The following is a 55,790-nucleotide window of genomic DNA, read 5'->3' as shown; positions in this document are numbered from 1 at the left end:
GGCTGTTTGGGTCAGACGAACCAGACGCCATTGAAGTTGCGGTTGAAGCCAGTTCCGCTGAACCTCAGGCAGAGACCGATACCGTCACAACTGAAGGAAACACAGCCGTCACCGCCTCGGAGGCTGCGACTGAAACAAACGCCGCCTCTGCCGCCGAATTGGCCCCGGAACCGGAGTTACCGCCAAGCGACGCGCCCATGGTCGTGACCGTACCTGACGGCATGACGCCCAATCCAACTGACAATGTGGACACCGCGCTTCTGGAACCGCTCTCGCCGGACAGCATCACAGATAGCGCCGAAATCGAAACCATGTTGGATGAAGTCAGCGATGGCAATGTCGACCCGGTTGAGGCGGAGGCGCGCTATGCGGTGACCGGCATCTGGCAGCGTGCACCGGAACAGCCGTTGGAGCTCGCCACCGACAGCAGTGATGACATCTACATCGCCTCTGTGGATCGCGACACCATTGGGTTTGACGCGGTGGCCTTGGCTGCGCCGGATGCTTTGGACACAGACCGCCCTGCCCGCGCCCAAGTCAATCCTGTCGCCGCCGACACCACCTTTGATCTGGATGAGCGCGGCTTGGTTGTCGCAACTGTTGAAGGCGCATTGAATCCCGAAGGGGTGATGGTGTTTGCCGGACGCCCGCCTGTGGTGCCCGCGGCCTATCCCAAGCGCATCAAGGTTGGCGAAGAGCCACAAATCAGCGAAGCGGACAACACTCGCCTTGCCACCCTGCGCCCCAAACTGCGCCCGAATGACCTTCTGGAGCAGAACGAGCGCGCCACTTATGGTGGTATGACACTCGAAGAACTGGCACAAATCCGTCCCAAACTGCGTCCGGAAAACGCCAAACTGGCGGATGAAAAAGACACGACGCCAACGCAATACGCGGTCAAAGCCTCCCCGCGTCCGCGCTTGAAGCCTGCTAATATCGCGCAACTCGCTGCGCGGGCGGCCCCCGAAACCTCAACCACAACAGCCGCAGCTGTGCCCGCAGCGGCAACTGTTGTCCCAGACATTCCGACAACGGCCTCGGTGGCGCGTCAGGCCACCATCAAAAACGCCATCAATCTCAACAAAGTGAACCTGATTGGCGTCTATGGCACCTCGTCCAACCGCCGTGCATTGGTGCGTCTCTCCAGCGGACGCTACAAGAAGGTGCAAGTGGGCGACCGTGTGGACGGCGGCCGCGTGTCTGCGATCAGCGAAGACGAGCTGCACTACACCAAAGGCAAGCGCAACGTCGTCTTGAAGATGCCCAAAGGCTAAAGCCTAGTTTTTTATCACAGGATGCACAGTGCCTTCATAAACCGTGCCCCAGATCTGCACGTCTTTGATCTCTGTAATCGGCACTTCATACGGATTGGCCTCCAGCACCACAAAGTCCGCGCGTTTGCCGGCTCGGATTGAGCCCAAATCATGCTCCCGCTTCATCACCCAGGCTGCATCAATGGTGATGGCGCGCATCGCTTCATGCACGGTTAAGGCCTCAACTTGCGCATTTTGCATGCCATTGATGGTGGTCCGGTTCACCGCTGCATCCGCCAGTACCAGGGGGCTGAGCGGCGCCATCGGGTTGTCTGAATGCAACGCCACCGTCACATTCTGTCGGCGAGCGGCCCCCAGCGGCACCATGAAGCGGGCAATGTCTTCCCCCAGCCAGTTCTGCGCATAGATGTCTGCCAAAATGTACTGGTAGTAGGGGTTGGCCGAGACGGCCATGCCAAGCGCGCCCATCTGACGCAGCTGTTCTTCGTGGGCAAAGGCAAAATGCTCCAATGTTGTCCGGTGATCAAAGCGCGGGGTCTCCGCTTGTGCGCGTTGCACAATGCCAATCAACGCCTCAGCCGACTTGTCGCCATTGGTGTGGGCATGGATCTGAAACCCCTGATTCCAGAAGAACCGCGCCCATTTTTCCGTCTCGCTGAGCGGTGCCATCCAGATGCCTTCATGGCCGTCTTTATATCCGGGGAAGCCATATTGACTGAGACCGGAGAAGATCGCCCCGTCCATCATGATCTTAAAGTGATCCTTGATCGCCACAAGCTCAGTATTGCCTTCGCGCCAGGTTTCAATTTCGGCCAGCGCCTCTTCCGGCGTTTTCTTCCTTGCGAGAAAATCCGTGATGATGGGTGTCAAAATCAGCCGCGTGGGGGGCTGAATGTGGTCGGCAGTCGCGCGGATCAGCGCGATTTCTCCTTCAGGATCACCAAAAATACCGGTGCCCATGTCCAGCGCAGAGGTCACACCGGCCTGATGCAGCATCTCATAAAAGTTCTCCATGCCTTTTCCGTAGCGATCCGGCGCAAACAGAAAGGGCATTTTAGCGACGAGCACTTTGGCACCGTTTTCCCAGAAGTGACCATCTTCCCAGCTTGCCTCCTCCGGATAGACCTGTGCGTCCGCCTCGTTGATACCAAGCAGGTCAAGCGCTGCGTCATTGCCGATCACCTCATGAAAACTGCGATGCCACAGCATGACCGGCGTGTCCGGGAACAGCTCATTGAGCAGTGGGCGCTTCACCTCCCCGTGCCACAGTTGGTGATAGCCCCAAGCGATGAACGGCACAGACTGGTCATGGTCAGAGGCCTCATGGGCCGCAACCAGCGCTTTCAGCTGCGCAATGTAATCGTCATGGGTTTTAGCCCCCGGAAAATCGCCGGTTGGCAAATGCCAATCATCCGGCGCCAGAAACGGAAACTGCGTCAAAACTGCTGGCAAAGACGGGTGAATGTGGGGGTCAATAAAGCCCGGCATCAACACCTTTTCGGCAAAGCGCTCATCCACAACAGCCCCATGATTTTCGACATAGTCGCTCAAGCTGTCCAAACTGCCAACCGAGACAATCCGTCCGTCTGCCACTGCCACCGCCGTCGCTTCCGGAATATTGGTTTCCATCGTGATGATTTTCTGGGCGGTGTAGATTGTCATGTCAGCGGCATGAACAGCTGTCGACACAAGAAGGGCACTCATGGTGCCAAGGGCAAACTTCAACATAGAACCACTCTTTCAAAAGGACTTCTGAAGTCATCTTAAAAGTGTGGCAACACAAAACAACAGGCTTGTGGTCATGAAAAAGCGCCGCCCATCACGTAAATGGACGACGCTTCCCTCGCTCCAACCGCGGTTGGAAAGATACCTGTGAGGCTTATTCAGCGGCTTCGATTTCGCCGTTGTTGATCTGCTCTTGTTCGATGGATTCAAACAACGCTTTGAAATTGCCTTCGCCAAAGCCATCGTCACCCTTGCGCTGGATGAACTCAAAGAAGATCGGGCCAATCACTGTTTTGGAGAAGATCTGCAGCAGGATTTTGGTCTCACCACCATCGTCCACGCCTTCGCCATCAATCAAAATGCCGTGCTTTTTCATGCGATCCAGTGGCTCGTCGTGATCCACAACCCGCGCTTTGGACAGATCGTAGTAGGCATCAGGCGGACCAGGCATAAATTTGATGCCTTTGTCAGCGATGGCATCGGTGGAGCCGTAGATGTCATCAGATCCCACGGCGATGTGCTGAATGCCTTCACCGTTGTATTTCTTCAGATAGGCCACAATCTGACCGGTCTCGCCGCGGTCTTCGTTGATTGGGATCCGGATTTTGCCACAGGGCGAGGTCAACGCACGCGAGCGCAGGCCGGTGAACTTGCCTTCGATGTCGAAGAAACGGATCTCACGGAAGTTGAACAGGTCGCCGTAGAATTTGAACCACTTGTCCATGTTGCCTTTGAACACGTTGTGGGTCAGGTGGTCGAGGTAGAAGAACCCGTCGCCTTCCGGCTTGGAAGTTACAATCCAGTCAAACTCTTCGTTAAAGGGCGATGTGTCGTAATACTGATCTGTAAAGTAGATCAGCGAGCCGCCGATGCCTTTGATCGCAGGCCAGTCGAGAGTTTTGTCGTCAGCGTCATAGGCTTCTGCGCCTTTGGCCACCGCTTGATCATAAGCTTTCTGCGCATCCACAACACGCCAGCCCATGGACGGTGCGCACGGGCCGTGCTCTTCCACAAAGCGCAGGCCAAAGCTGCCAGGTTCATTGTTCAGGATGTAGGTCACATCGCCCTGCTGCCACAGCTCGATGGCTTTGGTCTTGTGATTGGCAACATGGACGTAGCCCATTTTGGTGAAGAGATCGCGCAGTTCCTGTGGTTCAGGATGGGCAAACTCGACAAACTCAAAGCCGTCGGTGCCAGCTGGGTTGAAATCAGAAATTTCGGCGCGTGGCGCATCATGTGGGAAAGGACCCATGTCGCGTCTCCTTTTGGGATTCTTGGATAGTGATGTTCGCTGAGGCAAGAATACGCCGCCAATCATGCGGAAACGCCGCGAACTGACGTGCAATTCCGAAAAATTCCGCGTAGTCTACGCACATAGTTTACGTTTCACGCGAAAGATACGCACATGCTAGACACCATCGACATGCGCCTGCTCTCCGCTCTGCAAAAAAACGCCCACCTCACCGCACAAGAGCTGGGCGAGATCCTCAACCTTTCGCCAAGTCAGGCGGGACGACGACGACAACGGCTGGAAGCGGAGGGCTATATCGAGGGCTACAACGCCCGGCTGAGCCCACAGAAGCTCGGCCTATCGGTGCAGGCCTTTATTCAGGTGCAACTGGGCACCCACGGGCCGGAAAACTCGCAAAGCTTCGCCACACTGATCAGCACCCGCGCCGAAATTGTCAGCGCATGGACATTGACCGGGGATGCAGACTATTTGCTGCGGGCCTATTGTGAGGATCTCAATGCGCTGAACCGCTTGATTCATGAGGTTTTGCTCCCACATGCCGCCGTAAGCCGTGTGCAAAGTCAAATTGTCATGGACCAACTCAAACGAGACGCCCCGCTGCCAACCTAAGCGCCGCAACAGAACAGGACACAGGACGTATGGAAGACGCCCTTTATACCGCCACTATTTTCCTGATCACCGCGGTGATCGCGGTGCCGATTTCCTCCCGTTTGGGGCTGGGATCGGTGCTGGGATATTTGGCAGCCGGTATTCTGATTGGCCCCGTGTTGGGGCTGGTTGGCACCCATGAGGCTGATGAGTTGCTGCACTACGCTGAATTTGGCGTGGTGATGATGTTGTTCATCATTGGTCTTGAGCTGGACCCGCGCGCGCTTTGGGCGATGAAAGACAAGCTGTTGGGGCTTGGCGGGCTACAGATTGGCCTGACCACCGGCGCGGTGGCCACCGCCTGTATCTTCCTGGGCTTCTCAGTGAATGTCGCCGTTGCCACAGGCTTGATCTTTGCCCTGAGTTCGACCGCGATTGTGCTGCAAACATTGGCCGAGAAAGGCCTGATGCAAACCAGCGGCGGGCGCTCGACATTCTCGGTGTTGCTGGCACAGGACATTGCCGTGATCCCGATGCTGGCGCTGTTGCCTCTTTTGGCAATGCCGGAAGCATTGGAAATTGCCACAAGCGGCGCGATTGCCGAAGGCGGCCATGTCGACGAACACAGCCGGTCACTTGTCGAAGGCCTGCCGGGTTGGGGGGTCACATTGGTCACTCTGGGCGCGGTCGGTTCGATTGTTCTTGGTGGTCTCTATCTCATGCGCCCCGTTTTCCGTTTCATCCACGCGGCCCACCTGCCGGAGATGTACACCGCGCTGGCACTGCTGATTGTGGTCGGCATCGCACTTCTGATGGAATTGGTGGGCCTCTCCCCTGCCCTTGGCACCTTCCTTGCTGGTGTGCTTCTGGCCAACTCCGAATTCCGCCATGAGCTGGAAAGCGACATCGCACCGTTCAAAGGCCTGCTGCTGGGATTGTTCTTTATCACCGTTGGCGCGCAAATTGACTTCAACGTCTTTGCCCGTGCGCCGGGACAGATCATTGGCCTTACCCTAGGCCTGATCGCCATCAAAGCCTCCATCCTATTTGTGCTGGGCCGCGCTTTTGGCCTGCGCCATCGCAATCTGTGGCTCTTCACACTGGGGCTCGCACAGGCGGGTGAATTTGGCTTTGTCCTGATCACCTTCTCTGAACAGCAAAACGTGATCCCGGCCTGGGCGGCAGAGAAATACCTGCTGATTGTGGCGCTCACCATGCTGGTCACGCCGCTGCTGTTCATCTTGCATGATGTGTTGTCAAAAATGACTTCGGATCGCAGCGAGAATAAGGAACAGAGAGAGCACGATGAAGTGGATGAAACCGGTCCTGTGATCATCGCGGGCATTGGCCGTTTTGGGCAGATCGTAAACCGCCTGGTGCGTTCCTCCGGCTATCAGACCGTGGTCCTGGACAACGACATGAAGGCCATCGAAAATATGCGCTCTTTTGGCGTAAAAGGCTTCTTTGGCGACCCAACCCGCCCAGAGATCCTGCACGCCGCGGGCCTGCGTGAAGCGCGGGTTCTGGTGGTGGCCTTGGACAATATGGAAGCCTCAATCAAGCTGGTGGCCTTTGCCCGGCGCGAACGGCCGGAGCTGCATATTATCGCCCGCGCCAAAGATCGCGGCAATGTCTACCGACTTTATAAGGCTGGCGCGGATGACATTGTGCGGGAGATGTTTGACAGTTCACTGCGGGCTGGGCGCTATGTTTTGGAAAACATCGGCCTGAGTGACTATGAGGCCGCGCAGGCTGAAAAGGCGTTTTACAAACATGATCGCTACGCAATGCAGGAGTTGGCGCAGCTGTGGCGTGAGGACATGCCGTTGTCCAAAAACGACGCTTACAAGAAACGCGCAAAATCGCTGGAGAAAGAGCTGCAGGACGCAATGCTCGCTCAGCTCGACAGTGATCCAGAGGAGCGCGCCTAAACGCGCTCCAACCAGTATGGCTTAGCTGTCAGACACACCGGCTTCAGCAAAAGTGGCCATGCCGGAGTGCGTGGCGACAGCTGCCTTCAGGATGTTGATCGCCACAGCGGCACCAGAGCCTTCGCCCAAACGCATGTTGAGGCTCAGGATTGGCTCTTTGCCAATCTGCGCCAACAAGGCTGGGTGCGCACTCTCTGCGCTCACGTGGCCTGCAATCATGTGATCCAAAGCGTCATCCACCTCTTCGCCCAATGTGGCCGCTGCTGCGGTGGCGATAAAACCATCAAGGATCACAGGAATACGCAGCACCCGTGCATGCGCCATGGCGCCAACCATACCGGCAAGCTCACGCCCGCCGAGACAACGCAACGCCTCCAGACCTTTAGGTGTGTTGTTGGCCGCCACGCCTTCACGCACCACACGCGCTTTGATGGCCAAACCCGCCTCATCTACGCCAGTCCCACGACCAACCCACTCTTCCGCCTCTCCACCGTAGAGCGCATAGGCAATCGCCGCTGCGCTGGTGGTGTTGCCAATGCCCATCTCGCCCACAACCAAAAGATCCGCGTCGTCTTTCAACGCGTTCCAACCCGCTTGCAGCGCAGTCACAACCTCCGCTTCGCTCATGGCTGGGCCTTGGGTGAAGTCGGCAGTTGGCGTGTCCAGATCGAGCGCGATCACGTCCAAGTCCGCACCCGCCAGTTTGCTCAGCTGGTTGATCGCCGCACCACCATGCTCGAAGTTCAGCACCATCTGCGCGGTCACTTCCGCCGGGAATGCTGATACCCCCTGCGCAGTCACACCGTGATTGCCCGCAAAGATAATCACCTGCGGCGCCTCAATGTTGGGGCGTGGATTGCCACGCCAGCCCGCGTACCAGATCGCCATGTCTTCCAAGCGACCAAGCGCACCCGGTGGTTTGGTCAATTGACCATTGCGCGCCTCAGCTTCGCCGAGGGCTGTCTGGTCCACATCCGGCGCCGCCGCCACAAGCGTTGTAAACTCTGCCAAAGAGGTGAATTCTGCGGACATTGGCCGGGCTCCTGTTGAATTTTTAACGTTAGCGCTGTTTACCTCATATCCAGCCCCCGGCAAGTAAGGAAAAAGACGCAGGTATGGCCAGTTCCGACACGTCACCGTTTCGCCCTCGCGACATCAACACTGCTTTGGCGCTTTTGACACGCCTGCCGGTGAAAGCGGATTTCTCGCGTGGCGCACGCGCTGCATGGGCTTATTGCATTGCCGGCGCAGCTCTCGCTTTGCTGGCGGCCCTACCCACCGCCGGATTGCTGTTGCTTGGTTTGCCGCCGGTATTGGCCGCTGTGGTCTGGCTCACCGCCATGGTGGTGATGAGTGGTGCCATGCATGAAGACGGGCTTGCCGACACCGCAGATGGTTTCTGGGGCGGTTGGGACAAAGTCCGGCGACTAGAGATCATGCGTGACAGCCATATTGGTGCCTACGGCGTCATTGCGCTGTGCCTGTCCATTGCCGCCCGCTGGGGCGCTATCACGATCCTGCTGGAAGCGGACGTCTGGCTGTTTGGGCTACTGGCCGTGGCGATGCTGTCGCGCGCCAATATGACATTGGTGATGGCCGCCCTGCCTCATGCCCGCAGCGATGGCTTAAGCCACTCCCAAGGCCGTGCACCCCGCACGGGCGCGCTCACAGGTTTTGCGCTGGCGGGTGTGACGGCCTTTGGCTGTGTTGGTGTGCCCGGCGTGATCTTGGCTGGCGTGGCGTTTGTGATGGCGGCGCTGTGCTCCGCCACGGCACGGGTGAAAATTGGCGGTCAGACCGGCGATGTGCTCGGAGCAACTCAACAAATCACCGAGATCACCCTACTCTTCACCCTTGTGATCCTAGCGCAGTACTTCTAAGCGCCATCCGTCTCGATACAGATCGTGGCGCCGCAATGTTTGCAATGCACCGCATCGGGATCATGGCGCAACAGGCCGCAGCTCCCACACTTATGCCGGACCTTCTGCGGTTTGATGATCGCTTGCGCCAGTTGCACAAACAGCGCCACGCCGCCCACCATGATACAGATGGAAAACAGCTTGCCGCCAGGGCTATCCAGAGTGATGTCGCCATATCCAGTCGTGGTGAGCGTCGCCACGGTGAAGTACATCGCATCAATGAACGGCGTGGCCGTGGCCTCTTTGTCGATGAAGAAAACCAGCGACGACGCCGAGGTCACCATGACAAAAACAAACAGGTTGATGGTCGCAATCACCGCGTCCTCATGGGTGCGGAACCAACGGCTGTCCCGGCGCAGGTCGTAGAGCAGGTGGTAGGAATGGATCAGGCGCAGGCCACGCAGAACCCGCAAAAATGCCAGATCACCAGGCAACCAAGGATCAATAAACAGCGAGCCAATCACCACCACATCCGCAATGGTGTAGATGCGTGTGAGGAAAAACTTGCGGTCCTCGGCCACCCACCACCGCGCCACCAAATCAAGGCAGATAATCACCCCGGTCACACGACTGGCGAGGATGAGGCCCGCACCATAAGGCACATGCGCGGTTGCGATAAAAAACAGGATGGTGACAAAATCAAAAATGATCAGCGCATAGCGGAACTTCACCGCCTCCGGCGTGTGATCCGTGTAAAGCCGTTCAACTGTTGCCTTGATCTTGTCCATCTGCGCCCTTCCCTTTCAGGCAGTAAACGCCAACACGTGGATTCACGCAACGGTTTGATAGGCCACAAAAAAGGGACCGCACCCTCAGGTGCGATCCCCTCAAAACACGTGTGAAACGCTTAAGCGGCGGCCGGTGCGCGAGACACCAATACATCGTCCACTTTCTTGGCCGCAGCAGCTTCGTCACCATCGGCAACCGCAGCCACTTCGCGGGTCAAACGCTCCAGCGCCGCTTCATAGAGCTGGCGCTCAGAATAGCTCTGCTCACGCTGATCATCGGTTCGGTGCAGGTCGCGGACAACCTCGGCAATGGCAATCAGATCACCGGAGTTGATCTTCTGCTCATATTCCTGCGCGCGGCGGGACCACATGGCGCGTTTGACCTTGGCTTTGCCTTTTAGGGTCTTCATCGCCTGCTCAATCACGTCCGGGCTGCTCAGACACCGCATGCCAATTTCGGTGGCTTTGTTGGTCGGCACCCGCAGGGTCATTTTGTCTTTTTCAAACGAGATCACAAAAAGCTCCAGCTGCATGCCTGCAACTTCCTGCTCTTCGATGGAAATGATCTGCCCCACGCCGTGTGCCGGATAGACAACGTATTCGTTCGGGCTGAACTCGTTTTTCTTGGATTTGCTCATGCAGTACTTCCTTTGTGAGCCCCCATCATGCCAGACGACAAATTTTCGCTCGGGAAAGGCTGTTTCCCGATACGGAATGTCCTCTGGTAGAAAAAGCCACCCTCAGCAAATGCGGGGATGGCTCTCAGGCAGTTATGTCCTCTGTGACAGTAATATAACACAAAAACCGCGCCTTTTAAAGCGCAGCAGGCTTCAAAAGGTGTTTTGTGCTCAGTTTTCAGCCTCTTAAGGCTGCAATGTACAGCTTGGACAGCAGTCTTGTCCCATTTTCAGACCGAATCAGCCAGTCGTGAGACCTTAGCCACCTTCGCCGGGTGCTTCGGAGAAGTATTTCTCCATTTTGCCACTTTCGCCGTCGCGCTCTTCAGCTTCGGGCAACTGGTCTTTCTTGGTGATGATGACCGGCCACAGCTCGGAGTACTTCCGGTTGAACTCGACCCACTTCTCCATATCTGGCTCGGTGTCCGGACGGATCGCATCCGCAGGGCATTCCGGTTCACACACACCACAGTCGATGCACTCGTCTGGGTGGATCACAAGGAAGTTTTCGCCCTCATAGAAACAGTCCACCGGGCAGACTTCGACACAGTCAGTGTATTTGCAGGCGACGCAGTTTTCAGTAACGACGTAGGTCATGGCTCAGTCTTTCACATCAGCTTTGACGAACTGCCTAAAACAGAGCGGCTTAATCTTCAAGCCGCGAAGACTTCATAAGATCGAGATTGCGGCGATCACGCTTGGTTGGACGCCCTTTTCCGTCAGAGCCGGGGCTCTTGGGAACAGGTTTCTCTTCCGGCGTCAAATCTTCATATAATGTTTGCGCTTCCGGCGCAGGTCCGCGTCTTTCGCCAAGCCCGGCCACCTTAATCACCCGCACACGTTTGGCCTGTGGAAACGTCAAAACGTCACCAATTGTCACACCATAGCTGGCTTTGGCGATTTTCTGTCCATTTACACGCAGATGACCGCCAGTGATGACTTTGGCCGACAGGCCACGGGTCTTGAAGAACCGCGCCTGCCAAAGCCATTTGTCTGCCCGAAGCTTAGGAGACAGGCCGTTGGGGGACGGAGCGCTCACGCGCTCAGCCCTTGTCTTTCAGCCCCATAAGTGCCGCAGCAAAGGGGTTGTCCGGGTCAATCGCCTTCTCCTTTTTAGGAGGGCGGGCCTGGAACTGCTTAGGACCATTGTCGCGACGCGGGCCTTTGCCTTTTGGCTTGCCACCTTTGCCACGGGGCTTGTCACCCTGACGGTCGTTGCGGCGCTGGCCGCCCTGACCTTGGCCGCCGCCACGACGTTGCTGATTGCGATTGCCGCCCTGACGGCCAGCCCATGTGAAGGTGTAGAACACTTCCACCTCAGGTTCGGCAGCAGTTTCAGTGGCAGATGCAGCCTCGGCCGCAGCTTCTTCGGCTGGAGCCTCTTCAACAGGTGCTTCTGGCGCGGCATCCGTTTCAGGGGCTGCTTCTTCTGTTGCAACCGCCTCAGATGCCTCCGCATGCGCAGGTGTTTCCGTAGCTGCCGTTTCTTCCGCTGGCGTCGCCTCTGGCGCGGCCTTCACCTTCGCCCGTTCGCCTTTCTCTGCCGCATAGCCAAGGCCCTGCATCAGATCAGCAAACTGCTCCAGCGTCATGCCGGTGATCGACAGCATGTCGGCTTTGGCTTCAAACCCACCACGGCTATCTTCGGCGCGCAGCATATCTGCAAGACGTTCCAACATATCGATGCGGATCGCGCGCTCACCTGCGGCGCGGTAGCCGGACATGGCGTAGTAACCACGGGGCGCCTCTTTGATGGTTGGCACTGTCACCAAACCTGGAGGCGGGGATTCTGGGAAGTCCTGCAGACCTTGCGCCAAAGACCACAACACCAGACGCAACCGTGTCGGTGCGGGTTTCAGCAGCAGTGGCATAAAGATGGTGAACTGACCAAAACGGATGCCGTGCTTACGCAGAGTGCCGCGCGCGTCCTGATCCAGCTCTTTCACTTCGGTGGCCACTTCGCCACGCGGAATGATGCCAAGGTTTTCGACCATGCGGAAGGCAAAGCCCCGCGCCAAGCCGTTCAGCTCTTCGTCTTTGCTCAGGTTCAACAGAGGTTCAAACAGCGCCGCAATCTTGCGGTCGATGAAGTGCTGAAGACGGCGTTCCACCTTCTGCGCCACTTCTGCGCCTGCTTCTTCGTCAACAAAGACGTCGATCATTGGCTTCAGAGGTTCTGCACCGGCAACCAATTTGCCCACCGCGTGCTCGCCCCACATGAGGCCACCCTGTTCGGTAAAGTCGATTTCCGTATCCGGCGCGTTGTAAAACCGATCCGCGCGCAAATGGAACTGCGGCGCCAACGCCTGCAAGCTCGCTGATTTCAGCGTCTTGGCTTCCTGTCCGCTGGCTTCTTTGTCCGCACTAAAACGGAACCCTTCAAGACGACCGACGAATTCACCTTCGACGGTCACCTCACCTTTATCATTCACTTCGGCCAAAAGGGCCTCCTTCTGTTTGAGCCGGCGCATCAAAACCGATGTGCGCCGATCCACAAATCTTTGCGTTAGACGCTCATGCAGAGCATCCGATAGGCGATCTTCTACCGCGCGGGTTTCCCCACGCCAATGGTTTTCGTCACTTACCCAGTTTTTACGTTGTGCGACATATGTCCACGTGCGGATAAACGCCAGACGTTTCGACAATGTGTCAATGTCACCATCGGCGCGATCCAGCCTTTTGACCTGCCGTGCCAGCCAATCGTCCGGCACTTGCCCGTTTTGATGCAGGAAGCCAAAAATCTGTTCAATCATCTGGGCGTGTTCGGCATGGCTGATGCCGCGAAAATCCGGGATGCGGCACACATCCCACAGCAATTGCACCGAGCGCCCGTCGCTGGCCCGAGCCATGACTTCCGCCTCACGCGATACGGTCTTGAGCGCCCGCAAATCGTCCGCTTCCCGCGCTTTGATCAGCAGCTCGTCGTCAGAGCCAACCTCGAGCGAGTTGATCAGCGCATCCACGGTGCCAAATTGCAGCGCCGCATTGCGCCAATTGAGTTTGCGTACCGGTGTAAAACGATGCTCCATGATCGCCTCGGCCACACCTTCGTCCAGCGGGGGGGCCTCGCCGGTCACCCCAAAGGTGCCGTGGCTCATGCCCCGCCCTGCCCGACCCGCGATTTGGGCCAGCTCATTGGGCGCCAAAGGCCGCATACGTCGCCCATCAAACTTAGTGGTAGAAGCAAAAGCCACGTGATCGATGTCGAGGTTGAGCCCCATGCCAATGGCATCGGTCGCCACGAGGTAGTCCACATCGCCGTTCTGATAGAGCTCGACCTGCGCGTTGCGTGTGCGCGGGCTCAACGCCCCCATCACCACCGCGGCGCCGCCTTTTTGACGACGGATCAGCTCGGCAATGGCGTAAACATTGTCGACCGAAAACCCAACAATCGCGGAGCGTGGCTGCATCCGGCTGATTTTGCGAGACCCGGAATAGCTCAGGGTCGACATGCGCTCGCGGCGCATAAACTGCGCCTCGGGCACCAGTTCAGCAATGGTGCCGCGCATGGTATCGCTGCCCAAAAACAAGGTCTCTTGGGTGCCACGCATCCGCAGCAAGCGATCGGTAAACACATGCCCGCGCTCGGGATCTGCACAAAGCTGGATTTCATCAATCGCAACAAAGTCCGCGCCCAGCCCCTCAGGCATCGCCTCAACTGTTGCCACCCAATACTGGGCACGCGGCGGCACAATACGCTCTTCGCCGGTGACCAGCGCCACCACTGACGGGCCGCGGGCCGCCACGATGCGGTCATAGACCTCGCGCGCCAAAAGCCGCAGCGGCAGGCCAATCACCCCAGTGCGATAGCCCAGCATCCGTTCAATGGCATAATGGGTTTTGCCTGTGTTGGTGGGGCCCAACACCGCCGTGATCTGCCGATAGTCGGCCATCTGTTTGCCCCGTTTGGCTAAAAGTTATGGCTCAGAGATCCTGTCCACGCACCAACGGCGCGAGTCGCTCCAAAGCTTCTGTTAGGCCCGCCTGATGGGGATGTATAGACTGCACCTGCTGATAAGCCTCATAGGCATCTTCCGGCTTGCCAATCTCGTCCAGCATAATGGCCAATCCCATCACCGCATCAAAATGTGTCGGGTTGAGCGCAATCACCTGCTCCAAATCACTCAAAGCTGGTCCATATAGATCCAGTGCATAATAGGCACGCGCCCGCTCGGCCCAGCCTTGGGCAAATTCCGGCGCGTGATCCACCAGCGCCGTGGCATGTTCCACCGCGGCTTCCATCTCAGACACATCAATTGCTTTGCGCGTGCGGCGCAAAAGATAATCCGCCGTGGCAGACCCGGACGCATCCCACAGATGGCGAATTTGCCCAGCCAGTTGCTCTGCCCGCGCGGCATCCGCCACCTTCAACTCTGCCATCATACGCGACATTTCGCCGTCGGATACGATCTCAGCGGTGTCATTTTCCTGAGAAACGGCAACTGTTGGTTGAAATACCGTGACACACAGCACAAATGCCGCAACGGTAGGTTTGAGAAGATGTCGTAAGTTGACCATAACGTAAATCAATGTAGCCCGTGTGCGTGTGATTCCCAACATGTGCACAAGAATTTGAAGGATCAAGCAGATGAGCGATATCATTTCCGCCGCAGTGGCAGCCCTGACCGAGAAACTTGGCGGTGAAGCCTTTGACGGCTCTGCCAAATTTGCCATCGAAGGCGAAGGCGCCATCATCATCGACGCGGACGGCGTTCGCGCTGGCGACGACGACGCAGATGTGACCATGACTGCCGACGCAGACACCTTTCAGTCGATTCTCGACGGTGAACTGAACCCTACGGCGGCTTTCATGTCTGGCAAACTGGCAATTGACGGCGACATGGGCGCGGCGATGAAGCTGGGCGGCGTGCTGGCCTAATGACTTTGCAGAGCGCGCCTTTTCATCACGACGTTGCCGAAGGCCCAGAGGCGCAGGCTTACTGGGTGACAGCGGATGACGGGGTGCGCCTGCGCTTTGCCCATTGGCCTTTGGAAAACGCCAATGGCCCGGCCAAAGGGACTGTGCTGCTGTTTCCTGGCCGCACGGAATATGTGGAAAAATACGGCCGTGCTGCCGCAGATTTTGCGGCTCGTGGCTACGCGATGATTGCCATCGATTGGCGTGGTCAAGGGCTGGCGGATCGCATGGTGGAGCCCCGTTATGTGGGCTATGTCGAGACTTTTGCGGATTTTCAGCGCGACGTGGCCGCTGTCTTGACTGCGCTTGGCGGGTTGGACCTGCCGCAGCCCTGGCACTTGTTGGGCCACTCTATGGGCGGCTGCATTGGCCTGCGCGCGCTGCACGAAGGCTTGCCGGTCAAAACCGCCTCCTTCTCTGCCCCAATGTGGGGCATTGGTCTGGCACCCCACCTGCGGGCCGCCGCCTGGACAATTGGCGCATTGAGCAAACCTTTGGGATTTGGCGGCCGCCTGTCCCCGATGACCTCACCGGTCACCCTGGTGCTCGACCAACCGTTTGACGACAACACGCTGACCAAAGACCCCGACATGTACGCGTATATGCAGCGCCAAATGACCGGGCAGCCTGATCTCGCCCTTGCTGGGCCGGCAATCAACTGGGTCTATGAAGCGCTCAAGGAATGCAAAGACCTGCGTTCCCGTCCTTCGCCTGACATCCCGTGCCTGACCTTCCTCGGCACCGATGAGCGCATTGTGCACACTGGCGAGGTCCATGACCGAATGGCACGCTGGCCCAATGGCACGTTGGACCTGATTGAGGATGGTGAACATGAAGTCCTGATGGAAGTGCCGGAAACGCGCACCCACATCTTTGACGCCTGTGCTGCCTTTTATGACAGCCACTTCCCTGGGCATTCATAGTCCGGAAATATCCCGGTGTGTGTGAGAGGCTGGCCCCTCACTTTTCTTTGGCAGATATCACCCGTCGCGCATCACCCGCTGGCGCTGTTTGCCCAGCCCCGCAATGCTCAACTCCATCACATCCCCCGCTTGCAGATAGCGCGGCGGCTTGAAGCCCATGCCAACACCGGGCGGCGTGCCGGTGGCAATCACATCGCCAGGATGCAAGGTCATCATGTCGCTGAGATACGAGATGATCTCCGCCACGCCAAACACCATCGACACCGTATTGCCGGTCTGCACCCGCTCTCCATTGAGATCCAGCGCCAGCGCAAGGTCCTGCACATCCCCCACCTCATCCGGCGTCACCAGCCACGGCCCTAGCGGCCCAAAGCTGTCGCAGCTTTTGCCTTTGGTCCATTGCCCGCCACGCTCGATCTGGAAACTGCGCTCCGACACGTCGTTGGCGATGGTATAGCCTGCCACGTGGCTCAGCGCGTCTTCTTTGGAGACGTATTTTGCCGCCTTGCCAATCACCACGGCCAGCTCCACCTCCCAGTCGCCTTTTTCAGACCCGCGCGGCAGGATCACCGGATCATCCGGGCCCACAATGGCGCTAGTGGCTTTCATAAACAGGATTGGCTCTTTGGGAATATCCATGCCCGCCTCTTCGGCGTGGTCAGAATAGTTCAGACCAATGCACAGGTACTTGCCCACCTGCCCCACCGGTGCGCCCAGTCGCAGATCGCCTTCCGCCAGAGGCAGGCTTTCCGGATCCACCTCCGGCAGGTCCGCCAGCACGTCGCCAGCCAAATCTGCCACCACACCGGACAATTCCCGCACCTGTCCCGCCTTGTCCAACACGCCGGGCTTCTCCGCCCCACGTTCGCCATACCGCACAAACCGCATCTCAATCCTCCGTCTTTGACTTACCGCTATGCTCCCGCGCCGCGCAAAGGAGTGCAACCCCCTCTTGAACCTCCCGCCCCGCTCTGCCTATCTGATCCACAACAGATTTTTGAACAAAGGCCGCTTCCATGCTGAACCTTCCCTTTCCCGTCCGCGACGCAAACGCCTCCTCCGGCGCAAATGAGTTTGGTGACCTGCCAGAGTGGGACCTGAGCGACCTGTATACCGGCGACGACGCGCCAGAGCTGACCGCCGACCTGGACTGGCTTGAAGGCGAATGTGCCGCCTTTGCCTCCGATTATGAACGCGAACTGGCCGACCTGTCCGCTGCCGACCTACTAACCTGTGTGCAGCGCAACGAGAAAATCTCGCAAGTGTCCGGCCGCATCATGTCTTACGCCGGCCTGCGTTACTACCAGCTGACCACAGACGCCGAACGCGCGCAATTCATGGCCAACATGCAGGAAAAGCTGACAAACTTCTCCACACCGCTGGTGTTCTTCACGCTGGAACTCAACCGCATCGAAGATGACACCCTCTCCACCGCCTTTGCAGAAAACGCTGAGCTTGCGCGCTATGAGCCAGTCTTCCGCCGCATTCGCGCAATGAAGCCGCACCAGCTGTCGGACGAGCTGGAAAAATTCCTGCACGATCTTGGTGTGGTGGGCGACGCATGGGAGCGTCTGTTTGACGAAACCATCGCAGGGCTGACTTTCAACGTGAACGGCGAAGAGCTCAACATCGAAGGCACGCTGAATTTCCTGACCGACCCGGACCGCGAAAAGCGAGAAGCGGCGGCACGTGAGCTGGCCGAGGTTTTTGCCGAAAACATCAAAATCTTCGCGCGCGTGCACAACACCGCCGCCAAGGAAAAAGAAGTTGTGGACCGCTGGCGCAACATGCCGACCGCGCAAACCGGCCGTCACCTGTCCAACGATGTGGAACCCGAGGTGGTCGAGGCATTGCGCGACGCCGTGGTTGCCGCCTACCCCAAGCTCAGCCACCGCTACTACGAGCTGAAGCGCAAATGGCTGGGGCTGGACGTGATGCAGGTTTGGGACCGCAACGCACCGCTGCCCATGGAAGACCCAACCACCGTCGATTGGGACACCGCGCAAAAAACCGTGATGGACGCGTATAACGCCTTTGATCCACGTATGGGCGAGCTGGCAGAGCCATTCTTCACCAAAGGCTGGATTGATGCGGGTGTGAAACCCGGCAAGGCCCCCGGCGCTTTTGCCCACCCCACTGTGACCAACGTGCACCCCTATGTGATGCTCAACTATCTCGGCAAACCACGCGATGTCATGACCTTGGCGCATGAACTGGGCCACGGCGTGCACCAGGTGCTGGCCGCAGACCAGGGCGAGATGCTCTCCTCCACCCCGCTGACATTGGCGGAAACCGCCTCGGTGTTTGGCGAAATGCTCACCTTCCGCGCCATGCTGGACAAAGCCGAAACCCAGGAGCAGCGCAAAATCCTGCTGGCGGGCAAAGTTGAGGACATGATCAACACCGTGGTGCGCCAAATCGCGTTCTACGACTTTGAGTGCAAACTGCACGCCGCCCGTCGTGAAAGCGAGCTGACACCAGAAGACATCAACGCGCTTTGGATGTCGGTACAGGCCGAAAGCCTCGGCGAGGCGTTTGAATATATGGACGGCTATGAAACCTTCTGGGCCTATATTCCGCACTTTGTGCACTCGCCGTTCTACGTCTACGCCTATGCCTTTGGCGACGGCCTCGTAAACGCGCTCTATGCGGTTTATGCCGAAGGCGACGAAGGCTTTGAGGACAAATACTTCGAAATGCTCAAAGCGGGCGGCTCCAAGCACCACTCCGAACTGCTCGCACCATTTGGCCTGGACGCCTCCGATCCGAAGTTCTGGGACAAGGGTCTGAGCATGATTTCGTCAATGATCGACGAGCTTGAGGCGATGGAGTGACGCCTCAAGCTGTCTCGCAAATATCGAAGGGCCGGGGAAAACTCCCCGGCCCTTTTTCTTAGGCCGCCGCAGCAGCTTTGCCCCAGCTTTTGATGTGGTCCGCAACAGTGGACAGGGTGACACCAAAGGTCTCCTCAATCTGCTGCGTATCGATACACATGTCGTCATCGTCCATTTTGGCCAGCGCTCCGTACATGTCGGTCAGCATGTGCCCCATGCCCGGATTGCCAAAGGCCTCCGCCACCTGCGCCCCCAAAGCTTCGGGCGACTGCGGGGCAAAGGACACCGGGCGATCCACCCAGCCAGACAACAGCTCTGCCATTTGCCCACCAGTCAGCGGCGCGGGCGTGCCAATTTCAAAATGCTGCCCGGCCAGATCGGGACGGGTCAACGCCGCCACCACCACACGCGCTTGGTCAAAATGCGAGGTCCAAGTGACCTTCATTGTGTCCGGCAACGGCGGATAGGCCAGCACACCTTCGGTTTTCAGCTGCGGTGTCAAGAACCCGGGCAACAGGTTTTCCAGATAGATGGTGGGCTGCAAGACAATGGAGGGTATGCCGCTGTTCAAAACCGCCATCATGCCGCCCGTTGTGGCATCGATCATCATCGAAGATGGGTAACGGTCCCCTGTGGTGCCGCCGGTTGTAAACACCAGAAGCGGCAAGCCAACTTGATGCGCCGCAGTGAAAAACGCGGTCATCCAGGTTTGCGGATCTTCCGGATTGGTTGGGGCTGGCAGATGCAAGAAGGCCGCGTCTACGCCGTCCAGTGCCCGCGCGATGGCGTCAACATCATCCAAAGTGGCCGCATAGGCCTGCGCCGCGCCATGCATGTCGGAAATTTTGGCCTCGTCACGCGCAACGGCGCGCACGGTCAACCCTTTGGCAAGCGCTTCCTGCACAACGGGAGCGCCTTGTGCGCCGGTGGCGCCAAAAATGGCAACGGTCTGGTTCATAGTGGTTCTCCATGGTATGGTGGTTACTGTTAAGAACCACACTTAGGAGACTTGGTTTGTCACCAAAAGGAGGCACTAATTCATTGGATAGGAACACAGAAGTAACCCCCTCCGAGATTCAGGAGATGAACGACGGTGTGGACGCTTGGGTCGCCAATGACTTTAGCGGCACCTGTCCGGTGCGCGATGTGCTGGATCGGGTTGGAGACAAATGGAGCGTGCTGGTGGTGCTGCGACTGGGGCGTGGGCCGGAACGGTTTCGTGCCCTTTTGCGCGCGGTGGCGGGTATCTCGCAACGAATGTTGACTGTCACTTTACGTGGGCTGGAGCGGGATGGCTTAGTGCACCGCGAAGTCTTTGACACCCGTCCGCCCTCCGTTGAGTACAGCCTCACCCCTTTGGGTCACTCACTGCTGGGCCACATCACCGGCTTGGCCAACTGGGCAGTGGAGCACGAGGCGGACATTTCACAGGCGCAGACGGCCTATTCTCATAAGCATGGCTAACCGCGCGCACCACCTCACACTTGTTATCTGAATTGAACATGACCATGTGTTCTACCACTCAAGGGTGAGAGTGGAGGAGTTTAGCGTGACTGAGAACGGTATAGACCCCAATCGCGTGCGGCGCGTGCGCCGCATCATCATCCTCTACCCCTTTGCTCTGATTGTAGCCGCCATCGTGCTGAACCTATTGATTGGCGTTGCGCCGACGGTGCCAGCTGTGCCCTCCAAGCCCATCCTGGTTGCCTTCACCATCAGCGGACTGCTGCTGCTGGCCAACCATGTCTGGCTGATGACCAGCACCGAGCTCACGCGCCTCAAATATGGCCTACAGGCCACGCCGGAAGAATGGGCCAAGGCCGGAAAGCTGGAAACAGATGCGGACCCGAGTGGGACACGGGAAGTGAAGCGTCACCACGACGCCCATAACAACGCGTCAGAGAACACCCTCTACTTCGCGATCCTTGCTCCAGCTATGATGTTGATCTCGCCCTCAAAAAGCCTGGCGTTCATCTGGATGATTGGATTTGCCTTTGGCCGCCTTGGTCATGCCTATTCCTACCTGAGTGGTAAAGACGGCCTGCGTGGCATTTTTATGAGCCTAAGTCTGGTGTCGCTGTTTGGCATGTCCAGCTACTTGGCACTGGCCTTGCTGTTCTAGGCCTCAAAACACCCCCATCGCCAGCCCTGCCCCCAGCGCTGCGCCAAGCGCTGCGCAGCGCGTCAAATCCGCCGCGCCAATCACCTTCTCCGCGGAAATTTCGTCCTGCGTTTGCGCAAAAGTGCAGACAATCAGCGGCGGCTGCACCTCTTTGAGCCGCCATCCTGTGGCGATCCGCGCCAACTGCCGCGCCGCGCCCTGCCCGTCGGACCCGGCACAAATCATTTGCGCATACGGTCGCCCCTCGATCTGCCCCAGCACCGGATAGTAACAGCGGTCAAAAAATTCTTTCATCGCCCCCGAAAGCGCGGCGAGGTTTTCCGGCCCGCAGAACAGATAGCCATCCGCCGCAAGCACATCCTCTGGCTGTGCCTTTTCCGCAGACAAAAGCCGCGCATTCCCCTCCGCACGAGCCGCTGCAAACGCCGCCTCTGCCATTTGCCGACTGCCGCCTGTGCGAGTGTGATAGACAATCAAAACCTGCGCCATGTCCGCCCCTTGGCCGTTTATGCAAGCCCACCATAGCCGCGTGGAGGCTCCCGAAACAATCACACTCAAAGATTGAAGCGCCACGTCGCCTGTTCTACGCTCTGTTCAACTGGTTTTGCGTTACTTGTGCGCTTGTTTTGTCCATAGGAGACCCGATATGAAAGCCTTGTTAACCGCCGCCACTTTGGTACTGCTTTCAGCCCCTTTTAGCTCTGCACAATCTATCCTTGGCACGTGGACGTGCGCGCGCAGCGCAGCAGACAATGATGCGGTTTCCAATGTGACGTTTTCGGAAACCGGGCGACTGGATGCGCTGGTCAACATCGACTTCCTCGGGCTGGACCAAGAGGTCTCAGCCCAGGCGCGCTATCGCTCTGACTACCAGTTGGTCAACGGCACGCTCAGCGACACACCGGTCTCCGCCTATGTCAGCAAATTGACAATCGACGGTCAGGACGCACGCCGCAGCGAACATGCCGAAACCCTGCGCCGGGCCCTTCTGGACGGCAGCGATGCCAGCGCAACGGTCACATTCACTTCGGAAAACTACATGATCCTGTCGGCTGACAAAGCGCCAATCAACTGCGTGCGCATGTAGACGCGCCTTACTTCAGCAGATCCCCCACGATGCCAACCGCATCCACCACCGTTGAGAGGTCGTCCGAGACCTCCAAAATCTCATCATCCACGCGGATGTAGCGGTTGCCTTTGCCCGGAGCCTTCAACTTCCATTTGTCCAAATCGCCAATGTCGTCCCATTTCAAATCGGTCGGCAGCTTGGCACCACGAGTGTAGCGTTTCACCTGCCCCGGAGGAATGACCTTTCCGTTGCCATTGCCCTTGCCTGGCTTATCGATCTTCACTTTCTTGCTATTGCCTTGACCACCCTTGTCTTTTGCCAAGGCTCCATCCGCCACAAACAGTCCCATAGACACAGCCAGTGCCGCCACCAAAACGCTTCTCAAAATCATCTTCTGTCCTCACGATACAATCCAATACCCGACACAGTGCCATGACGCCCGTTTGCCGCAAAGCTCCAAGAACAAAGGTCGCAATAATCCGCTCTTGTTACGTCAACCTTTGACAAATGCGTCTCTGCTCCTAGGCTGCGACCAAACACACGCATTGGGGAAAAGAACATGCGCACCTTGGGGAAATGGTTGGGCCGGTTGCTGCTCATTGTGATTGTGGCTGTGGTTGCCTTTTTGATTGTGGCACCGGGACACGTAGAGAAATCGCGCAACACCGTGAAAGACCACGCGCCCTATGAGGTCAGCGATGCCGCGAAAGACCTGCACGCCAGCCTCACCGTAGGCGACTGGCATGCCGACACGCTGCTGTGGAAGCGTGACCCGCTGGAACTGGCAAATCGCGGGCAGGTCGACCTGCCCCGCCTGATCGAAGGCAATGTCGCCGTGCAAGTTTTCACCGCTGTGACCAAATCCCCGGCAGGCCAAAACTACGACAGCAACTCCGCCGATGCGCGCGACAACATCACGCTTCTGGCCGTCGGCCAATTGTGGCCACCTCGCACCTGGGACAGCATTTTTGAGCGCGCGGTTTACCAAGCCGAACGCCTGCAGGACGCAGAGGAGCGCTCTGACGGTCAGTTGCGCATCGTGCGCACCAAAGCAGAGCTTGATGCTGTGCTGGCCGACCGTGCCGCCGGCAAAACCGTTGTGGCCGGAATGCTGGGCATCGAAGGCGCACATCCGCTGGAAGGCGACATCGACAACCTGCAAAAGCTGCAAGACGTCGGCTACCGCGTGATTGGCCTGCAGCATTTCTTTGACAACGAACTCGGCGGCTCGCTGCATGGCATTGGCAACAAAGGCCTGACCGACTTTGGCCACGAGGTGGTGAAAGCCGTGGAAGCGCGCAATCTGGTGATCGACGTGGCCCACTCCAGCCCACAGGTGGCGCGCGAGGTCATCGAGATGACCAACATGCCAATGATCGTCAGCCACACCGGCATCTACGGCAACTGCCCGGTGAAACGAAACTATGAAGACGCGCTGATGCAGGCAATCGTGCAAAACGGCATGGACCAGGGCGGCGGCGTGGTTGGCATCGGCTATTGGGCGGATGTGACCTGTGATGACAGCCCGGCGGGCGTGGCCAAAACCGTGAGAGCGGCGGTGGACCTGTTGGGCGAAAACCACGTGTCCTTGGGTTCGGACTTCGACGGCTCTGTGGGCACGGCGTTTGACACCTCCGAGCTGGCAGCACTCACGCAGGCCCTAATGGACGCAGGATTGAGCGAGGCACAAATCCGCAAAGTGATGGGTGAGAATATGCTGCGCGTGCTGCGGGCGCGGTTGGACTAACTTTTTTCCAAAAAGAGAAGCTCCCGAGCGTTCATTCGGGAGCTTCGGCGGTGTTTACACACGCTTCATGCTGGTGAATTCCTTAGTCAGAATTCCGCCAACCGCTCTTCCATCAACGACGCCAACCTCTCCCCCGAACGATGAACCCAATCAGGTTCAAAATTCCTGATGGTGATCCAAAACAAAGGCCCAGCAGGCCAATAGGTCACATCCAAACAGCCTTTGGCTTTGAGGTCTTCTTTGAAATGCCAATGCCGGTTGTTGGGGTACTTTTTACGGCTCAATGTGGTGATGTGTGACATAGTCAGCCCCAGCGCCGAAGCCGCGCCGCTCAAGACCTCCTCCATAGCGTCCAGGCTCAACTCACCTGTGACCTCTACTTGAATATTACGAGACTTATCCGTGTCTTTGATCGTCCGTTTCGGCATACCGTGTACCTTTTTTACTACCAGTTCCGGTAACCAAAATGGACTTTTTTGAAAGCACAAGGGGGGATTCTTGGTATCCCGCTCGAACGCCTCTGAACGTTTGCACCTCGAAAACGGACGTTCTCTGCAAACGTAAAAAAGGCGGCCCAAAGGCCGCCTTCTTCGTCTCACTCAACAGCCGGTTTAGCCGTCGAAATCAACCTGCTCGGTGATTTTCAGCGCCTGGGAGCGGTGACCGGCGAGGGTCATCAGGTTCACGTCATCAGCGGTGAACTCACCCCAGCTTTTCACCAGTTCAGAGGCTTCGGTGCCCGGCGCGATTGGGTACTCGAAGTTGGCTTCCGCGTAGATTTCCTGCGCATGTGGCGAGGTCAGGAATTCCATCATCTTGATGGCGTTGTCTTTGTTTGGTGCGGATTTGGTCAGCGCCACACCGGAAACGTTCACGTGGGTGCCGCCGTTCTCGAAGGTTGGGAACACGATGCGTACGCTGTCGGCCCATTCTTTCTGCTCTTCGTCACCCAGCATCTTACCCATGTAGTAGGTGTTGCCCACTGAGATGTCACATTCGCCAGCCCAGATCGCTTTCACCTGAGCGCGGTCGTTGCCCTGTGGCTTGCGCGCGAGGTTGGACTTCACGCCTTCCAGCCAGGTTTTTGCACCTTCTTCGCCGTGATGCTCGATCACTGCGGAGGTCAGTGCCACGTTATAGGCGTTGGTGCCGGAACGGGTGCAGACGCGGCCCGCCCATTTTGGGTCTGCCAAGTCTTCGTAGGTGGTGACTTCACCATCAGCGACGCGGTCTTTGGACGCGTATACGATACGTGCACGGGTGGTCAGACCAAACCACTGGTTGTCCGGGTCACGGTACTGCGCTGGCACGTTGGCGTTGATCACGTCGCTTTCTACCGGCTGAGTCAGACCTGCATTCACAACACCGGCCAGACGCGAGATGTCCACGGTCAGAACGAGGTCGGCTGGGGAACGCTCGCCTTCGGCTTCCAGACGCTCGATCATGCCTTTCTGCAAGTAAGCAACGTTCACTTTGATGCCGGTTTCAGCGGTGAAAGCATCGGTCAGCGGCTTGATCAGCTCAGGCTGGCGATAGGAGTAGACGTTGACTTCTTCAGCCAGAACTGGCGCGGCAACGGCTGCAGCGGCTGTAAAGAAGATCGACGTGGAAAGAAATTTGGTCATGTCATCACTCACGGTGTCACGGTTTCGATGACGCCGCTTTAATCTGAGTTTTTTAATCAGGTCAATACCTGAATAATTCATTCAGGATTAATTTTCCGTGACTTTTCCTCTGCCTTCACCTCATCCCAGAGCGCATCCATCTCGGCTAGGTCGCTCTCCTGTGGGGTTTTTCCGCGCGCTTTGAGCTTGGCCTCGACCCCCTCAAACCGCCTGACAAACTTGGCATTTGTGGCACGCAGCGCCGCCTCGGGTTCGATCTTCAAATGCCGCGCAAGATTGGCGATCACAAACAGCATGTCGCCAAACTCTTCTTCGATCTCCACCTGCGACAGCGTGTCCCGTGCTTCAGCCAGCTCTCCGGCTTCCTCAACAATTTTGTCAACCACTTGAGAGATGTCCGGCCAGTCAAACCCAACCCGCGCCGCGCGGTTCTGCAATTTCACCGCGCGCAGCAAAGCTGGCAACCCTAGCGCCACACCATCCAGCGTGCCTTGCTGCGCTTTCCCTGCCCGTTCCGCCGCCTTCACGGTTTCCCAATCGCGGGTTTGCTGTTCGGCGGATTTGTCCCGGTTTTCATCGCCAAACACATGCGGATGACGCGCGACCATCTTGTCCGACATCGTGTCCGCCACCTCATCAAAGGTGAACAAGCCCCGTTCCGTCGCCATCTGCGCATGAAACACCGACTGGAACAGCAAATCGCCCAATTCACCCTTCAACTCATCCCAGGCCTCGCGTTCAATCGCATCCGCCACCTCATAAGCTTCCTCAATTGTGTAGGGTGCAATGGTGGAGAAATCCTGTTCAATGTCCCAAGGGCAGCCGGTCTCCGGATCACGCAAACGCCGCATGATTTCCAAAAGACGCGGCAATCCGCCGTTGGGATTGAGGATAAGAGGATCTTCGGCCATTGCGTCGCGCTCCGGAATTTGCTTTTGATGTTAACTGAACGACCATTCAGAGAAGGTGTCCGCCCATGCCTGTTGTAAACCGTATTGCCGATTTTTCCGCCGAAATGAAGGGCTGGCGTCGCTACCTGCACGCGCACCCGGAACTGGCGTTTGATTGCCACAAGACCGCCGCCTTTGTCGTCGCGCGCCTGAAAGAGTTTGGCGTCGACGAAATCCACGAAGGCATTGCGACCTCCGGCGTGGTTGCGATCATCAACGGTCAGGGCGACGGCCCCACCATGGGCCTGCGCGCCGACATGGACGCCTTGCCGATGGACGAGATCACCGGCCTGGACCACGCCAGCACCGTCGACGGAAAAATGCATGCCTGTGGCCATGACGGCCACACCACCATGCTGCTTGGTGCCGCCAAATACCTCGCGGAAACCCGCAAGTTCTCCGGCCGTGTGGCGCTGTTCTTCCAGCCTGCTGAGGAAGACGGCGGCGGCGCAGGCGTGATGGTTGAGGAAGGCGCGATGGAGCGCTTTGACGTAAAAGACATCTACGCGATCCACAACGTGCCTGGCCTGCCGCTTGGCGAGTTCCACACCACCCCCGGCCCGATCATGGCCGCCGTGGACAGCTTCACCATCAAGCTTCAAGGCAAAGGCGGCCATGGTGCCTACCCGCAAGACACTGTTGATCCTGTGGTTGCCGCTGTTGCCATGGTCAACGCTATCCAAACCATCGTCAGCCGCAACCACGACACCCGTAACGAATGTGTGGTCTCCGTCACCCAGATCCACGCCGGCTCCGCCGACAACGTGATCCCCGATGGCGGCTTCATCAACGGTACCATCCGCACCTTTGACAAAGAGGTGCAGGCCATGATCCACCGCCGTCTGGACGAGATCACCAAAGGCACAGCTGCGGCCTATGGTCTTGAGGCCGTGCTGGACATCGATGTGGGCTACCCCGCCACCGTGAACCACGAAGCCCAAACCGCCTTTGCCGCTGATGTGGCGCGTGACATTGCTGGTGATGTGGCGGTGAACGCCGATCAAGGCATGGAAATGGGCGCGGAAGACTTTTCTTACATGCTCGAATCCCGCCCTGGCGCCTACCTGTTCTTGGGCGCTGGCGAAGGCGCAGGCCTGCACCACCCGGCGTTTGATTTTAACGACGACATCTCGCCAATCGGCGCGTCTTTCTTTGCCCGTTTGGTGGAAACCGCGCAGCCGCTGTAACCAATTTGCGGGCGGTCTTGGCACAAGATCGCCCGCACCGCGTCTTCAGGCTTGACCTTTCTGGTGAATTTGCGAAATTTGATCAAATTCTGCAGGAAGGAACACGCCCATGGCACTGGAAGATGCCAAAACCCAAGTTGATATGGCCTTCACCCGCGACGACCCGCGCGGCTTGAGCTTTGAAAATACCTTTGGCGGGGCCACGTCTTTCCTGCGCCGCCGCTATTCCAAAGACCTCACCGACGTCGACATCGCCGTGACCGGCATCCCGTTTGACCAGGCCGTGACCAACCGCCCCGGCACCCGCCTTGGCCCCCGCGCCATCCGCGAGGCCAGCGCCATTCAGGCGTTTGATCCGCCTTATGGCTGGGGCTACGACCCGATGAGCGCGCTCAACATCGTGGACTATGGCGATGTGGCCTTTGACTATGCTCGCGTGGCCGACTTCCCCGAAGCGCTGACCAACCACATTCGCGGCATTCTTGCGGGCGGCGCGGCCAGCATATCCTTGGGTGGCGATCATTACATCACCTACCCGATCCTCAAAGCTTACGCTGAGAAATTTGGCCCGCTGAGCCTATTGCAGTTTGATGCCCACACCGACACCTGGGCTGACGACGAACCCAACCGCATCGACCACGGCACCATGTTTTACAAGGCCGTAAAGGACGGTCTGATCGACCCCACACGTTCGGTTCAAGTTGGCATCCGCACCGAAAACCCAGACACATTGGGCTTCAACATCATCGACGCACGCGAAGTGCATGAAACCGGCCCCGTGGTTGTGGCACAAAAAATCCGCGACATTCTTGGCGACCACCCTACCTATCTGACCTTTGACATTGACGGGTTGGACCCGGCCTTTGCGCCGGGCACCGGCACACCGGTCTGGGGCGGTTTGACCAGCGGGCAAGCCAGCATAATCCTGCGCGACATCGCAGGTATCAATCTTGTTGGCGGTGACGTGGTTGAGGTCTCTCCCCCATTTGACACCACCGGCGCCACTGCCGTGGCCGGGGCGCATATTGCCTTGGAATTGATCTGCCTCTGGGGATGGACGCGGCGTTAGTACGCACCCCTCTGGAAACCAACACAAACGCCGCTTAGGTTGCAGGCATCGAGTGATCTACTCGGCCTGCCCAAGCGTATGATCTCTAAAATGGGGGCGCAGCGCTTCGGCCTGTGAGTGTGAGGTGCAAAAAATGACGTTTCTCTGGTTAATTCTAGTATTGGCCGTTGCCTTTGCCATCTACGTGCGCGTGGCGCCAAGCGATCCCGCCAAGTGGCACAAAGAACCGCAGGTTGCCCATGACAGCGACAATGAAAACTCCGTGCGGCGGCTGGTGATGTCCGGACGCGACGGCTTGGACCGCTTCCACCAGGTCGCCATGGGCACACCACGCACCACTGTGCTTGCGGGCTCTGTTGAAGATGGCGTGGTCACCTATGTGACCCGCTCCAAACTTATGGCCTACCCCGACTACACCACCGCCTATCAAGACGGTGACATGCTCAAGGTCTATGGCCGCTCACGATTTGGACGCAAGGATTTTGGCGTGAACGCCAACCGGGTCGAGACTTGGATCGACGCTCTGTAACGGCGCCTTCAAACTGGAGCTCAGGCACCCGGGCGAAATCTCCCGCCACATTGGCACATTCAGAGACATCTGACACTGCGCCATGAACATGCGCCCATCCACCTGCAAACAAATGGTCTCGCCCACCTCAATGCGCTGGCCCTGCTTGTCGGTGCAATAACAATCCACCGGCACGCCATTCATCATCCCGTCAGCCGTCGCTGAAGATGCCAGCAGAGCAAATATCAAGGTCAGGTGTCGCATAAGCCCAGTATAGCGCAAACCGCGCTCTTGACCAAACCCGCGTATTGTCTCACTTAGCAGCATGGTACCGATAGAACGACTGCATCAGATCACCCAACGTTTTGAGTTCCTTGAGGCGCAGATGGCCGAAGGCAGCGGCGACATCGCCGCGCTCGCCAAGGAGTATTCCGACCTCAAGCCAGTGGTGGAACAGGTGCAGGCCTACCAAAAGCTGCTCAGCGACATCGAAGAAGCCGAAGAAATGCTGTCGGATCCAGACATGAAAGATCTGGCCGAAGAAGAGCTGCCCGAGCTGCGCGCCGCCCTGCCCGAAGCCGAGCACGCTTTGCAGCTGTCGCTTTTGCCCAAAGATGAAGCTGACGCCCGCCCCGCCATTCTGGAAATCCGCCCCGGCACCGGTGGCGACGAAGCGGCCTTGTTCGCTGGCGACCTGCTGCGCATGTACCAACGCTACGCCGAAAACCGTGGCTGGAAACTCGACATCCTTGAGGAAAACGCCACCGAGCTTGGCGGCATCAAAGAGGTTGTTGCGCACATCAAAGGCGAAAACGTCTTTGCCCGCATGAAATATGAATCCGGCGTGCACCGGGTGCAGCGCGTGCCCACCACCGAAAGCGGCGGGCGCATTCACACCTCCGCCGCCACCGTGGCCGTGCTGCCCGAAGCTGAGGACGTGGACGTAAAAATCGACGCAGGTGATATTCGCATCGACACCATGCGCGCCTCCGGCTCTGGCGGTCAGCACGTGAACACCACGGACTCCGCCGTGCGCATCACCCACCTGCCCACCGGTATCATTGTGGTGAGCTCGGAAAAATCGCAGCACCGCAACCGCGAGATTGCGATGCAGGTTCTGAAAACCCGTCTGTTTGATCTGGAACGCCAGCGCATCGACGACGAACGCGCCGCAGACCGTGCCGGCCAAGTTGGCTCCGGTGACCGGTCTGAACGCATCCGCACCTACAACTTCCCGCAAGGCCGGATGAGCGATCATCGCATCAACCTGACGCTCTATAAGCTCGATCAGATCATGCAGGGCGATCTGGACGAAACCATCGACGCCTTGACCGCAGATGCACAGGCCACGGCGCTGGCGGAGATGAACGGGTGAAAGGCACCATCGCAGCTCTGGTGAAACGGGCCGTTGAAGTCTTGCAGGACATCCCGGTCAACGATCCGGTGAAAGAAGCCCGTCTTCTGGTCAGCCATGCCGCCGGCATTCGGCCTGACCGACTTACGCTGGAGTTGCGCGAAGACGCAACCGAAGAGCAGGCCGCGGCTCTTGAAGCCCTGCTGGCCCGCCGCCAAGCCCGAGAGCCTGTGTCCCACATGCTTGGCAAACGCGCGTTTTATAATCACGAGTTCATAGTAACCGCAGACACGCTTGATCCCCGCCCCGAGACCGAAATTCTGGTGTCTCTCGCACTTGGGACCCGCTTCTCCAACGTGCTGGATATGGGCACCGGCACCGGCGCAATCATCCTGTCCCTTTTGGCAGAAACTCCAAATGCAAAAGGGGTTGCCACCGACCTTTCGTCAGCAGCTCTAACTGTGGCGGTGCAAAACGCTGAAACCCTTGAGGTGACCAATAGGCTGTCTCTGCTCGAAAGCGATTGGTACACCGAAGTGACCGGCACCTTTGACCTGATCGTGTCCAACCCGCCCTACATCGCACTGAACGAAATGCCGTCGCTTGCCCCGGAGCTCTCCTATGAGCCACGCATGGCCCTCACAGACGAAGCTGACGGTCTCACCGCCTATCGCAAGATCGCTGCAGGCGCACCTGCACACCTCAACACAGACGGCTGGCTCATGGTGGAAATTGGTTGGCAACAAGGTCCGGACGTGGCTGCGCTCTTTGAGGATGCGGGCCTGATAAACGTCGCCATCAAGCCCGATCTGGACGGGCGCGACCGCGTGGTGATCGGCCAAAAGGCCTAAAACCCACGCAAATTTTCCTTTTTGCAAGCTTTGGCGCGATAAAAGCACTTGTGCGAACGTCCAAGGCACAATATCAAGTTCGTGTCCTATTGGTGGATGCCCGTTTTGCGGGCGGTCCCGATTGGACATCAAGCCACAAATTGTCGCCCCCGGAATTCTGATCGCAAGAGGCGTGAAACGGGATGAGCGACCGCAATTGATCAAGGCTGGATTGCAGATAAAATGAGATCTTCGAAGTCACGCTCGCGGAATAAGTCAAACCGCAATCGCCCTACGTCGGGCAATATCGTCAACCGTGTGTTTGACAGTTCTGGCCCGGAAGGCAAGGTGCGCGGCACCCCTCAACAGGTGATCGACAAATACAATCAACTCGCGCGCGACAGCCAATTGGGCAATGACCGCGTTGCGACGGAAAACTTCCAGCAACACGCCGAACATTATCAGCGTATGTTGAACGAAGCGCAGCGCGAGCAAGAAGCGCGCCGCGAGGAACAAGACCGCCAGAACCGCGAACGCCAGGCCGAGCGCGACCGCGAACGCCGCGAGCGCATGGAGCGTCAGGAACGCGAAGGCAACAGCGGTGGCGGCACCCGCGACAAAACCCCTGCCCCACAAGAGGCAGCGGCAGCACCGGTGGACCCGTCTGAGGCTGACCAGCCTGATCTGATTGTGGACGTGGCTGAAAGCAATCTGGTGGTGGACACCCCGGAGGCCGAAGCGCCCGCGCCTAAGAAAGCCCCACGCAAACGCGCCCCGCGCAAAAAGCTTGAGGACAAAGCTGACGCGCCTGCGGAAAAAACCGAGAAAAAGCCACGTCGTTCGTCAAAGAAAGCTGAAGCTCCAGCAGAACCCGCTGCCGCTCCGGCTGAAGACAGCAAAGCCGCCGAATAACCGGCCGCCTCTACGTCAGACAAAAAACCCCTCGCTGGTCCAGCCTGCGAGGGGTGTTCTTTTGGGCAGCAGCAGGACCTACCCGGCTGCCAACACTTGATCCATCATCATCTGAGTGCCCCGCGCCTGCTCCAGCGGCCAAGCATAACTCTCACCGGCACGGATTGCGCGACCAAAGGCCTCCACCTGCTGCACATATTGGTTCACCACCGGAAACCGCTCAATGCGCTTGGTTTGATCCGGCATCGACAGATGCAATTCTGCCTGATCAAACTTGCCTGCGTTAAACGGACAGGTCAGCGTCATCAGACCTTTCTCACCGTGAAAATGCATCTCTTGCCGTGGCGCAGAGCGGATCGAGGTGTAAGCCTGATAGGTGAACCCCTCAAAGTCAAAGCCCATATCGGCAAACGTATCCACGCCGTGTTCCCACTGCACCCGCGCGTAGTCCAGTTTCAAAGGCTCCTGCCCGGTGACAAACCGCGCGCCGCCCATGACATAAACGCCAATATCGCGCAGCCCGCCACCGCCAGATGCCGCCTGATTGCGAATATTGCCGGTGTCATCATTAAAAAACGAAAACGCCCCATTCACATGCACAAGCTTGCCAATGGTGCCGTCCGCCAGCAGCGCCTTTGCCCGCTGCCATTGCGGATGATGTACAATCATATAGGCCTCGGCCGCCAAAAGCCCGGCCGCATCCCGTGCGGCAATCAATTGATCAATCTCGGCCACATCCATGCCCACAGGCTTCTCAATCAGCACAGGCTTGCCCGCTTCAAGCGCTTTGATCCCCCATTTCACATGCAGATGATTGGGCAGCGGAATATACACCGCATCGATCTCCGGATCGGCAAGCAGATCCTCATAGCTCTGATGATGTCGCACGCCTGGCGCAAAGGCGGCAAACCCGGCCACTTTCTCAGCACTTGAGGACGCCACCGCCGCAAGCTCTGCGCCATGCGCCGCGTGGATCGCGGGCCCCATTGTGGTCTTGGCAAAATTGGCGGCCCCGAGGATGCCCCAACGGACAGGTGAGGTGGTCATGATAGCGCTCCCATTTGATGCGCCCACCCTAGCCAATGCTGACCGCCAGACAAGCAAAAGCCTCCGCCGGACCACGCCGGCGGAGGCTTCAATGTCATCATGCAAGCTTAGTGTGCCGCAAGCATCCCGCGTGTCGCTGCCAATTCACGCATGCGTTTCTGCAGCTTTTCAAAAGCACGCACTTCGATTTGACGGATCCGCTCACGGCTGACGTCGTACTGACCGCTCAGATCTTCCAAAGTGACCGCCTTTTCCGCCAAACGGCGCTGGGTCAGAATGTCCTTCTCCCGGTCATTCAACACGTCCATGGCCTCGGTCAAAAGTTCACGACGCGCGTCCAGCTCGTCTTTGGCCTCATAGTCTGCGGCTTGGTTGGCGGTTTCATCCTCCAGCCAATCCTGCCATTCCATGGTGCCTTCACCATCAGACCCAACCTGCGCGTTCAGCGAGGCATCCCCGCCGGACATGCGCCGGTTCATCGAGACCACTTCCGCCTCGGTAACGCCAAGGTCGGTGGCAATGCGCTGCACGTTTTCCGGGCGCAGGTCACCGTCTTCCAGCGCACCAATGCGCGCCTTCGCCTTGCGCAGGTTGAAGAACAGCTTTTTTTGCGCCGAGGTGGTGCCCAGCTTCACCATGGACCAGCTGCGCAGCACGTATTCTTGAATGCTCGCGCGGATCCACCACATGGCATAGGTCGCCAAACGGAAGCCTTTTTCCGGGTCAAACTTCTTCACAGCCTGCATCAGACCGACGTTTGCCTCAGAAATTACCTCGGCCTGTGGCAGGCCGTAGCCGCGATAGCCCATGGCAATTTTTGCCGCGAGACGCAGGTGGGAGGTCACCATTTTATGCGCGGAATCTGCATCCTGCTCTTCCACCCAGCGCTTGGCCAGCATGTACTCTTCTTCGGGCTCAAGTAGCGGGAATTTGCGAATTTCCTGAAGATACCGGTTGAGACCACCTTCTGGTGTGGGTGCCGGCAGATTTTTGTAATTGCTCATGGCGAATGCCTCCCTTGTCTGTCTTACGCTGATTGTCTTGGGCGTATGTTTATGTCGCTAACATCAATGTAGGACGCTCACAGACGGTTTCAACCAGCACGCGCAAATTTCTGACTCCTAGAGTAAGGTTTTTTGCCACCGCATTCTATGTAGGTTGCTTGATTTCACGCGCATGTGCGTTTTGTTGCAGGCGTAAAACCGCCGGTCACGCACCGCCTAAATCGGCAATCAACTGCGCCATATCCTCTGGCAACGGCGCTTCAAACCGTAAATCCTCTCCTGTGACTGGATGTTCAAAGCCCAACACCGCCGCGTGCAAGGCCTGACGGTCAAAAGACTTTGCAGCCGCTACACCTTTGGGCCCAATGGCTTTCTCCGCCAGCTTACGCCGCCCGCCGTAGACCGGATCGCCAATCAAACCGTGCCCAGCGTGGGTCATATGCACGCGAATCTGGTGTGTGCGACCGGTTTCCAGCCAGCATTCCACCAGACAGGCCACAGCCGGATCACCAAGCGGCTGCACAATCCGCACCCGGGTCACCGCGTGCCGCCCCCCCTCAAACAACACCGCCTGACGTTGCCGGTCGGTTTTGTGCCGTGCCAAATGCGTTGTGACTTTCATGATATTGCCGGGCTCAAAATTCACCCCGCGCACGCCGCGCAGCCGAGGGTCGTTGGCATCCGGCACGCCGTAACATACCGCACGATAATAGCGTTCCACGGTGTGGGCTTCAAACTGCGCAGCCAATCCCTGATGCGCAGCATCGGTCTTGGCCACCACCAGCAAGCCGCTGGTCTCTTTGTCGATCCGGTGCACAATCCCCGGCCGCTTCATGCCTCCCACGCCAGACAGCGTGTCACCACAATGGTGCAACAGCGCATTCACCAGCGTGCCGTTGGGCGTGCCCGGCGCAGGATGCACCACCATGCCCGCAGGTTTGTTGATAACTATCAGATCGTTATCTTCCCAGATCACATCCAGCGAAATGTCTTCCGGCCCAATGTGGCTGTCTTCGGCCACGGGCACAGTGATCGCAACGGTCTCACCTCCAGCAACCTTATGCTTGGGGTCGTCCATCACAACGCCATCCAACGTGACGCTGCCCCCTGCAATCAACTTGGCCAACCGCGTGCGGCTCAGGCTCGCTTCCACTGGCACATCCCGCGAAAGCGCCTTATCAAGACGCTTGGGCGGATTGTCCGCGATCACAAATTCTACAAGGGCCTCTGCCATGGATGAGTCTCCGGAACCAATTGAACCCGCCAATCTGCGCTTCCTGCGCTATTTGGTCACCGGGATGATGGTGGTGATGGTTGTCGGGCTTGTAACCTTGGTTGTCCTGCTTGTCATGCGCTTCCGTGACGATGGCCCAATCTTGCCAGAAAACCTGACTTTGCAGGACGGAGTGACCGCCCAAGCCGTGACCATGGGCGACGGCTGGGTGGCGATTGTCACCACAGACAACCGCATCCTGATCCATGACCGCATCACTGGGACATTGCGACAAGAAGTGGTGTTGTCGCCCGGCGCATTTGGGGCAGCGGCCAGCGACTAAAGCGACGCTTTATCAAGGCCTGACTTACAGCTTCCAATTTGGAAACAGTATAGCCCTCTCCGGATTATTCGTGCCATTTTGGAAACAACCTGCACGGATCGGCCCACGCTTTCAACGAAACATCGCCCCAATTGCCGGTGACCTCCCTGTCAAAAACAGCAGCCCTGAGCTGACCATATGGCGCGGTTGACGCGTTAACAAATCGTGATTCCGTTAACGCCACCGCGTCACATGTGACAAAACACTCTGCAGTTTCCCCTTATTTTCTTCGCAAAAGCGCGAAAATGCGCGATTCAAATTCAATTTATCTCACATTCGAAATTCTCGTTAGAGTGGTCTCAGCAAACAGAAGGACTGAGCCATGTCGCACCGTGATCTCGAAATCGACGATGTCTTTGCCGCAACCAGCGGCACATCACAGCCGTCGCCTCTCACCGAAGAGATGACCGTCTACCTTGCGACATTGCTCAACAATAACAACAGCTCCACCGACGCGCGCAAAGGCTTCCTCAACGCCCCAAGCGGCAGCCACCTTGGCGTGCCAGCAGGCTATTCCTATCTGTTCCAGCTTGCCGGCCATGATCTGGTGTTCAGCTCCTTGGTCCCGCGCAGCTTTGATGACATCGGCGGTCGTTCCCAAAACTTGCGTCAGGAAAAACTCGCCCTAGAAACCCTGTTCGGCGGTGGTCCAATTGTCTGCCCACATGCGTTTGACATGAACCACGCGGACGGCACCCATCAGCTCCGACTTGGCAAATTCCGCCCGGCAGGCCATATGTCGGATGACCGCCTGGCCCCTGCCGCCGATCTGCCCCGCAACCGCTACAACGCGGACTCCCCGGGCTCAGACGGCCCCTTTACCGATGTGCTGATCCCGGATTCGCGCAATGACGACAACAACATCCTGGCGCAGCTCACCGCTTTTTTTCACGCGGTCTACAACACGCTTGTGGCACAATCGGCAACCACGCCAATGCCCGGCACCCAAGATCCAATCCCGCCGCATCACCGCGCGCGCGTGGCCCGTCTTGCCACCGCGCGCCTTTATCGCCGCATCCTACGCCATGACCTACTCCCACGCATCATGCCTGCCGACGTGCTGGCCTTGTTTGACAGCACGCCAGCGCTGGCCCCGCTCGGGCGCAACGCCGCAGAGACCAACGACCTCTTTGCCTACGGCATCGCCCGCATGGCCCACAGCATGGTGCGCCCGGAATACATGCTGAACAATGGCGTGGGCGATCATGACCTTGGCGAGGTCGACCTGCGCAAGATCATCAACCACTCCTCTCTGCATGAACCCGGGATGGTGCCCACGCCCATTGACTGGAAAATTGACTGGAACCTATTCTTCACGGCACCCGGCGCGCCTTTGGCAGACAACTTCAACTGGGCGATCCGTTTTGGCCCGCACACAGCCGACGGCATGACACTGCCCACCGCAGGAAAACCCACCAAAGCCACCTACCCCGCAGGCACCGCCATGCGTGATCTTGTGCGCGAAAAATGGATTGGCCTGGGCCGCGTGCAGGACCTGATCCAAGCCGCCGCCGCCGCGCTCACTGCACAAGGCATCGCCACGCCATTTGACGCCGCTACCCACTATGACCGCATTGCCAACGCTGGCATGGCCACGCTCGAAGCCGCCGTGCGCCCGGGCCACAAGCCGCCCATGTCCGATGCCAACAAAGCCATCATCACCGCCAATCTGCCGCTTGTGACCTTCCTCGCACTGGAGGCGCAGATCGACGGCAGCAACGGCGCGACCTATGGCCCTCTTGGCGGCTTGATCCTTGGCGCATCCTTTGGTCCGGTATTTGCGGACGACACACCAACACGCACAGACGATCATATCGCCTTGGCGCTTGAACATGCTGCTTATGGCACCGCCCTGATCCGCGACATGCCAACGCTGATCGCAGCCACAGAGATCACCTGAACACCACTGTCTCAACAAGGAGGACAACCAATGGATCCATATGAGATCAAAATCAAAAACTACCTGAAGATGGGAGAAATCCTGCAAGACTGGGCGCGCAGTGCTGACACGGTGCCCGCCACTGTGGGTGACTTCCGGGCGCAGGTGCCAAGCAACGTGGCCGAACTGGCCGAAGAGTTCAAGGACGCAGACCCACTGCAAATCTTCAACGCGCCAGATCAGAAGGTGGTGAGCATCATGCTGCCGCACCCCGATGACCTCGACCTGCCGCCGCCCAGCCCCTACACGCTGCCGGATTTCTACGACGAAGCTTATGACGCCACGCTGGTCACCCCGGCAGAAGAAGAGCACAATTTCCGCTCCAAGCGCATCGCGGATTACGCGCTGCGCAAATGCGTGTAGCCTGACACTCTCACCTTAGGATATGCCGGTATAGACTTGATTTTAAATCGCAATATTGCCGTCCTGAATTAGGTCCGGCGCCGGCATGTCCGCCAACCGCAACCCGTCCCGCAGCGCGAGCCAGACTTTGTGATTGCGGATCGGAAAGCCTGACACCAACCACCGCGTGATCTCGGCTCGCTCCGGCGCGCCATCCGCAACCCAGTTTGCTCTCGCAATGCTTTCAAACCGCCGCGCCACCGAAGCCGCCTCCGGCAACCGCCCGACCAACCCCAGTGCGGAGGCATGCCAGGCCGGCACGTCGTGGGAAATCTCCTCAGATTTCTCGGACGCCGCAATACAACCCTCATAATCCCCGGCCATAAACCGGGTTGCCGCAACATAGCTCCAATGCGACGGCTGTAACCGGAACTTCAGCTTAAACAGCAAATCCAGCAATCGGCCGGAAGCCTCCAACCGATCGCAAAACGCCAACCCCACCGCCGAAGACGTCATCGTCCAAGGATCGTTTTCATTGTATTGAAACGCCAGATCAAAGGCCAATTCCGCCTGCTCAAACTGTCGCGACATCGCGGCCGACCAGCCCATCGCCAGCTGTCCCCGGCTGTCCATCGGGTCCAGCTCAATCGCGCGCCGCGCCAAACGCAGCCCATCGACATGCATATCCGGCGAACTGTACAGCCCCGGAAACGAAATCTGCCGCATGTTCTCAATCGAGGCCCGGCTGGAATACGCCCGGCTGAACTCTGGAAAGTCCCGGATCAACGCGTCCAGCAGCCCTTCTGCCGTCTTCCACCCCTCCAGCGTGAATTGCAGGATATGACCCTGCGCCTCCACCCAGCGCTCATAGGCGCTTGGCGCGGTTGTATTTGTGGCAATCAACGGGCCTTTGAAGGCGGACAGGTGCAGGTTCAATGCCACTGCCAACCGCTCCGCCGCGCCTGGACCTTCGGCCAGGGTGATTTGCCCCGCATCGGTCAACGCCTCAGACCACAAAAGCTCGCCGGTGCCGCGATCGGACAGCACCGCGCGGCAGGCCAATGCGCCGCCCCGATCCTGCGGCTGTAACACCAGCGCATAACTCGCAGCCCCCGGCGCGCCCACCTGGGTTTGTTCCGCCATCAAGGCCGCATCAAAAATCTGCCACTCGCGAAAGCGCGAAAGATTGGCGCATAAAGCTTGGCGCAGAGCCTCCGCCTCGCCAGCGCGTTCCGCGGTGAGATGTGCATAATTGGGCTGCGCCACAACAATCACCGGCCGCAAGGTCTTGGGCGCCTGGGTTTTTTCCGGTGATTTTATGTCGATCACCAGCTGCTGCGTTTCCTCAGATGGCTCCTCGCCATACTCCTGATCGAGCAGGCTCCACAGCGATTGGTACACGGTCAGCGCATTCGCCATCTGTCCGCTTTTCCAATAGGCCTTAATCAGCCGCCGCGCCGCACCTTCATCTGCCGGGTCCATCCCCGCGACAAACTGCAAAATCTCAAGCCGCTCTGCGTCGGTTCCTGCGCGGTCTGCCGCCAGATTCAGACGGTGACGCATCAACCCGCTGACGTGCTGCACCGCTTCGCTCACACGGGAGGCAAACACGTCGTTGATCTCCACCTGATCGCGATCAAACTGCGCCAGCTTTTGCGGATCAACCCGCAACACTTTGGCCATGTCCCCTTGATCGGCGGCCTCCAGCAAAAGATCGAGATCGACCGAAACCTGTTCTTGCGCCAACCAGATGTCACTGCGATCGCTCTGAACCCCGTCAAAGCCTGCGTCAGACAGCGCGGATTTCAACGCCCAAACCGCATTTCGCAGGCTGGTTTGCGCCGCCGTTTCGGAACTGTCCGGCCAAAGCACCCCGCGCAATTTCTCCCGCGACATACGCAGGTCCGGCGACAGCGACAACAATACCAAAATAGCTGCTGCTTTCTTCTTCTTGATCGCAACACGCGCCCCATCACAGCGCGCCTGAAACCCGCCGATCACGTCAATCTGAAGCTGCTGCACCGCCCTGTCCGGCGCTGCGGTATTGGTCTGGTCCCGCTCCATTAGTACAGAGGTCCCTGCGTCCGTCGTGTTTTCCCCAAAAGCGCCGTTTGAAATCGGGGGCAAACAAAGGTTTCCCGCCCCGACTGCAATGCGGTGCTCACAGCTTTGATGGCCCAAAACTGCCCCGCAACACAACCCAGATCGACAATACCAATCCCATTCTCTTGCATAACCGCTGGCCACTCCGCCGGCGTCAGTGCCCTGCGCGCCCGAACGTGCGTTTTGAAAGGAACGCGTTGCGCCACCATCTGCGCTTCCATCACCTCAAGTGTCAGCGTATTCACCGTCAACCCGGCACCGCTGTCCACAGCCTCGCCCCCGCGCGATTGCTCCAACAGCTGACCAAATTCTGCGGCGCCCAGCTCCCGCAACGCAGATGTCATCGCCGCCTCCAGCGACACGCCCGCGGCCGCCCCAAAGCAAAACCCCGCGCCGGTCATATCAAACGACGCCGCAACAACCGCCGGCACACCCGTGTCACAAGTCACATCCAACAGCCGTGTTTGTCGGGTTGGGCGTACGCCAAGCACATCAACAACTCTGTCATCGATGTCCGTTACGCCTATCGCATTCGTTGCCCCCGCCCACCAATGCGCCGCCGCATCCCGCTCAAACAACTCCAACGCGCCATGAAGCCGGGCCTGCGTCACATCCGTGTGTGCCGCAAGCCCCTCGGAAAATCCGGCGGTTTCAGCTGCCGTCAACGGCAACACAGCCCGATCCACTTCACCTACATCTTTGCCGCCCCAATCAAAAACAGAAATGGCGCGATCGCTTGGCAACTGCGCCACCGCCGCGCGCAAGCCCAATTGCTCCGCAGTTTCACCCGCCAAGCGCAGCAAAGCTGCCTCCCGCGTACGACCAGCCCCGGACACCGGCGTGCCATCAGCCAAAACACCGCCGGCGATCACCAGCGCTGGCACGGCGCTGGGGACGCCAACAAACAGGTAGTCCAGCTGTTGTAACACCGGGAGACACCACATGGGGGCCTCTTGCGGCACGCCAAGGGGGCCGCTCAGAGGTCGCTCAAACTCCCGCAACTCTTTGAACATTCTGCCCTGATTCTCCCCAAACACGCGGTTTCACATGCAAAACACACCGCCTCAACACCAACATTGCAAGGCGATGACGGCAAATCACGCAAGAATAACGCTGACTTTGGCACATTTGTTTCAAAGACGACAAATGAGGAGGCCCCCATGGTCCGCTCCCACTCAACAGAGACCCCGACATCGGCTCAGACCGCTGCCTTTGACGCCCGCCAGGAGGCGCTTGCGGCCCTGCGTGACATGTACCAAGACCGCGCCGATGTGACCGGCTATGACATTGGCTTCAAACAGGTTGGTGGCCTGGCCACCAACAAAATCTGCCTGCGGGTACATGTGAATGCCAAATTGCCCGAAGATGAGGTGGCCCCGTCCATGCACATCGTGCGTCGCATCAATGGATTTCCGGTGGATGTGGTGGCCAGCACCTATAAGGTCCATCGCGATCAAGGCGACAGCCAAAACAGCGACGCCGCCACATTGCTGTCCGGCAGCCCATGCCAGCGCCGCGGCGCCAACGCCGGCACCATCGGTGCCATTGCGATTGACCGCACCTCGGGCAAGCCGGGTATTCTCTCCAATTGGCATGTATTGTCCTCCCCCGAGGGCGCAGACAGCAATCTTGTCTACGGTCACAGCACCGCGGATCTGCCAATTGCACGGCTGAGCAAATCCATGCTGTCCCGCCACGGCGACGTTGCCTTTGCCACGCTGACCGGCACCGCCTCTTGGCATCCCACATTGAAGCAACTCAACCTGCCATTGACCGGTGTCGCCCCCGCCGCGCTTGGCCGCATCCTATGCAAATATGGCCGCACCACCGGCCTGACACGGGCGCGGGTGGACGGCATCGGCACGTATAAGGTGGTGCACACCAACCGCGACGGCCGTCGGAGATCCGTGGAAATCGACGGGTTCCGACTGGTGCCTCAAGATGTCGCCGCCCCGCATACGGCCTTGTCTCTGCCCGGTGACAGCGGCGCCTGCTGGACCGATCCGGACACCGGAGACGCCGTGGGCCTGCACATGGCTGGCGAAGGGGATGATTGGCCGGGCGGTGATTGTGCGCTTGCGTGTCACATGGATCGGGTGTTGGAACGGCTTGATCTGCGCCTCGCCACCCTGCGCGATCTACACAGCGCTGCGGACACACCATCTGAAACCGCAAAACCTAACGCCGCCTTACACATAGTGACCGAAATGATGCGTCCCACAACATCCTCATTCACCCCACAAACAGTGAGCGACCGCAGCCGCGCCTTCAGCGTGCAAGGCAACATCTGGGCCGAGTTCCTCAACACAATGCTGGCGCAACATCCAGAGTTTTCTCAAATCCCCTTCGATATTGAAGACGCCGTTGCCGACTACTTCGGCTATGGCACGTCCGGCGAAGCGCTGCATGCCATTGCCCTAGCCTCTCCTGAGTTCCTGCGAGACGGGGCTGTGCCAGATATGGAGGTTCTGACCCGCGAGGTGACGTTCCGCGGCGTCTGTTTCCGCATTGCAGAAGCTTACCGCGCGCGTGGCTATTGCGTGACCGCCTAAGAACACTCCCCGTTGATGGGTCATCCCCCCATCAACACTCGTTGACGCACTTACATCCCCATCGGTGCGTCAACGACTGGGGCGATTGCAGGATCTGTCCTCCAGCAATCGCCCCACAACTAAATTCAAATCGCGACATAGAGCCACACGCGGCACGGCGGCGCAGCTGCGTATCACAATGAAATTGGAAGGGGGGGTGGTACCGCCTCCCCGGCTCGAACGGGGGACCCCTGGTTCCACAAACCAGTGCTCTAACCAACTGAGCTAAGGCGGCAACAAGGGCGGTTTACCGCCACCGTTCAGGGGATGCAAGCACCTAAAATGCAATTTTGTAGGTTTGTTCGATCAGATCGCAGCCAAAGTTTGTCACCGGCTTCTCCGCCTCCAGGGCAAAGCCGTTTTTTTCATACAAAGCACAAGCCGCAGTGTGACTTTCATGGGTCCACAGAGTCAGCCCGTCATAGCCAACACCCCGCGCGAATCCCAAACAGGTGTCCAGCAAATGTTGCCCAAGGCCGAATCCCCGCGCCTGGGGCACCACCAGAAACAACCGCAATTTGGCCCAGGAGGGCTGTGGGCTCTCCACACAGAAGATGCTGCCCAGACGGTGGCCGTCATGCTCCGCCACCCAGCCCCGTTCGCGCACCGAATCATGGTCCAGAAGGAATCGCTGCAAAATGGTTTCGACCAATGACCCAAAACTCGCATCAAACCCCGCCTCACGCGCATAAAGCGTGGCATGGGCCTCCACCAACCAATCCAGATCTGCCTCCTCAAACGGGCGCAGCCTGATATCACCAATCATTTTTGCACTCCCGGTCCGTTCTGGACGCTCCCAAAAACCGCGGCATTCTTGCCTTTGAGCCAAGATCACGATACCCGATTTCTCAGCATATGAGAACGCAGCCCTTCGGGGCAGACAATCCGCCAGGAGAGACGCCATGGGCATCAACACCGAAAGTGACATCGAAGCCAACTTGCAAATCGGCCCAACCGATCAAGGGTTTGTGCGGATTTTTATCGAAGGTAGCGGCATCGAAATTCCGATGGATTTTGATCCTGAGGAAGCTGAAGAGATTGCCGAAGAAATCCGTGCCGCAGCGGCCACGGCGCGTCAGATGGCGAAGTAAGCGTGCGGGAGGGGCCAGCCCCTCCGCCGCAGCAAGCTGCATCTCCTCCCCGGGATATTTGGGGACTGAGAATGCACTGGGTCAGGTGAGGATTTCCCCTGGCCCTTTGAGTTCAAACCCGGTGATCTCAAACTCATAAAACCCGTTGCGGTCGCCCTTTTCAGCGCGGGCAATGAGCTTGCCTTCCGCGTTGTGAAACACGGCATGCACCGTATGGATCGCGCGGTAACACCAATCCCCATCCGGATAATAAAACTTCACCATCATAGGCTGTCCTCCTCATTGGGCATCGGCGCCAGCTTGGGATCGCGAAAGCGCTGCAACCGCCGCGCCGCGTCGGTGGCAAATTTCTGGATCATCTTTTTGCGCCGCGCCGGGGCAAGCTTGTCCTCCGGTGCCATGCGGATGATCTCCGCATCATAGGCATCGGCAAAAATCAGACCCGTGCCCTCCGGCAGCAGGTCGGTCGGAAACTCGGTGTCCACCGCCCAGAAATACCGGTCACACCACTCCAAATAGCCCTGCCATTTGTTGTCCGATTGAAAATCCGCACGACTGGACTTGCACTCAATCACCCAAAGCTCGCCTTTGGGCCCCAAGGCCATCACATCCACGCGCAGGCCCCGAGCAGGCACAAATTCCTCAATCGAGACATAGCCATGGCTGCGCAGATGACGGCTGACGCCGCGAGCCAGAAGCTGCCCCGGCTGTAAGGGTTGGGTCACTGTGTCACTCATGTGCTCAGGGTGAACATTTAGCGAACAAAACACAAGGGGCAATTTCCGGCCGCGCCCCTTGCGCCGTGCCTGTGGCAGGCATAGATAGAGGGCGGCGGGTTCTGCCCTTCTCGTAATACGGTTGCATTCCGGTGGCCTTAAGCAATTCCGAGGGAGCTGGCTCTGTTCTGGTCCTGGCCTGATTACCTGGCGCCCACCTGTACATACAGGTCCTCGGGAATGAGATAACCCTACGGCTGCGTTTGCGGGCCCGCCACTTTACTTCATAGAGATACGTTAGCCGCGGAGCTTTACTCCGGCTCCAGCCCACTTGCCTCCAGCATGTCATCCGGCTCCACGTGAATGGTGGTGCGCGCCTCCGGAATTTGCGCCTGAATGCTATCTTCTATCGCGTCACAGATCTCATGCGCACGATGCACGGTCATCTGCCCGTCGACCACCAGATGAAACTCAATGAACACCACCCGCCCTGCCCGGCGCGTTCTTAGATCATGAATTTGCAATGCACCTTGGGACGCCCCTCTCACGGCGACCTCAATCACCTCTCGTTCCTCAGACGCCACCGACGAATCCATCAAATCGCCTGCGGAGGACACCACCACCTTCCATCCCTCGCGCAAAATGTTGAGCGCCACCACAGCCGCAAGCAGCGAGTCCAGGATGTGCCACCCGGTCAGCGCAACCAGCATGAGCCCCACCAGCACGCCTGCGGTTGTCCAAACATCCGTCATCAAGTGACGCCCGTTGGCCTCCAAAGCGGGAGAGCGCCGCTGTTGGCCCGCGCCAATCAAAACCCGCGCCCAAACGAAGTTCAGCACCAGAGCTACTCCGCTCACACCCAAACCAATTGCACCGATCTCCGGGTGGGTCGACGCACCAAGGGCTGTCACAGCCTCCTGCAGGATCAGCACAGCCGCCACAACAATGAGAGAGCCTTCGGCAATGGCAGAGAAGTTTTCCGCCTTGTGATGCCCAAACGGGTGCCCTTTGTCCGCAGGACGTTCCGCAAACCAAATTGCCCCCCAGGCCAAAACGGCCCCGGCCACATTCACAAACGATTCCATGGCGTCAGAATACAGCGCCACCGACCCTGTAAGACGCCATGCGACGATTTTCATAGAGAGCACAGCGAGCGCGACAAGAATACTGCCCGTTGCCAGAGCCTGAGAGGAAAAACGACGCGCCACGAGCCTGTAACCACCTGCAATTCTTGGACTTGATCGGTTCCCGCAGTGTTGCCCTTCTTTGAGGTCTCACACAACCCGAGAGGCGGCACCTGCGACACCCTTCCCTCAAAACAACCAACACACTTGACTCAATACCAAATGGTATCATATGTATTGAGATACCAAATGGTATCACTTAAGCGAGACAGTTATGCCCGACCACTTACAACCCGTGTTCCGCGCCCTTGGCGACCCTACCCGTCGCGACATCCTGCGCCTGTTGGGCCAGGAGCCGATGACCATCGCCGAAGTGGCGGACAACTTTGCCATGACCCGCGCCGCCGTGAAAAAGCACCTCGTGGTGCTCAGCGACGGCGGATTGATCGAAGTCTCCCCACGCGGTCGAGAAAAAGTCAACACTCTCAACGCCTTAGCGCTAAAACCTGCACTGGAGTGGATGGGCTGGTTTGACCAGTTCTGGGACGACCGTCTCGACGCATTGAAAACCGCAATTGAAAAGGAAACGACAGATGACACTGGACACAACAATGGCTGAACTTTCTCAGGACACCACCATTCGCAAATCGGTCTTTCTGGCCGCGCCTAAGGCCCGCGTCTGGGATTTCCTGACCAAAGCCGACCTGCTCAACGAATGGTTCCACCCCGCCGAAAAGGACCTTGCAGAGGGCGAAGACTACACCCTGCGCTCGCAAAAAGACGGCGACCGTATGTGCTGGGGCAAAGTGGTGCAGGCCACCCCGCATGACTACATGAAGTGGGATTTCACAGTTGGCCCGATGAACGGAGAAATGAGCACCGTGGAATGGGAGCTTACTGAGGCCCCCGGCGGCACACGCTTGACGTTGATCCACTCCGGCCTGCCCACCGACGTGGATGGCTTTGGACTTGTCATGGCGCTGGACAAAGGCTGGCACGGCTTCCTGTCCAACCTGCACGACATGGAATGATCTCGGTTGCGGCGGCCCTTGCGTCGCCGCGCCACATCCCTAAGCTCGCTGGCAACGAAAAGGAGCCAGCCATGTTTTCCCGCGACGCCCTCGCCTATGACCCGATCCCCCTGCCTGATCATGTTGACTTGGATGACGCGAGGGCCCGCCAAGCGGCGCAGGCGTTTTTTGATGTCATGGCACAGCGGCACACAGTGCGCGACTATGACACCACACCGATCCCCCGCGACATTATTGAAACCTGTATCAAGACCGCCGGCCGCGCCCCGTCTGGCGCCAACCACCAACCTTGGAGCTTTGCGGCGATTTCCAATCCAGACCTCAAGGCCCGCATCCGTGCCGAAGCCGAGGAAGAAGAGCGCAGATTTTATGATGGCGGCGCCGGGGATGAGTGGATCAAAGCGCTGGAGCCGATTGGCACCAACGACCACAAACCCCATCTGACCGATGCGCCTTGGCTGATTGTGGTCTTTGCCCAACGCTATGGCGAATTTGAGGACGGCACCCGCTACAAAAACTACTATGTGCCGGAAAGTGTGGGCATTGCCTGCGGCTTTCTGATTGCCGCGCTGCACCACGCGGGCTTGTCCGTGCTGACCCACACGCCCAACCCGATGAAGTTCCTCAACGGCAGGCTGAACCGCCCAGCGTCCGAAAAGCCAATTATGATCCTCGCCGTCGGCAAAGCGCGCGATGACGCTCAGGTGCCTTCGGTCGCAAAAATCAAAAAGCCACTGGAAGAAATCCTGACAGTCTGGGAGTGATCAGCGTCGGATCTGACGCTGTTGCGGGGTGCGGCGGTCAATCTTGACCGGCACCGGCTCCGCCAGCATCACCGGCAGCGCGCTGCGCTTACCGCCACCTGGCTGGCTGTCATCCTTCATGCGCATGATCGCGATGCCAAACTGCACCCCGGCAAAGACAATGCCATTGAGCACCCACATAACAATCACCGCCAGAATGCCTTCCGAACTGCCGCTCACCAGATGCCAGAGATTGGCCACGTTGAAATAGAGCAGCATCGCCACAAAAGCGGCGGAAATGGCGAACCCGATGGCCACCTGACGAATGTAGAGTGAAATCAGCTTTGGCATGGCAGTGCCTCCTCACACACCATTAAACGACAGCCGTTCAGAAACGGCAAGTCACAGCTGCGCGACACATTGGCCGCACTACGACCAAAGCGCAAAAAACGCGCAACCTTCCGATTGCGCGCCACAGTGACCTAGCAAAGTTAACGGAGGATAAACCGCCTTAAAACGCTTCCGGCTTGGCTTCGCGCGCCATGTGATCGAGCACAGCGTTCACAAACTTGCCCTCTTTGCCTTCCGGGAAAAAGGCATTGGCAATCGCCACATATTCGGTGATCGCCACCTTGGCAGGCACGTCGCTCTGCACAAGTTCAGCACCGGCCGCGCGGAACAGCGCCCGCAAAGTTGGGTCAATCCGGTCAATCGGCCATTTCGCCACCAGTGCGCGGTCGGTCATCTGGTCAATTGGCGCCTGATAGTTCACCGCATCCTCAAGGGTTTTGCGGAAATGATCCACGTCCCCTTCGATCATGTCTGAGGTGTCATCCACTTCCGCACCAAACCGGTGATCCAGAAACTCCACCCGCACCTGATCCACGGTCTGGCCGGAGTGCTCCATCTGAAAGAGCGCCTGCACCGCGTAAAGGCGGGAAGCGGATTTCATCTTGCGTTTCTGGTTACCGGATAGGGTCATGCCGTTGGGTTGTCCTTGAGTTCGCCTGCCAGCTTGTATTCCTCGGCATCGGGCAAAAACCCAACGCCTTTGCGCTGAGCGCCCCACTTACGGCTCAACGCCACAAGATGCAAGGCCGCAGCGGCCGCGCCGCCACCTTTGTTCTGATCCGCTGGATCAGCCCGGACTTCAGCTTGCGTGCGGTTTTCTACAGTCAGGATGCCGTTGCCGATGCACAGGCCCTGCAGGCCCAACATCTGAATCGCGCGGCTGCTGTCGTTACACACGGTCTCATAGTGGGTGGTTTCACCACGAATGACACAGCCCAAAGCGACATAGCCATCAAAATTGCTCATGCGCTCGGCAATGCCAATCGCCGTGGGGATTTCCAACGCACCGGGCACCTGCACCACCTCATAGGTGCCACCCGCCGCTTCGATCTCGGCTACGGCACCGGCCAGCATATTGTCGGCGATGTCTTTGTAATAAGGCGACATCACGATCGCCAGTTTCACCGGCTTGTCAAATTCCGCACGTGGCATGATGTAGTGTTTTTCAGCGCCAGCCATGACTTATTCCTCCGTCAGGATCGGGCGTGTGCCCACAATGGACAGCCCGTAAGCGTCCAGACCAAGATACTTTGTTTGCGGACTGTCTGTCAGCAGGATCAACTCTTTGCAGCCCAGATTGGACAGGATTTGCGCGCCAAGACCGGTGCGCTTCACCGTGCGTGGGCCTTCGTCCTCTTCTGCGTACAAGCTGTGACGCACCTCGCGGAACAGGCAGACAACGCCCCTGCCCTCATCGGCAATCTTGCGCATCGCCGCCGGAAGCTCATTCACCGACTTCGGCCCCAGCCCCAGAACATCACTTGCCTCATGTAGCGCATGGGTCCGCGTCAGCACCGGCTCAGGCGTGGTGATGTCGCCCTTGATCATCACCACATGCTCGATGCCATGGATTTGATCGGTGAAAATGCGCATTTCCCAATCGCCGCCGTATTCCGACGCAACGGTTTCCCGCGATGTCTCAACCACTTCGTTGTCGACACGAGACCGGTAGGCAATCAAATCGCTGATAGTACCGATTTTCAGACCATGTTTTTTGGCCACGTCAACAAGCTCCGGCAGACGCGCCATGGTGCCATCTTCGTTCATAATCTCACAAATCACCGCGCTGGGATGACAGCCCGCCAGACGGGAAATGTCCACGGAGGCTTCGGTATGGCCTGCGCGCACCAACACGCCACCACGTTTGGCGCGCAGCGGGAACACATGTCCCGGCGTCGCCAAAGACGCCATGGTGTTCTGCTCATTGATGGCTGTGGCAATGGTCAACGCGCGGTCCCCGGCAGAAATCCCGGTGCTCACGCCTTCGCGCGCCTCAATCGACACGGTAAAGGCGGTCTCGTGGCGCGACGAATTGTTCACCGCCATCATCGGCAGGTCCAGATGGTCAATGCGTTCTGCGGTCATCGGCAGGCAAATCAATCCCCGGCCAAAAGTGGCCATAAAGTTGATCGCCGCCGCATCGGCAAATTCCGCAGGGATGATAAAATCCCCTTCGTTTTCGCGATCCTCATGGTCCACGAGGATATAGATGCGGCCCTGACGCGCCTCTTCAATGATCTCTTCGATTGGGCTGATCGCGTCACGCAGGCTCTGCTCGACGGGTCCGGGGTTTTCAAAGGACATGGCTGTCTCCGCTTGGTTGCGGCTCAGATAGACCATGCCAGCGCCAATTGCCAGTGCAGCCACGACGCGACAACGCTCAAAAACGCAACGGCATTGTGCGCGAATGCGCAAGCAGACATGTGTTAGCGCTCGCTTATGGCACAGCAGACAGGCTCAGCCTCCGCTGAGCCTGACAAGGGGCGCTGCCCCTTCTTGGCGATGCCAATTCATCCCCGGGATATTTGGGGAATATGAATGTTCAGCAACAACCGGCGTTCGCAGTGCCACATCCGCCCGCCGCGGCGGCCACCTGCGGCGCTTGATCTTTTATGCCACGCCCAAGATAGGTCACTTCCGCCAGATAGAAATTGGTAAAGGCCTCTTCAAAATCCTCCGCCCCAGCTTTCTGCGCCAGCCCCGTGGCCATGATCTCTGCCTGCCAGGCCTGCGTTTTTGGACGACCGTCCAGGAAATCATATCCGGTGTGGTCTTTGATGATCTGCGCCCGATGCAAAAGCACCAGCCAGGCAATATCCACCAGCCCTATCTGCGCGCCGCCAAAAAACGGTCCGTCCCCAAGCGCCTTTTCGATCTTGTCAAACGCCGTGCCCAGCTTGGCCGACTTCTCCGCCAAGGTCTCCGCATCCCGGCTGCGCATGGTGCCACATTGCACAAGATAGTTTTTCGCCGCCAAGTAACTCCACGCGCGGTGTAACGCCTTCTGCTCCAGCGAGACATTCGCCTGAAGCGGTGCATAGGCCTCTTCGATGTATTCAATGATAGCCTCGCTCTCAAACAGCGCCACACCGCCTTCGGTCACCATCACCGGCACCTGCCCGTTGGGCGAGATGTCCAAAAACCACTGCGGTTTGTCGGACAGCGAGATATACTCAACCTGATACTCCAGCCCCTTGGCCTCCAGAAGTGCGGTCACCCGTTGCACAAACGGGCAGATTTTGAAGCTCACAATCTTGATCATTGATCTCATCCTTTTGATCTCTTTGACCTGAAGACGCGCGGGACCGGAAAAAGACGACAGATTTCTCAAACTTTTCTCATGCCGCTTTGTAATTTTCAAAATCCACCGCATACTGCCCTCAAATTTCACGTATTTTTTTTGGAGAGCCTTATGTCTTTGCGCACCGTGTCTTTTGCCGCCCTGACCGCCGCCTGTCTGGCCCTACCCGCTTTTGGCAGCGAAGAAAGCAAAACCTGGGAGGCCAGTCCCGAAGCCTCGCAGTTTGTAAAAGACACCATTGTGCTCGGCATGTTGGCCAGCCCCTACGGCACCGGCTGGACCGAATATGAGCAACTACACACCTACTTCCAACGGGCGCGCGACAACGGCATCACCGGTCATGAAATGACCCTCGCCGCCGCCGACATGTCCTGGGAAACCTTTCTGGAGCAGCATTATCACTTCCGCGCCGCCATGGCGCAGCAGCCGGAAAACTACCTTATCGTGAATGAAACCCGCGACATTGAAGCCGCGCACTTACAGGGCAAGACCGCGGTGATCTGGAACAGCCAGACCGCCACCATCCTCAACGGTGATCTAAAAAAGATGGCCGCGCTCAAGGGCATTGGCGTAAAATCCATGATCCTCGCCTACAACGACATCTTTCGCACCGGCTCCGGTCAGTTGGCCGCGCAAAACGGCCGCGACATCGGCCTCACGCCGTGGGGCAAAAAGGTGATCGACGAAATGGTGCGCTTTGGCATCCTACTGGATCTCAGCCACACCGGCTCCAAAACCGCCAACGATGCCATGGACTACATGGATGCCACCTACCCCGGTGTGCCTTACGTTTACACTCATTCAATCCCAGCGGGCCTGTACGCAAACGAACCAAACGCTTCGCCGCAGGGCTGCTACCGTAACATCCCCGATGAAGAGGCCATTCGCGCCGCAAAATCCGGTGGCTATGTCTCACCAACGTTCACCGAATGGATGATGGACGGTGTTTGGCCGGACAACATTTCCCCCAAACAAGCCGCCGATATGATTGACTACTGGGTGAAGCTCATTGGTGTAGACCACGTTGGTATTGCGTCCGATGACATGTTCTCAACCCAATTGGTGGTCGACTTCGCCACAGCCAACGCCGATATGTACAACGACGGCGGCTATATGATCGACGCGTTCAACAAAGGCGCCACCGGCAACGGCGAACTGGCGAAAATCCTCGCCGCCATCACCGACGATCTCTGGGCGCGTGGCTACACCAACGAAGACCTCGCCAAAATCTACGGTGGCAACAAAATGCGTGTCTTTGCCCAGGTCTGGGAAGGCAAACCACCAGAGCAGTTCCTGCAAGAATACCCCGAGCGCCTGCGCCTGCGTCAGGAGTTGGAGGGCAAGTTCTTCAACCGCTGATCTGGGTCAACATCCGCCACAGCGCTTTTCTCTGGGCGTCGCTTCTAGGATCTCTCCGTTGGCGCCCAGCTCTAACGCACAGCAGGCCCGATACTGATCCGCCATCTTCTCTCGCGCGGCCTTCACGCGTGACTTGAGCGTACTGTAAGCGAGCCCCATCTCGGCAGCGACCTCCTTCTGGCGCCGCCCCTCCAGGTCCACGGCCTTAAGCAACTCTGCGTCATGTTCAGGCAGAGCAGACAGAAACACCGACACGCAGCCTTCTAAGTCCCGCAGCGCGCCAGCTTCTTCCGCATCGCCGTACCAGAGATCATCTGCATCAACAGCCCGTGCCTTGCCACGAGCGCGGTAGAAATCGATTGTCGCATTGCGCGCCACCTGAAACAGCCAGGCCCGAAGCGCGGCCGGATCGCGCACGTCGGACAAATACGCATGGGTTCTGATCAGGATCTCCTGCAGCAAGTCCTCCACATCCGCCTCATTGGCGACCCGCTTGCGCAGAAAGCCCCGCAAAGCGCCGCTATAGTCCCGCCAAATCTGATCCAGTTGCATTTGTTTGCCTCATATGCCTCTCCCCCAAAACTGGGACGTTGGATGAAAGGCTGCAAGGGCCGCCGCCCAAAGCGCTGCCCTGCTTTCTCATTCCAAAAATATCCCGGGGGTCTAGGGGCTGGCCCCCAGTTGTGCATTTCTTAACGCCCACGGCCCATGCAACACAGGCAAAAAACGCACTTCCGCAAAACGGCCGCGATACAGACGGGATACCGACGTGTTGCCTCCACCGTTCGGTGGCTTAAGACGACATCTCTGCCAAGCGCGCGACATAGCGTGCCAATGTGTCAATCTCGAGGTTGATTTTGTCGCCCACTTTGACATGGCCCCAGGTGGTGACCTCTTTGGTGTGCGGAATGATGTTCACGCCAAAGTCACAGCCATCAACCTCATTCACCGTCAAAGACGTGCCGTTCAATGCAACAGATCCCTTAGGCGCAATGAACTTTGCCAGACTTTCCGGGGCTTTGAAGGTAAACCGTGTGCTGTCACCTTCGTCCTTCATGGCGACAATTTCTGCCACGCCATCGACATGGCCGGACACAATATGCCCGCCCAACTCGTCGCCCACTTTCAAAGCGCGCTCCAGATTCACAGGCCTGCCTTCACGCCAGTCGCCTAGATTGGTTTTGGAGACGGTTTCCGCCGAAATTTCAACATCATACCAGTCATCCCCCAAAGCAATCACCGTCAGGCAAACACCTTCACTAGCAATCGACGCGCCCAGTTCAATACCTTTGGTATCATAAGCCGTCTTAATGCGCGCCTTCAGGTCGCCGCGCTGCTCCAGTGCAACAATTTCGCCAACGTCAGTGATAATTCCAGTAAACACGGGCCGCGCTCCATAGCTGTGATTTGCCAATGATCTACAGGCCGGACCGCTCCAAGACAAGCCGCCCAAGGCCCGGCAAGTCATGACCATATTTTTGCCACGCCGTTAGGCTAACATTCCCTTAAGAGAAGGCGTATAGGGTTGAGTGTTATGACAATTCCGACCGGCGACAACAAAGTGTTCCTGTTCCTGCAAGGCCCCCATGGGCCGTTTTTTGCAGCGCTGGCACGCATGTTGCGCCGCTCTGGCGCCGCGGTCTGGCGGGTTGGGTTTAACGCCGGCGACCGCGCCTTCTGGCCCCACCAGAAAAGCTTCATTCCCTACTTGGACGCACCCGAGGCCTGGCCCGAGACTTACAAAAATATCCTGACGGACAAAGGCGTTACCGACATTGTGCTCTATGGCGACGTGCGGCCAATCCATGCACAAGCGGTGGAGATCGCCAAAGCCTCCGGCATCCGCGTGCATGTCTTTGAGGAAGGGTATCTGCGCCCCTATTGGGTGACGTACGAGCGCGGCGGCTCCAACGGCAACTCGCGTCTGATGAACATGGACATCGCGCAGATGGAGAAAGCGCTGGAAGGCTCGGATATGGAAACCCCGATGCCTCCGGGCCATTGGGGGGACATGCGCCATCACGTCTTCTACGGCGCGCTCTACCATTGGTTTGTGATGTTCACCAACCGCAAGTTCCGCAATTTCAAGCCGCACCGATCGCTCTCAGTCGCACGCGAATTTCATCTGTATTTGCAACGTCTTCTGCTGATGCCCTTCCACGCCATCGAACGTCGCATCGCCACGCTGCGCATTCGTTACGGCGGCTTCCCGTATCATTTGGCGCTGCTGCAGTTGGAACATGACAGCAGCTTTCAGAAGCACTCGCCCTTTGACACGATGACCGACTTTTTGTCGCTGGTGATCGAGAATTTTGCAGAGAGTGCGCCTCAGCATCATCACCTAGTGTTCAAGGCCCACCCGCTTGAGGATGGCCGCGTGCCCCTTCGCAAAGAAATCCGCAGGCTGTCTGCGCAGTTCGGCGTGTCTAAACGGGTGCATTACGTACGCGGCGGCAAGCTTGCGCAGCTCTTAAATGACACCCGCACCGCTGTGACCGTGAACTCCACCGCCGCGCAACAGGTGCTGTGGCGTGGCATTCCGATCAAGGCATTTGGCGATGCGGTGTTTAACCAGCCCGAGTTTGTCAGCACGCAGTCTTTACCGGATTTCTTCTCCGCCGCGACCCGCCCCGACAGCCGTGCCTACAAGACCTATCGCCGCTATCTACTTGAAACCAGTCAGGTTCCTGGCGGGTTTTACTCCGCCCGTGGCCGCCGTCGCCTGCTGCGTCAGGTGGTCGATATGATGCTCTCAGATCACGACCCATATCAGGCGCTTGCGGCGGGAACAGCGGCACCACGGCAACAGTTGCGTCTGGTGAAGTGACCACCACAAGGTCTAGCGCTGGATTTTTGGTTAGGATTTCTGTAAGTTGTCTCAAAAAACTGAGGCAGAATAATCAGGTCGAGGAGACCGAGCAGTGAAATCCTTTGCATCCCGACTGGGGAAGTGCGCCGTTGTGTTGACTCTGGCGAGCACCGTTGCCGCGTGCAACCTTGTGCCGCGCTCCGGCCCCAACAAAAGCGAAATCTACGCGGGTTCCGTGCAGAAAGAAGGCGATGCCTTTATCGTCGAAGTCAATGACCGCGTGACACGCGCAACCGCCGTTGTCCCAGCCCTTGGTTTCTCCAACAGCTTCCAAAACGCCGGTCAACTGGGCTCGGATACGATTCGTCCGGGCGACATTCTGGCGCTGACCATCTGGGAAAACGTCGACAAGCCGCTTCTGGGTCCAGAAGGCCAAGTGGCTGCTGTGCTGGAAGAAGTTCAGGTTGATGGCGCGGGCTTTATCTTTGTGCCTTACGCTGGC

The 55,790-nt window shown here is 58.2% G+C and carries 60 protein-coding genes and 1 tRNA gene (2 of these 61 only partly in view); 28 read left to right on the top strand and 33 right to left on the bottom strand.

The features are described from left to right. Positions 1-1,274: the 3' portion of a hypothetical protein gene (locus tag JXR15_RS09705; protein ID WP_422053031.1), read on the top strand. The gene continues 1,468 nt to the left of window position 1, outside the view; 1,274 of the gene's 2,742 nt are visible here — the last part of the coding sequence; its start codon lies off the left edge, out of view; it ends in the stop codon at positions 1,272-1,274. A 3-nt stretch (positions 1,275-1,277) separates the two neighbouring features. Here the strand turns inward: JXR15_RS09705 and JXR15_RS09700 are convergent, their stop codons facing one another. Together JXR15_RS09700 and hppD are read right to left on the bottom strand one after the other, a co-directional pair. Continuing rightward, the gene (locus JXR15_RS09700) at positions 1,278-3,002 is read right to left on the bottom strand and encodes an amidohydrolase (RefSeq protein ID WP_422053030.1); all 1,725 of its coding nucleotides are present in this window, start codon (positions 3,000-3,002) and stop codon (positions 1,278-1,280) included. A gap of 151 nt (positions 3,003-3,153) precedes the next feature. Further along, a complete protein-coding gene (gene hppD / locus JXR15_RS09695) occupies positions 3,154-4,251 on the bottom strand; it encodes a 4-hydroxyphenylpyruvate dioxygenase (RefSeq protein WP_422053029.1) in 1,098 nt (365 codons plus the stop codon). A gap of 153 nt (positions 4,252-4,404) precedes the next feature. Between hppD and JXR15_RS09690 the strand changes: the two genes are divergently transcribed. Then, on the top strand, positions 4,405-4,860 hold the full coding sequence (locus tag JXR15_RS09690) for an Lrp/AsnC family transcriptional regulator (protein ID WP_299419616.1): 456 nt from the start codon (positions 4,405-4,407) through the stop codon (positions 4,858-4,860). Between the two features lie 29 nt (positions 4,861-4,889). Then, on the top strand, positions 4,890-6,770 hold the full coding sequence (locus JXR15_RS09685) for a monovalent cation:proton antiporter-2 (CPA2) family protein (RefSeq protein WP_422053028.1): 1,881 nt from the start codon (positions 4,890-4,892) through the stop codon (positions 6,768-6,770). Positions 6,771-6,791: 21 nt separating this feature from the next. On the opposite strand, the gene cobT is transcribed toward JXR15_RS09685, so the two are convergent. After that, positions 6,792-7,802, bottom strand: coding sequence for a nicotinate-nucleotide--dimethylbenzimidazole phosphoribosyltransferase (gene cobT, locus JXR15_RS09680; RefSeq protein ID WP_422053027.1), 1,011 nt, complete (start codon positions 7,800-7,802; stop codon positions 6,792-6,794). An 83-nt stretch (positions 7,803-7,885) separates the two neighbouring features. Between cobT and cobS the strand changes: the two genes are divergently transcribed. After that, positions 7,886-8,650, top strand: coding sequence for an adenosylcobinamide-GDP ribazoletransferase (gene cobS, locus JXR15_RS09675; protein ID WP_422053026.1), 765 nt, complete (start codon positions 7,886-7,888; stop codon positions 8,648-8,650). On the opposite strand, the gene JXR15_RS09670 is transcribed toward cobS, so the two are convergent. The 6 genes from JXR15_RS09670 to JXR15_RS09645 all read right to left on the bottom strand — a co-directional run bounded on the left by JXR15_RS09670 (position 8,647) and on the right by JXR15_RS09645 (position 14,612). Continuing rightward, the gene (locus JXR15_RS09670) at positions 8,647-9,417 is read right to left on the bottom strand and encodes a potassium channel family protein (RefSeq protein WP_422053025.1); all 771 of its coding nucleotides are present in this window, start codon (positions 9,415-9,417) and stop codon (positions 8,647-8,649) included. The genes cobS and JXR15_RS09670 overlap by 4 nt on opposite strands. 119 nt (positions 9,418-9,536) lie before the next feature. Further along, the gene (locus tag JXR15_RS09665) at positions 9,537-10,055 is read right to left on the bottom strand and encodes a CarD family transcriptional regulator (RefSeq protein ID WP_299419603.1); all 519 of its coding nucleotides are present in this window, start codon (positions 10,053-10,055) and stop codon (positions 9,537-9,539) included. A gap of 297 nt (positions 10,056-10,352) precedes the next feature. Next, complete coding sequence (fdxA, locus tag JXR15_RS09660; RefSeq protein WP_164641880.1) at positions 10,353-10,691, bottom strand: ferredoxin FdxA; 339 nt, start codon at positions 10,689-10,691, stop codon at positions 10,353-10,355. A 49-nt stretch (positions 10,692-10,740) separates the two neighbouring features. After that, a complete protein-coding gene (locus tag JXR15_RS09655) occupies positions 10,741-11,133 on the bottom strand; it encodes an RNA-binding S4 domain-containing protein (protein WP_422053024.1) in 393 nt (130 codons plus the stop codon). Between the two features lie 4 nt (positions 11,134-11,137). After that, positions 11,138-13,987 carry a helicase-related protein gene (locus tag JXR15_RS09650; RefSeq protein ID WP_422053023.1) on the bottom strand — a complete coding sequence of 950 codons (2,850 nt, stop codon included), beginning with the start codon at positions 13,985-13,987 and terminating at the stop codon, positions 11,138-11,140. 31 nt (positions 13,988-14,018) lie between these two features. Beyond that, positions 14,019-14,612, bottom strand: a complete 594-nt coding sequence (locus JXR15_RS09645) for a tetratricopeptide repeat protein (protein WP_422053022.1) — start codon at positions 14,610-14,612, stop codon at positions 14,019-14,021. Positions 14,613-14,682: 70 nt separating this feature from the next. Between JXR15_RS09645 and JXR15_RS09640 the strand changes: the two genes are divergently transcribed. Together JXR15_RS09640 and JXR15_RS09635 are read left to right on the top strand one after the other, a co-directional pair. Beyond that, positions 14,683-14,973 (top strand): SCP2 sterol-binding domain-containing protein, encoded by a 291-nt coding sequence (locus tag JXR15_RS09640; protein ID WP_299419591.1) that lies wholly within the window; start codon positions 14,683-14,685, stop codon positions 14,971-14,973. Beyond that, positions 14,973-15,935: an alpha/beta hydrolase gene (locus JXR15_RS09635; RefSeq protein WP_422053021.1), complete on the top strand. Its 963-nt coding sequence runs from the start codon at positions 14,973-14,975 to the stop codon at positions 15,933-15,935. The genes JXR15_RS09640 and JXR15_RS09635 overlap by 1 nt, the downstream gene beginning before the upstream one ends. Positions 15,936-15,992: 57 nt before the next feature. Here JXR15_RS09635 and JXR15_RS09630 read toward each other — a convergent pair whose 3' ends face one another. After that, complete coding sequence (locus tag JXR15_RS09630; RefSeq protein WP_422053020.1) at positions 15,993-16,823, bottom strand: fumarylacetoacetate hydrolase family protein; 831 nt, start codon at positions 16,821-16,823, stop codon at positions 15,993-15,995. Positions 16,824-16,951: 128 nt separating this feature from the next. On the opposite strand from JXR15_RS09630, the gene JXR15_RS09625 reads away from it, so the two are divergent. After that, positions 16,952-18,769 carry a M3 family oligoendopeptidase gene (locus tag JXR15_RS09625; protein ID WP_422053019.1) on the top strand — a complete coding sequence of 606 codons (1,818 nt, stop codon included), beginning with the start codon at positions 16,952-16,954 and terminating at the stop codon, positions 18,767-18,769. 58 nt (positions 18,770-18,827) lie between these two features. On the opposite strand, the gene JXR15_RS09620 is transcribed toward JXR15_RS09625, so the two are convergent. Continuing rightward, positions 18,828-19,727: an SDR family oxidoreductase gene (locus JXR15_RS09620; RefSeq protein WP_422053018.1), complete on the bottom strand. Its 900-nt coding sequence runs from the start codon at positions 19,725-19,727 to the stop codon at positions 18,828-18,830. Positions 19,728-19,810: 83 nt separating this feature from the next. Between JXR15_RS09620 and JXR15_RS09615 the strand changes: the two genes are divergently transcribed. Then, positions 19,811-20,233 carry a winged helix-turn-helix transcriptional regulator gene (locus JXR15_RS09615; protein ID WP_422053017.1) on the top strand — a complete coding sequence of 141 codons (423 nt, stop codon included), beginning with the start codon at positions 19,811-19,813 and terminating at the stop codon, positions 20,231-20,233. Between the two features lie 85 nt (positions 20,234-20,318). Then, complete coding sequence (locus tag JXR15_RS09610) at positions 20,319-20,891, top strand: MAPEG family protein (protein WP_422053016.1); 573 nt, start codon at positions 20,319-20,321, stop codon at positions 20,889-20,891. Positions 20,892-20,894: 3 nt separating this feature from the next. On the opposite strand, the gene JXR15_RS09605 is transcribed toward JXR15_RS09610, so the two are convergent. After that, positions 20,895-21,380 (bottom strand): flavodoxin family protein, encoded by a 486-nt coding sequence (locus JXR15_RS09605; RefSeq protein WP_422053015.1) that lies wholly within the window; start codon positions 21,378-21,380, stop codon positions 20,895-20,897. Between the two features lie 157 nt (positions 21,381-21,537). On the opposite strand from JXR15_RS09605, the gene JXR15_RS09600 reads away from it, so the two are divergent. Further along, the gene (locus JXR15_RS09600) at positions 21,538-21,978 is read left to right on the top strand and encodes a hypothetical protein (RefSeq protein WP_422053014.1); all 441 of its coding nucleotides are present in this window, start codon (positions 21,538-21,540) and stop codon (positions 21,976-21,978) included. A gap of 7 nt (positions 21,979-21,985) precedes the next feature. Here JXR15_RS09600 and JXR15_RS09595 read toward each other — a convergent pair whose 3' ends face one another. Continuing rightward, positions 21,986-22,351 (bottom strand): hypothetical protein, encoded by a 366-nt coding sequence (locus tag JXR15_RS09595; RefSeq protein WP_422053013.1) that lies wholly within the window; start codon positions 22,349-22,351, stop codon positions 21,986-21,988. Positions 22,352-22,519: 168 nt separating this feature from the next. Between JXR15_RS09595 and JXR15_RS09590 the strand changes: the two genes are divergently transcribed. After that, positions 22,520-23,707, top strand: a complete 1,188-nt coding sequence (locus JXR15_RS09590; protein WP_422053012.1) for a dipeptidase — start codon at positions 22,520-22,522, stop codon at positions 23,705-23,707. Positions 23,708-23,793: 86 nt separating this feature from the next. Here JXR15_RS09590 and JXR15_RS09585 read toward each other — a convergent pair whose 3' ends face one another. The 3 genes from JXR15_RS09585 to mazG form a co-directional block, all read right to left on the bottom strand. Further along, on the bottom strand, positions 23,794-24,135 hold the full coding sequence (locus JXR15_RS09585) for a hypothetical protein (RefSeq protein ID WP_422053011.1): 342 nt from the start codon (positions 24,133-24,135) through the stop codon (positions 23,794-23,796). A gap of 183 nt (positions 24,136-24,318) precedes the next feature. Then, entirely contained in the window at positions 24,319-25,332 is a 1,014-nt protein-coding gene (locus JXR15_RS09580; RefSeq protein ID WP_422053010.1) for a Fe(3+) ABC transporter substrate-binding protein, read from the bottom strand. Positions 25,333-25,409: 77 nt separating this feature from the next. Then, entirely contained in the window at positions 25,410-26,243 is an 834-nt protein-coding gene (mazG, locus tag JXR15_RS09575) for a nucleoside triphosphate pyrophosphohydrolase (protein WP_422053009.1), read from the bottom strand. A gap of 65 nt (positions 26,244-26,308) precedes the next feature. Here mazG and JXR15_RS09570 point away from each other — a divergent pair, with 65 nt between their 5' ends. The 6 genes from JXR15_RS09570 to JXR15_RS09545 all read left to right on the top strand — a co-directional run bounded on the left by JXR15_RS09570 (position 26,309) and on the right by JXR15_RS09545 (position 32,142). After that, a complete protein-coding gene (locus tag JXR15_RS09570; protein ID WP_422053008.1) occupies positions 26,309-27,469 on the top strand; it encodes a M20 aminoacylase family protein in 1,161 nt (386 codons plus the stop codon). 109 nt (positions 27,470-27,578) lie between these two features. Next, entirely contained in the window at positions 27,579-28,538 is a 960-nt protein-coding gene (gene speB / locus JXR15_RS09565) for an agmatinase (RefSeq protein ID WP_422053007.1), read from the top strand. Between the two features lie 133 nt (positions 28,539-28,671). Beyond that, complete coding sequence (locus JXR15_RS09560) at positions 28,672-29,067, top strand: DUF1499 domain-containing protein (RefSeq protein ID WP_422053006.1); 396 nt, start codon at positions 28,672-28,674, stop codon at positions 29,065-29,067. A gap of 304 nt (positions 29,068-29,371) precedes the next feature. After that, positions 29,372-30,421 (top strand): peptide chain release factor 1, encoded by a 1,050-nt coding sequence (prfA, locus tag JXR15_RS09555; RefSeq protein ID WP_422053005.1) that lies wholly within the window; start codon positions 29,372-29,374, stop codon positions 30,419-30,421. Beyond that, positions 30,418-31,251 carry a peptide chain release factor N(5)-glutamine methyltransferase gene (prmC, locus tag JXR15_RS09550; protein WP_422053004.1) on the top strand — a complete coding sequence of 278 codons (834 nt, stop codon included), beginning with the start codon at positions 30,418-30,420 and terminating at the stop codon, positions 31,249-31,251. Before prfA ends, prmC begins: the two co-directional genes overlap by 4 nt. Positions 31,252-31,473: 222 nt before the next feature. Further along, positions 31,474-32,142, top strand: coding sequence for a DUF4167 domain-containing protein (locus tag JXR15_RS09545; protein ID WP_422053003.1), 669 nt, complete (start codon positions 31,474-31,476; stop codon positions 32,140-32,142). Between the two features lie 78 nt (positions 32,143-32,220). Here the strand turns inward: JXR15_RS09545 and JXR15_RS09540 are convergent, their stop codons facing one another. The 3 genes from JXR15_RS09540 to JXR15_RS09530 form a co-directional block, all read right to left on the bottom strand. Continuing rightward, positions 32,221-33,189: a Gfo/Idh/MocA family protein gene (locus tag JXR15_RS09540; protein WP_422053002.1), complete on the bottom strand. Its 969-nt coding sequence runs from the start codon at positions 33,187-33,189 to the stop codon at positions 32,221-32,223. 107 nt (positions 33,190-33,296) lie between these two features. Continuing rightward, a complete protein-coding gene (gene rpoH / locus JXR15_RS09535) occupies positions 33,297-34,193 on the bottom strand; it encodes an RNA polymerase sigma factor RpoH (protein ID WP_422053001.1) in 897 nt (298 codons plus the stop codon). Between the two features lie 205 nt (positions 34,194-34,398). Further along, a complete protein-coding gene (locus JXR15_RS09530; protein ID WP_422053000.1) occupies positions 34,399-35,427 on the bottom strand; it encodes an RluA family pseudouridine synthase in 1,029 nt (342 codons plus the stop codon). Between JXR15_RS09530 and JXR15_RS09525 the strand changes: the two genes are divergently transcribed. The 3 genes from JXR15_RS09525 to JXR15_RS09515 all read left to right on the top strand — a co-directional run bounded on the left by JXR15_RS09525 (position 35,426) and on the right by JXR15_RS09515 (position 38,090). Further along, positions 35,426-35,749, top strand: coding sequence for a DUF6476 family protein (locus JXR15_RS09525; RefSeq protein WP_422052999.1), 324 nt, complete (start codon positions 35,426-35,428; stop codon positions 35,747-35,749). The genes JXR15_RS09530 and JXR15_RS09525 overlap by 2 nt on opposite strands. Before the next feature lie 361 nt (positions 35,750-36,110). After that, positions 36,111-37,688, top strand: a complete 1,578-nt coding sequence (locus JXR15_RS09520) for a hypothetical protein (protein WP_422052998.1) — start codon at positions 36,111-36,113, stop codon at positions 37,686-37,688. Between the two features lie 30 nt (positions 37,689-37,718). Continuing rightward, positions 37,719-38,090, top strand: a complete 372-nt coding sequence (locus JXR15_RS09515; protein WP_422052997.1) for a hypothetical protein — start codon at positions 37,719-37,721, stop codon at positions 38,088-38,090. Between the two features lie 42 nt (positions 38,091-38,132). On the opposite strand, the gene JXR15_RS09510 is transcribed toward JXR15_RS09515, so the two are convergent. Together JXR15_RS09510 and JXR15_RS09505 are read right to left on the bottom strand one after the other, a co-directional pair. Next, entirely contained in the window at positions 38,133-40,133 is a 2,001-nt protein-coding gene (locus JXR15_RS09510) for a BTAD domain-containing putative transcriptional regulator (protein ID WP_422052996.1), read from the bottom strand. Then, on the bottom strand, positions 40,133-41,185 hold the full coding sequence (locus JXR15_RS09505) for a YcaO-like family protein (protein WP_422052995.1): 1,053 nt from the start codon (positions 41,183-41,185) through the stop codon (positions 40,133-40,135). The genes JXR15_RS09510 and JXR15_RS09505 overlap by 1 nt, the downstream gene beginning before the upstream one ends. A 147-nt stretch (positions 41,186-41,332) precedes the next feature. Between JXR15_RS09505 and JXR15_RS09500 the strand changes: the two genes are divergently transcribed. After that, complete coding sequence (locus JXR15_RS09500) at positions 41,333-42,724, top strand: hypothetical protein (RefSeq protein ID WP_422052994.1); 1,392 nt, start codon at positions 41,333-41,335, stop codon at positions 42,722-42,724. Between the two features lie 197 nt (positions 42,725-42,921). On the opposite strand, the gene JXR15_RS09495 is transcribed toward JXR15_RS09500, so the two are convergent. Continuing rightward, positions 42,922-42,998, bottom strand: a tRNA-His gene (locus JXR15_RS09495). A 42-nt stretch (positions 42,999-43,040) separates the two neighbouring features. Next, the gene (locus JXR15_RS09490) at positions 43,041-43,529 is read right to left on the bottom strand and encodes a GNAT family N-acetyltransferase (protein ID WP_422052993.1); all 489 of its coding nucleotides are present in this window, start codon (positions 43,527-43,529) and stop codon (positions 43,041-43,043) included. A 136-nt stretch (positions 43,530-43,665) separates the two neighbouring features. Between JXR15_RS09490 and JXR15_RS09485 the strand changes: the two genes are divergently transcribed. Then, positions 43,666-43,854, top strand: a complete 189-nt coding sequence (locus JXR15_RS09485; RefSeq protein WP_422052992.1) for a DUF6324 family protein — start codon at positions 43,666-43,668, stop codon at positions 43,852-43,854. Between the two features lie 81 nt (positions 43,855-43,935). On the opposite strand, the gene JXR15_RS09480 is transcribed toward JXR15_RS09485, so the two are convergent. From JXR15_RS09480 to JXR15_RS09470, 3 genes are all read right to left on the bottom strand, one after another. Next, on the bottom strand, positions 43,936-44,121 hold the full coding sequence (locus tag JXR15_RS09480; RefSeq protein ID WP_422052991.1) for a hypothetical protein: 186 nt from the start codon (positions 44,119-44,121) through the stop codon (positions 43,936-43,938). Further along, positions 44,118-44,579 (bottom strand): MmcB family DNA repair protein, encoded by a 462-nt coding sequence (locus JXR15_RS09475; protein WP_422052990.1) that lies wholly within the window; start codon positions 44,577-44,579, stop codon positions 44,118-44,120. Before JXR15_RS09475 ends, JXR15_RS09480 begins: the two co-directional genes overlap by 4 nt. 302 nt (positions 44,580-44,881) lie before the next feature. Next, a complete protein-coding gene (locus JXR15_RS09470) occupies positions 44,882-45,778 on the bottom strand; it encodes a cation diffusion facilitator family transporter (RefSeq protein WP_422052989.1) in 897 nt (298 codons plus the stop codon). A gap of 190 nt (positions 45,779-45,968) precedes the next feature. Between JXR15_RS09470 and JXR15_RS09465 the strand changes: the two genes are divergently transcribed. From JXR15_RS09465 to JXR15_RS09455, 3 genes are all read left to right on the top strand, one after another. Beyond that, on the top strand, positions 45,969-46,313 hold the full coding sequence (locus JXR15_RS09465; protein WP_422052988.1) for an ArsR/SmtB family transcription factor: 345 nt from the start codon (positions 45,969-45,971) through the stop codon (positions 46,311-46,313). Then, positions 46,306-46,725, top strand: a complete 420-nt coding sequence (locus JXR15_RS09460) for an SRPBCC family protein (RefSeq protein ID WP_422052987.1) — start codon at positions 46,306-46,308, stop codon at positions 46,723-46,725. Before JXR15_RS09465 ends, JXR15_RS09460 begins: the two co-directional genes overlap by 8 nt. A 71-nt stretch (positions 46,726-46,796) precedes the next feature. Further along, positions 46,797-47,489 carry a nitroreductase family protein gene (locus tag JXR15_RS09455; RefSeq protein ID WP_422052986.1) on the top strand — a complete coding sequence of 231 codons (693 nt, stop codon included), beginning with the start codon at positions 46,797-46,799 and terminating at the stop codon, positions 47,487-47,489. Here the strand turns inward: JXR15_RS09455 and JXR15_RS09450 are convergent, their stop codons facing one another. The 5 genes from JXR15_RS09450 to JXR15_RS09430 form a co-directional block, all read right to left on the bottom strand. Beyond that, positions 47,490-47,819 carry a hypothetical protein gene (locus JXR15_RS09450; RefSeq protein WP_299419496.1) on the bottom strand — a complete coding sequence of 110 codons (330 nt, stop codon included), beginning with the start codon at positions 47,817-47,819 and terminating at the stop codon, positions 47,490-47,492. A gap of 160 nt (positions 47,820-47,979) precedes the next feature. Further along, on the bottom strand, positions 47,980-48,450 hold the full coding sequence (nusB, locus tag JXR15_RS09445) for a transcription antitermination factor NusB (RefSeq protein WP_299419494.1): 471 nt from the start codon (positions 48,448-48,450) through the stop codon (positions 47,980-47,982). Then, complete coding sequence (locus tag JXR15_RS09440) at positions 48,447-48,998, bottom strand: 6,7-dimethyl-8-ribityllumazine synthase (RefSeq protein ID WP_422052985.1); 552 nt, start codon at positions 48,996-48,998, stop codon at positions 48,447-48,449. The genes nusB and JXR15_RS09440 overlap by 4 nt, the downstream gene beginning before the upstream one ends. A 3-nt stretch (positions 48,999-49,001) precedes the next feature. Further along, positions 49,002-50,123, bottom strand: a complete 1,122-nt coding sequence (gene ribB, locus JXR15_RS09435; protein ID WP_422053708.1) for a 3,4-dihydroxy-2-butanone-4-phosphate synthase — start codon at positions 50,121-50,123, stop codon at positions 49,002-49,004. 238 nt (positions 50,124-50,361) lie between these two features. Continuing rightward, positions 50,362-51,081, bottom strand: coding sequence for a glutathione S-transferase family protein (locus JXR15_RS09430; protein ID WP_422052984.1), 720 nt, complete (start codon positions 51,079-51,081; stop codon positions 50,362-50,364). Positions 51,082-51,231: 150 nt separating this feature from the next. On the opposite strand from JXR15_RS09430, the gene JXR15_RS09425 reads away from it, so the two are divergent. Further along, a complete protein-coding gene (locus tag JXR15_RS09425) occupies positions 51,232-52,479 on the top strand; it encodes a membrane dipeptidase (protein WP_422052983.1) in 1,248 nt (415 codons plus the stop codon). Between the two features lie 6 nt (positions 52,480-52,485). On the opposite strand, the gene JXR15_RS09420 is transcribed toward JXR15_RS09425, so the two are convergent. Next, entirely contained in the window at positions 52,486-53,031 is a 546-nt protein-coding gene (locus JXR15_RS09420) for a sigma-70 family RNA polymerase sigma factor (protein WP_422052982.1), read from the bottom strand. 241 nt (positions 53,032-53,272) lie between these two features. Beyond that, positions 53,273-53,863, bottom strand: a complete 591-nt coding sequence (locus tag JXR15_RS09415) for a riboflavin synthase (RefSeq protein WP_422052981.1) — start codon at positions 53,861-53,863, stop codon at positions 53,273-53,275. Between the two features lie 150 nt (positions 53,864-54,013). On the opposite strand from JXR15_RS09415, the gene JXR15_RS09410 reads away from it, so the two are divergent. Together JXR15_RS09410 and JXR15_RS09405 are read left to right on the top strand one after the other, a co-directional pair. Next, positions 54,014-55,306: a capsule biosynthesis protein gene (locus tag JXR15_RS09410; protein ID WP_422052980.1), complete on the top strand. Its 1,293-nt coding sequence runs from the start codon at positions 54,014-54,016 to the stop codon at positions 55,304-55,306. Positions 55,307-55,400: 94 nt separating this feature from the next. Then, a protein-coding gene (locus JXR15_RS09405; RefSeq protein WP_422052979.1) for a polysaccharide biosynthesis/export family protein crosses the window boundary here: on the top strand, positions 55,401-55,790 show its 5' portion. Its footprint extends 759 nt past the window's final position; 390 of the gene's 1,149 nt are visible here — the first part of the coding sequence; its start codon is at positions 55,401-55,403; the stop codon falls past the right edge of the window.

The organism is Shimia sp., assembly GCF_049116215.1.
GTDB lineage: Bacteria > Pseudomonadota > Alphaproteobacteria > Rhodobacterales > Rhodobacteraceae > Shimia.
This window is presented reverse-complemented; position numbering and strand designations above follow the sequence as displayed.

Bases quoted from the DNA above. Each gene is read 5' to 3' on its own strand.
- JXR15_RS09460 (WP_422052987.1), top strand. From the start codon at position 46,306: ATGGCTGAACTTTCTCAGGACACCACCATTCGCAAATCGGTCTTTCTG.
- JXR15_RS09670 (WP_422053025.1), bottom strand. From the start codon at position 9,417: ATGGACAAGATCAAGGCAACAGTTGAACGGCTTTACACGGATCACACG.
- JXR15_RS09570 (WP_422053008.1), top strand. From the start codon at position 26,309: ATGCCTGTTGTAAACCGTATTGCCGATTTTTCCGCCGAAATGAAGGGC.
- JXR15_RS09605 (WP_422053015.1), bottom strand. From the start codon at position 21,380: ATGGCGCAGGTTTTGATTGTCTATCACACTCGCACAGGCGGCAGTCGG.
- JXR15_RS09430 (WP_422052984.1), bottom strand. From the start codon at position 51,081: ATGATCAAGATTGTGAGCTTCAAAATCTGCCCGTTTGTGCAACGGGTG.
- JXR15_RS09505 (WP_422052995.1), bottom strand. From the start codon at position 41,185: ATGTTCAAAGAGTTGCGGGAGTTTGAGCGACCTCTGAGCGGCCCCCTT.
- JXR15_RS09420 (WP_422052982.1), bottom strand. From the start codon at position 53,031: ATGCAACTGGATCAGATTTGGCGGGACTATAGCGGCGCTTTGCGGGGC.
- JXR15_RS09540 (WP_422053002.1), bottom strand. From the start codon at position 33,189: ATGACCACCTCACCTGTCCGTTGGGGCATCCTCGGGGCCGCCAATTTT.
- JXR15_RS09590 (WP_422053012.1), top strand. From the start codon at position 22,520: ATGCGCACCTTGGGGAAATGGTTGGGCCGGTTGCTGCTCATTGTGATT.
- mazG (WP_422053009.1), bottom strand. From the start codon at position 26,243: ATGGCCGAAGATCCTCTTATCCTCAATCCCAACGGCGGATTGCCGCGT.
- nusB (WP_299419494.1), bottom strand. From the start codon at position 48,450: ATGACCCTATCCGGTAACCAGAAACGCAAGATGAAATCCGCTTCCCGC.
- fdxA (WP_164641880.1), bottom strand. From the start codon at position 10,691: ATGACCTACGTCGTTACTGAAAACTGCGTCGCCTGCAAATACACTGAC.
- JXR15_RS09580 (WP_422053010.1), bottom strand. From the start codon at position 25,332: ATGACCAAATTTCTTTCCACGTCGATCTTCTTTACAGCCGCTGCAGCC.
- JXR15_RS09600 (WP_422053014.1), top strand. From the start codon at position 21,538: ATGAAAGCCTTGTTAACCGCCGCCACTTTGGTACTGCTTTCAGCCCCT.
- JXR15_RS09425 (WP_422052983.1), top strand. From the start codon at position 51,232: ATGTCTTTGCGCACCGTGTCTTTTGCCGCCCTGACCGCCGCCTGTCTG.
- JXR15_RS09665 (WP_299419603.1), bottom strand. From the start codon at position 10,055: ATGAGCAAATCCAAGAAAAACGAGTTCAGCCCGAACGAATACGTTGTC.
- JXR15_RS09690 (WP_299419616.1), top strand. From the start codon at position 4,405: ATGCTAGACACCATCGACATGCGCCTGCTCTCCGCTCTGCAAAAAAAC.
- cobT (WP_422053027.1), bottom strand. From the start codon at position 7,802: ATGTCCGCAGAATTCACCTCTTTGGCAGAGTTTACAACGCTTGTGGCG.
- JXR15_RS09510 (WP_422052996.1), bottom strand. From the start codon at position 40,133: ATGGAGCGGGACCAGACCAATACCGCAGCGCCGGACAGGGCGGTGCAG.
- JXR15_RS09465 (WP_422052988.1), top strand. From the start codon at position 45,969: ATGCCCGACCACTTACAACCCGTGTTCCGCGCCCTTGGCGACCCTACC.
- JXR15_RS09500 (WP_422052994.1), top strand. From the start codon at position 41,333: ATGGTCCGCTCCCACTCAACAGAGACCCCGACATCGGCTCAGACCGCT.
- JXR15_RS09630 (WP_422053020.1), bottom strand. From the start codon at position 16,823: ATGCGGTTTGTGCGGTATGGCGAACGTGGGGCGGAGAAGCCCGGCGTG.
- JXR15_RS09515 (WP_422052997.1), top strand. From the start codon at position 37,719: ATGGATCCATATGAGATCAAAATCAAAAACTACCTGAAGATGGGAGAA.
- ribB (WP_422053708.1), bottom strand. From the start codon at position 50,123: ATGTCCTTTGAAAACCCCGGACCCGTCGAGCAGAGCCTGCGTGACGCG.
- JXR15_RS09650 (WP_422053023.1), bottom strand. From the start codon at position 13,987: ATGGCCGACTATCGGCAGATCACGGCGGTGTTGGGCCCCACCAACACA.
- JXR15_RS09635 (WP_422053021.1), top strand. From the start codon at position 14,973: ATGACTTTGCAGAGCGCGCCTTTTCATCACGACGTTGCCGAAGGCCCA.
- cobS (WP_422053026.1), top strand. From the start codon at position 7,886: ATGGCCAGTTCCGACACGTCACCGTTTCGCCCTCGCGACATCAACACT.
- speB (WP_422053007.1), top strand. From the start codon at position 27,579: ATGGCACTGGAAGATGCCAAAACCCAAGTTGATATGGCCTTCACCCGC.
- JXR15_RS09450 (WP_299419496.1), bottom strand. From the start codon at position 47,819: ATGCCAAAGCTGATTTCACTCTACATTCGTCAGGTGGCCATCGGGTTC.
- prfA (WP_422053005.1), top strand. From the start codon at position 29,372: ATGGTACCGATAGAACGACTGCATCAGATCACCCAACGTTTTGAGTTC.
- JXR15_RS09440 (WP_422052985.1), bottom strand. From the start codon at position 48,998: ATGGCTGGCGCTGAAAAACACTACATCATGCCACGTGCGGAATTTGAC.
- JXR15_RS09410 (WP_422052980.1), top strand. From the start codon at position 54,014: ATGACAATTCCGACCGGCGACAACAAAGTGTTCCTGTTCCTGCAAGGC.
- JXR15_RS09620 (WP_422053018.1), bottom strand. From the start codon at position 19,727: ATGAACCAGACCGTTGCCATTTTTGGCGCCACCGGCGCACAAGGCGCT.
- JXR15_RS09485 (WP_422052992.1), top strand. From the start codon at position 43,666: ATGGGCATCAACACCGAAAGTGACATCGAAGCCAACTTGCAAATCGGC.
- JXR15_RS09480 (WP_422052991.1), bottom strand. From the start codon at position 44,121: ATGATGGTGAAGTTTTATTATCCGGATGGGGATTGGTGTTACCGCGCG.
- JXR15_RS09585 (WP_422053011.1), bottom strand. From the start codon at position 24,135: ATGCCGAAACGGACGATCAAAGACACGGATAAGTCTCGTAATATTCAA.
- JXR15_RS09520 (WP_422052998.1), top strand. From the start codon at position 36,111: ATGTCGCACCGTGATCTCGAAATCGACGATGTCTTTGCCGCAACCAGC.
- JXR15_RS09595 (WP_422053013.1), bottom strand. From the start codon at position 22,351: ATGATTTTGAGAAGCGTTTTGGTGGCGGCACTGGCTGTGTCTATGGGA.
- JXR15_RS09545 (WP_422053003.1), top strand. From the start codon at position 31,474: ATGAGATCTTCGAAGTCACGCTCGCGGAATAAGTCAAACCGCAATCGC.
- JXR15_RS09640 (WP_299419591.1), top strand. From the start codon at position 14,683: ATGAGCGATATCATTTCCGCCGCAGTGGCAGCCCTGACCGAGAAACTT.
- JXR15_RS09685 (WP_422053028.1), top strand. From the start codon at position 4,890: ATGGAAGACGCCCTTTATACCGCCACTATTTTCCTGATCACCGCGGTG.
- JXR15_RS09490 (WP_422052993.1), bottom strand. From the start codon at position 43,529: ATGATTGGTGATATCAGGCTGCGCCCGTTTGAGGAGGCAGATCTGGAT.
- JXR15_RS09625 (WP_422053019.1), top strand. From the start codon at position 16,952: ATGCTGAACCTTCCCTTTCCCGTCCGCGACGCAAACGCCTCCTCCGGC.
- JXR15_RS09530 (WP_422053000.1), bottom strand. From the start codon at position 35,427: ATGGCAGAGGCCCTTGTAGAATTTGTGATCGCGGACAATCCGCCCAAG.
- JXR15_RS09560 (WP_422053006.1), top strand. From the start codon at position 28,672: ATGACGTTTCTCTGGTTAATTCTAGTATTGGCCGTTGCCTTTGCCATC.
- JXR15_RS09455 (WP_422052986.1), top strand. From the start codon at position 46,797: ATGTTTTCCCGCGACGCCCTCGCCTATGACCCGATCCCCCTGCCTGAT.
- JXR15_RS09700 (WP_422053030.1), bottom strand. From the start codon at position 3,002: ATGTTGAAGTTTGCCCTTGGCACCATGAGTGCCCTTCTTGTGTCGACA.
- JXR15_RS09525 (WP_422052999.1), top strand. From the start codon at position 35,426: ATGGATGAGTCTCCGGAACCAATTGAACCCGCCAATCTGCGCTTCCTG.
- rpoH (WP_422053001.1), bottom strand. From the start codon at position 34,193: ATGAGCAATTACAAAAATCTGCCGGCACCCACACCAGAAGGTGGTCTC.
- hppD (WP_422053029.1), bottom strand. From the start codon at position 4,251: ATGGGTCCTTTCCCACATGATGCGCCACGCGCCGAAATTTCTGATTTC.
- JXR15_RS09645 (WP_422053022.1), bottom strand. From the start codon at position 14,612: ATGGTCAACTTACGACATCTTCTCAAACCTACCGTTGCGGCATTTGTG.